General features: G+C 67.4%; 57 protein-coding genes and 1 tRNA gene (1 of these 58 cut by a window edge). 34 read left to right on the top strand and 24 right to left on the bottom strand.

Annotation, left to right across the window (positions count from 1 at the left end; genetic code table 11):
- Nucleotides 1-371, bottom strand: the 5' portion of a protein-coding gene (locus tag ASE22_RS17665; RefSeq protein WP_056362758.1) for a DUF4345 domain-containing protein. The gene continues 40 nt to the left of window position 1, outside the view; the window shows 371 of its 411 coding nt (coding positions 1-371); it begins with the start codon at nt 369-371; its stop codon lies off the left edge, out of view.
- A complete protein-coding gene (locus ASE22_RS17660; RefSeq protein WP_235536279.1) occupies nt 361-840 on the bottom strand; it encodes a DUF2721 domain-containing protein in 480 nt (159 codons plus the stop codon). The genes ASE22_RS17665 and ASE22_RS17660 overlap by 11 nt, the downstream gene beginning before the upstream one ends.
- A gap of 181 nt (nt 841-1,021) precedes the next feature.
- Between ASE22_RS17660 and ASE22_RS17655 the strand changes: the two genes are divergently transcribed.
- Nucleotides 1,022-1,303 (top strand): hypothetical protein, encoded by a 282-nt coding sequence (locus ASE22_RS17655; RefSeq protein ID WP_056362755.1) that lies wholly within the window; start codon nt 1,022-1,024, stop codon nt 1,301-1,303.
- 118 nt (nt 1,304-1,421) lie between these two features.
- Here ASE22_RS17655 and ASE22_RS17650 read toward each other — a convergent pair whose 3' ends face one another.
- The gene (locus tag ASE22_RS17650) at nt 1,422-2,630 is read right to left on the bottom strand and encodes an LL-diaminopimelate aminotransferase (protein WP_056362751.1); all 1,209 of its coding nucleotides are present in this window, start codon (nt 2,628-2,630) and stop codon (nt 1,422-1,424) included.
- A gap of 127 nt (nt 2,631-2,757) precedes the next feature.
- Between ASE22_RS17650 and ASE22_RS17645 the strand changes: the two genes are divergently transcribed.
- From ASE22_RS17645 to clpS, 3 genes are all read left to right on the top strand, one after another.
- Nucleotides 2,758-4,515, top strand: a complete 1,758-nt coding sequence (locus tag ASE22_RS17645; protein WP_056362748.1) for a PHA/PHB synthase family protein — start codon at nt 2,758-2,760, stop codon at nt 4,513-4,515.
- 198 nt (nt 4,516-4,713) lie between these two features.
- A complete protein-coding gene (locus ASE22_RS17640) occupies nt 4,714-5,535 on the top strand; it encodes a phasin family protein (RefSeq protein WP_056362746.1) in 822 nt (273 codons plus the stop codon).
- Between the two features lie 252 nt (nt 5,536-5,787).
- On the top strand, nt 5,788-6,114 hold the full coding sequence (gene clpS, locus ASE22_RS17635) for an ATP-dependent Clp protease adapter ClpS (RefSeq protein WP_235537365.1): 327 nt from the start codon (nt 5,788-5,790) through the stop codon (nt 6,112-6,114).
- 88 nt (nt 6,115-6,202) lie between these two features.
- Here clpS and ASE22_RS17630 read toward each other — a convergent pair whose 3' ends face one another.
- Nucleotides 6,203-6,988 carry a hypothetical protein gene (locus ASE22_RS17630; RefSeq protein WP_056362740.1) on the bottom strand — a complete coding sequence of 262 codons (786 nt, stop codon included), beginning with the start codon at nt 6,986-6,988 and terminating at the stop codon, nt 6,203-6,205.
- A 121-nt stretch (nt 6,989-7,109) separates the two neighbouring features.
- Here ASE22_RS17630 and murA point away from each other — a divergent pair, with 121 nt between their 5' ends.
- Nucleotides 7,110-8,393, top strand: coding sequence for a UDP-N-acetylglucosamine 1-carboxyvinyltransferase (gene murA / locus ASE22_RS17625; protein ID WP_056362737.1), 1,284 nt, complete (start codon nt 7,110-7,112; stop codon nt 8,391-8,393).
- Between the two features lie 24 nt (nt 8,394-8,417).
- Here murA and ASE22_RS17620 read toward each other — a convergent pair whose 3' ends face one another.
- A complete protein-coding gene (locus tag ASE22_RS17620) occupies nt 8,418-8,978 on the bottom strand; it encodes a hemerythrin domain-containing protein (RefSeq protein ID WP_056362734.1) in 561 nt (186 codons plus the stop codon).
- 189 nt (nt 8,979-9,167) lie between these two features.
- On the opposite strand from ASE22_RS17620, the gene ASE22_RS17615 reads away from it, so the two are divergent.
- Nucleotides 9,168-10,052, top strand: coding sequence for a winged helix DNA-binding protein (locus ASE22_RS17615; RefSeq protein WP_056362731.1), 885 nt, complete (start codon nt 9,168-9,170; stop codon nt 10,050-10,052).
- 47 nt (nt 10,053-10,099) lie between these two features.
- Here ASE22_RS17615 and ASE22_RS17610 read toward each other — a convergent pair whose 3' ends face one another.
- Nucleotides 10,100-11,419: a cystathionine gamma-synthase family protein gene (locus ASE22_RS17610; protein ID WP_056362728.1), complete on the bottom strand. Its 1,320-nt coding sequence runs from the start codon at nt 11,417-11,419 to the stop codon at nt 10,100-10,102.
- 82 nt (nt 11,420-11,501) lie between these two features.
- Nucleotides 11,502-12,065, bottom strand: a complete 564-nt coding sequence (locus tag ASE22_RS17605) for a helix-turn-helix domain-containing protein (protein WP_056362725.1) — start codon at nt 12,063-12,065, stop codon at nt 11,502-11,504.
- A gap of 132 nt (nt 12,066-12,197) precedes the next feature.
- Between ASE22_RS17605 and ASE22_RS17600 the strand changes: the two genes are divergently transcribed.
- From ASE22_RS17600 to ASE22_RS17585, 4 genes are all read left to right on the top strand, one after another.
- Nucleotides 12,198-12,794 carry an SOUL family heme-binding protein gene (locus ASE22_RS17600; protein WP_056362722.1) on the top strand — a complete coding sequence of 199 codons (597 nt, stop codon included), beginning with the start codon at nt 12,198-12,200 and terminating at the stop codon, nt 12,792-12,794.
- 243 nt (nt 12,795-13,037) lie between these two features.
- Nucleotides 13,038-14,165, top strand: a complete 1,128-nt coding sequence (locus ASE22_RS17595) for an OmpA family protein (RefSeq protein ID WP_056362719.1) — start codon at nt 13,038-13,040, stop codon at nt 14,163-14,165.
- A 245-nt stretch (nt 14,166-14,410) separates the two neighbouring features.
- Nucleotides 14,411-14,956, top strand: coding sequence for a superoxide dismutase family protein (locus ASE22_RS17590; protein ID WP_235536277.1), 546 nt, complete (start codon nt 14,411-14,413; stop codon nt 14,954-14,956).
- Complete coding sequence (locus ASE22_RS17585) at nt 14,953-15,438, top strand: low molecular weight protein-tyrosine-phosphatase (protein ID WP_056362717.1); 486 nt, start codon at nt 14,953-14,955, stop codon at nt 15,436-15,438. Before ASE22_RS17590 ends, ASE22_RS17585 begins: the two co-directional genes overlap by 4 nt.
- Here the strand turns inward: ASE22_RS17585 and thpR are convergent.
- Nucleotides 15,423-15,956 (bottom strand): RNA 2',3'-cyclic phosphodiesterase, encoded by a 534-nt coding sequence (gene thpR / locus ASE22_RS17580; RefSeq protein ID WP_056362714.1) that lies wholly within the window; start codon nt 15,954-15,956, stop codon nt 15,423-15,425. The genes ASE22_RS17585 and thpR overlap by 16 nt on opposite strands.
- 143 nt (nt 15,957-16,099) lie before the next feature.
- Between thpR and ASE22_RS17575 the strand changes: the two genes are divergently transcribed.
- Complete coding sequence (locus ASE22_RS17575) at nt 16,100-16,828, top strand: Bax inhibitor-1/YccA family protein (protein WP_056362711.1); 729 nt, start codon at nt 16,100-16,102, stop codon at nt 16,826-16,828.
- An 83-nt stretch (nt 16,829-16,911) separates the two neighbouring features.
- The gene (locus tag ASE22_RS17570) at nt 16,912-17,637 is read left to right on the top strand and encodes a WecB/TagA/CpsF family glycosyltransferase (RefSeq protein WP_056364058.1); all 726 of its coding nucleotides are present in this window, start codon (nt 16,912-16,914) and stop codon (nt 17,635-17,637) included.
- Here ASE22_RS17570 and ASE22_RS17565 read toward each other — a convergent pair.
- Genes ASE22_RS17565 through ASE22_RS17550 form a run of 4 tightly spaced genes read right to left on the bottom strand, consistent with a single transcriptional unit; the run spans nt 17,627 to nt 20,486 of the window.
- The gene (locus ASE22_RS17565) at nt 17,627-18,229 is read right to left on the bottom strand and encodes a glutathione S-transferase family protein (protein ID WP_056362709.1); all 603 of its coding nucleotides are present in this window, start codon (nt 18,227-18,229) and stop codon (nt 17,627-17,629) included. The two genes, ASE22_RS17570 and ASE22_RS17565, sit on opposite strands and share 11 nt — an antisense overlap.
- Nucleotides 18,226-19,104: a dienelactone hydrolase family protein gene (locus ASE22_RS17560; protein WP_235536276.1), complete on the bottom strand. Its 879-nt coding sequence runs from the start codon at nt 19,102-19,104 to the stop codon at nt 18,226-18,228. The genes ASE22_RS17565 and ASE22_RS17560 overlap by 4 nt, the downstream gene beginning before the upstream one ends.
- A 19-nt stretch (nt 19,105-19,123) precedes the next feature.
- Nucleotides 19,124-19,483 (bottom strand): hypothetical protein, encoded by a 360-nt coding sequence (locus ASE22_RS17555; protein ID WP_056364056.1) that lies wholly within the window; start codon nt 19,481-19,483, stop codon nt 19,124-19,126.
- Between the two features lie 4 nt (nt 19,484-19,487).
- A complete protein-coding gene (locus ASE22_RS17550) occupies nt 19,488-20,486 on the bottom strand; it encodes a GDP-mannose 4,6-dehydratase (RefSeq protein WP_056362706.1) in 999 nt (332 codons plus the stop codon).
- A 96-nt stretch (nt 20,487-20,582) separates the two neighbouring features.
- Between ASE22_RS17550 and ASE22_RS17545 the strand changes: the two genes are divergently transcribed.
- Nucleotides 20,583-20,657, top strand: a tRNA-Gln gene (locus ASE22_RS17545).
- A 41-nt stretch (nt 20,658-20,698) separates the two neighbouring features.
- On the opposite strand, the gene ASE22_RS17540 is transcribed toward ASE22_RS17545, so the two are convergent.
- Nucleotides 20,699-21,682, bottom strand: coding sequence for an NADPH:quinone oxidoreductase family protein (locus tag ASE22_RS17540; protein WP_321163628.1), 984 nt, complete (start codon nt 21,680-21,682; stop codon nt 20,699-20,701).
- Between the two features lie 215 nt (nt 21,683-21,897).
- Here ASE22_RS17540 and ASE22_RS17535 point away from each other — a divergent pair, with 215 nt between their 5' ends.
- Nucleotides 21,898-24,078: an O-linked N-acetylglucosamine transferase, SPINDLY family protein gene (locus ASE22_RS17535; RefSeq protein ID WP_056362700.1), complete on the top strand. Its 2,181-nt coding sequence runs from the start codon at nt 21,898-21,900 to the stop codon at nt 24,076-24,078.
- Nucleotides 24,079-24,085: 7 nt separating this feature from the next.
- Here the strand turns inward: ASE22_RS17535 and ASE22_RS17530 are convergent, their stop codons facing one another.
- The 4 genes from ASE22_RS17530 to ASE22_RS17515 all read right to left on the bottom strand — a co-directional run bounded on the left by ASE22_RS17530 (nt 24,086) and on the right by ASE22_RS17515 (nt 28,057).
- A complete protein-coding gene (locus tag ASE22_RS17530; RefSeq protein ID WP_056362697.1) occupies nt 24,086-24,673 on the bottom strand; it encodes an acyltransferase in 588 nt (195 codons plus the stop codon).
- A gap of 8 nt (nt 24,674-24,681) precedes the next feature.
- Nucleotides 24,682-25,788 (bottom strand): DegT/DnrJ/EryC1/StrS family aminotransferase, encoded by a 1,107-nt coding sequence (locus ASE22_RS17525; protein ID WP_056362694.1) that lies wholly within the window; start codon nt 25,786-25,788, stop codon nt 24,682-24,684.
- A complete protein-coding gene (locus tag ASE22_RS17520) occupies nt 25,785-27,326 on the bottom strand; it encodes a hypothetical protein (protein ID WP_056362691.1) in 1,542 nt (513 codons plus the stop codon). The genes ASE22_RS17525 and ASE22_RS17520 overlap by 4 nt, the downstream gene beginning before the upstream one ends.
- A 122-nt stretch (nt 27,327-27,448) precedes the next feature.
- Nucleotides 27,449-28,057, bottom strand: a complete 609-nt coding sequence (locus ASE22_RS17515; RefSeq protein ID WP_056362690.1) for a flavodoxin family protein — start codon at nt 28,055-28,057, stop codon at nt 27,449-27,451.
- Between the two features lie 229 nt (nt 28,058-28,286).
- Between ASE22_RS17515 and egtB the strand changes: the two genes are divergently transcribed.
- Nucleotides 28,287-29,576, top strand: coding sequence for an ergothioneine biosynthesis protein EgtB (gene egtB / locus ASE22_RS17510; protein ID WP_056362687.1), 1,290 nt, complete (start codon nt 28,287-28,289; stop codon nt 29,574-29,576).
- A 1-nt stretch (nt 29,577) separates the two neighbouring features.
- Nucleotides 29,578-30,564 (top strand): L-histidine N(alpha)-methyltransferase, encoded by a 987-nt coding sequence (gene egtD / locus ASE22_RS17505; protein ID WP_056362683.1) that lies wholly within the window; start codon nt 29,578-29,580, stop codon nt 30,562-30,564.
- A 79-nt stretch (nt 30,565-30,643) separates the two neighbouring features.
- Here the strand turns inward: egtD and ASE22_RS17500 are convergent, their stop codons facing one another.
- A complete protein-coding gene (locus tag ASE22_RS17500; RefSeq protein ID WP_056362680.1) occupies nt 30,644-31,096 on the bottom strand; it encodes an Lrp/AsnC family transcriptional regulator in 453 nt (150 codons plus the stop codon).
- A 158-nt stretch (nt 31,097-31,254) separates the two neighbouring features.
- On the opposite strand from ASE22_RS17500, the gene ASE22_RS17495 reads away from it, so the two are divergent.
- From ASE22_RS17495 to ASE22_RS17455, 9 genes are all read left to right on the top strand, one after another.
- On the top strand, nt 31,255-32,484 hold the full coding sequence (locus ASE22_RS17495) for a thiamine pyrophosphate-dependent enzyme (RefSeq protein WP_082545335.1): 1,230 nt from the start codon (nt 31,255-31,257) through the stop codon (nt 32,482-32,484).
- A 13-nt stretch (nt 32,485-32,497) separates the two neighbouring features.
- Entirely contained in the window at nt 32,498-33,502 is a 1,005-nt protein-coding gene (locus ASE22_RS17490) for an alpha-ketoacid dehydrogenase subunit beta (protein ID WP_200933099.1), read from the top strand.
- A 2-nt stretch (nt 33,503-33,504) separates the two neighbouring features.
- Nucleotides 33,505-34,785, top strand: coding sequence for a dihydrolipoamide acetyltransferase family protein (locus ASE22_RS17485; RefSeq protein WP_056362673.1), 1,281 nt, complete (start codon nt 33,505-33,507; stop codon nt 34,783-34,785).
- A gap of 3 nt (nt 34,786-34,788) precedes the next feature.
- Entirely contained in the window at nt 34,789-36,174 is a 1,386-nt protein-coding gene (lpdA, locus tag ASE22_RS17480) for a dihydrolipoyl dehydrogenase (protein WP_056362669.1), read from the top strand.
- Between the two features lie 94 nt (nt 36,175-36,268).
- Nucleotides 36,269-37,348, top strand: coding sequence for a branched-chain amino acid aminotransferase (locus ASE22_RS17475; RefSeq protein ID WP_056362667.1), 1,080 nt, complete (start codon nt 36,269-36,271; stop codon nt 37,346-37,348).
- Between the two features lie 229 nt (nt 37,349-37,577).
- Complete coding sequence (gene metZ / locus ASE22_RS17470; protein ID WP_056362664.1) at nt 37,578-38,786, top strand: O-succinylhomoserine sulfhydrylase; 1,209 nt, start codon at nt 37,578-37,580, stop codon at nt 38,784-38,786.
- A gap of 2 nt (nt 38,787-38,788) precedes the next feature.
- Nucleotides 38,789-39,187: a Co2+/Mg2+ efflux protein ApaG gene (apaG, locus tag ASE22_RS17465; RefSeq protein ID WP_056362662.1), complete on the top strand. Its 399-nt coding sequence runs from the start codon at nt 38,789-38,791 to the stop codon at nt 39,185-39,187.
- Nucleotides 39,188-39,200: 13 nt separating this feature from the next.
- Nucleotides 39,201-39,986 carry a LysR family transcriptional regulator gene (locus ASE22_RS17460; RefSeq protein WP_056362658.1) on the top strand — a complete coding sequence of 262 codons (786 nt, stop codon included), beginning with the start codon at nt 39,201-39,203 and terminating at the stop codon, nt 39,984-39,986.
- 60 nt (nt 39,987-40,046) lie between these two features.
- Nucleotides 40,047-40,301 carry a hypothetical protein gene (locus tag ASE22_RS17455; protein WP_056362656.1) on the top strand — a complete coding sequence of 85 codons (255 nt, stop codon included), beginning with the start codon at nt 40,047-40,049 and terminating at the stop codon, nt 40,299-40,301.
- Nucleotides 40,302-40,338: 37 nt separating this feature from the next.
- Here ASE22_RS17455 and ASE22_RS17450 read toward each other — a convergent pair whose 3' ends face one another.
- Nucleotides 40,339-41,013: an O-methyltransferase gene (locus tag ASE22_RS17450; protein ID WP_056364055.1), complete on the bottom strand. Its 675-nt coding sequence runs from the start codon at nt 41,011-41,013 to the stop codon at nt 40,339-40,341.
- A gap of 86 nt (nt 41,014-41,099) precedes the next feature.
- Between ASE22_RS17450 and ASE22_RS17445 the strand changes: the two genes are divergently transcribed.
- Nucleotides 41,100-41,729 (top strand): TetR family transcriptional regulator, encoded by a 630-nt coding sequence (locus ASE22_RS17445; protein WP_056362653.1) that lies wholly within the window; start codon nt 41,100-41,102, stop codon nt 41,727-41,729.
- A 69-nt stretch (nt 41,730-41,798) separates the two neighbouring features.
- On the opposite strand, the gene ASE22_RS17440 is transcribed toward ASE22_RS17445, so the two are convergent.
- Nucleotides 41,799-42,320, bottom strand: a complete 522-nt coding sequence (locus tag ASE22_RS17440) for a homogentisate 1,2-dioxygenase (RefSeq protein WP_235536275.1) — start codon at nt 42,318-42,320, stop codon at nt 41,799-41,801.
- 85 nt (nt 42,321-42,405) lie between these two features.
- Between ASE22_RS17440 and ASE22_RS17435 the strand changes: the two genes are divergently transcribed.
- The 6 genes from ASE22_RS17435 (at nt 42,406) to ASE22_RS17410 (ending at nt 47,955) form a co-directional block, all read left to right on the top strand.
- A complete protein-coding gene (locus tag ASE22_RS17435) occupies nt 42,406-44,520 on the top strand; it encodes a TonB-dependent receptor plug domain-containing protein (protein WP_056362648.1) in 2,115 nt (704 codons plus the stop codon).
- A 204-nt stretch (nt 44,521-44,724) separates the two neighbouring features.
- Nucleotides 44,725-45,444: a hypothetical protein gene (locus ASE22_RS17430; RefSeq protein ID WP_056362644.1), complete on the top strand. Its 720-nt coding sequence runs from the start codon at nt 44,725-44,727 to the stop codon at nt 45,442-45,444.
- 1 nt (nt 45,445) lies between these two features.
- Complete coding sequence (locus ASE22_RS17425) at nt 45,446-46,618, top strand: M48 family metalloprotease (protein ID WP_235536274.1); 1,173 nt, start codon at nt 45,446-45,448, stop codon at nt 46,616-46,618.
- Between the two features lie 10 nt (nt 46,619-46,628).
- Complete coding sequence (locus ASE22_RS17420; protein ID WP_235536273.1) at nt 46,629-47,222, top strand: hypothetical protein; 594 nt, start codon at nt 46,629-46,631, stop codon at nt 47,220-47,222.
- 65 nt (nt 47,223-47,287) lie between these two features.
- On the top strand, nt 47,288-47,530 hold the full coding sequence (locus tag ASE22_RS17415; protein ID WP_056362638.1) for a type II toxin-antitoxin system Phd/YefM family antitoxin: 243 nt from the start codon (nt 47,288-47,290) through the stop codon (nt 47,528-47,530).
- Nucleotides 47,530-47,955 carry a type II toxin-antitoxin system VapC family toxin gene (locus ASE22_RS17410; protein WP_056362634.1) on the top strand — a complete coding sequence of 142 codons (426 nt, stop codon included), beginning with the start codon at nt 47,530-47,532 and terminating at the stop codon, nt 47,953-47,955. The genes ASE22_RS17415 and ASE22_RS17410 overlap by 1 nt, the downstream gene beginning before the upstream one ends.
- Nucleotides 47,956-48,006: 51 nt before the next feature.
- Here ASE22_RS17410 and ASE22_RS17405 read toward each other — a convergent pair whose 3' ends face one another.
- The 4 genes from ASE22_RS17405 to ASE22_RS17390 all read right to left on the bottom strand — a co-directional run bounded on the left by ASE22_RS17405 (nt 48,007) and on the right by ASE22_RS17390 (nt 52,381).
- Entirely contained in the window at nt 48,007-49,110 is a 1,104-nt protein-coding gene (locus ASE22_RS17405; RefSeq protein ID WP_056362630.1) for an NAD(P)/FAD-dependent oxidoreductase, read from the bottom strand.
- On the bottom strand, nt 49,089-49,799 hold the full coding sequence (locus ASE22_RS17400) for a methyltransferase domain-containing protein (RefSeq protein WP_056362626.1): 711 nt from the start codon (nt 49,797-49,799) through the stop codon (nt 49,089-49,091). The genes ASE22_RS17405 and ASE22_RS17400 overlap by 22 nt, the downstream gene beginning before the upstream one ends.
- Complete coding sequence (locus ASE22_RS17395; protein ID WP_056362623.1) at nt 49,799-50,857, bottom strand: type III polyketide synthase; 1,059 nt, start codon at nt 50,855-50,857, stop codon at nt 49,799-49,801. The genes ASE22_RS17400 and ASE22_RS17395 overlap by 1 nt, the downstream gene beginning before the upstream one ends.
- Before the next feature lie 81 nt (nt 50,858-50,938).
- Complete coding sequence (locus tag ASE22_RS17390; protein ID WP_056362620.1) at nt 50,939-52,381, bottom strand: sigma-54-dependent transcriptional regulator; 1,443 nt, start codon at nt 52,379-52,381, stop codon at nt 50,939-50,941.
- Between the two features lie 154 nt (nt 52,382-52,535).
- On the opposite strand from ASE22_RS17390, the gene ASE22_RS26280 reads away from it, so the two are divergent.
- Together ASE22_RS26280 and ASE22_RS17385 are read left to right on the top strand one after the other, a co-directional pair.
- Nucleotides 52,536-52,679: an aa3-type cytochrome c oxidase subunit IV gene (locus tag ASE22_RS26280; RefSeq protein ID WP_082545295.1), complete on the top strand. Its 144-nt coding sequence runs from the start codon at nt 52,536-52,538 to the stop codon at nt 52,677-52,679.
- A gap of 4 nt (nt 52,680-52,683) precedes the next feature.
- Nucleotides 52,684-53,578, top strand: an 895-nt coding sequence (locus ASE22_RS17385; protein ID WP_056362614.1) for an NAD(P) transhydrogenase subunit alpha, incomplete at its 3' end; no start/stop codon positions are given.

The raw sequence follows: 53,578 nt of genomic DNA, 5'->3' as shown, positions 1-53,578 counted from the left end.
ATACGCGCCTGCCACAGCATCAATAGCGGCACGACCACCAGTTCCATGACCAGACCAAGCCGGTGGGGCACGCCCGGTTCGCCGACCATTGCCCAGCTCAGCAGTCGGGCAAGGCCGCCCACCACCACCATCGCGCCGAGCAGGCGGAAGCGCGGCCCCTGCCGCTCGATCGCCGGAATCGTCGAGGCGAAGGCCAGGCCCAGCACCAGGAATATGCCCGAGAGATAGCGATAATGGCTGTCGAGGTCCGCTGGCACCGCGGCGAGCCGCATCATCGCCGCGCCGCGCAGGACGCCGTCGAGTCCGGTCAGGATCGGGACGAGGCAGGCGATCGCGACGACGCCCTTCAGCAGGGTGCGCTCACCGATCATCGCGTTCGAGCAATTCGTCCTGGATGCGGGTGGCATGTACAGCGATCCGTACCTCGTAGAGGAAGATGCCCAGCCCGACGATCAGGAGCAGCATCGCCAGCACGAAGACGATCGCGATCGGCTGGGCCAGGGCGAGATCGAACAGGACCGCCGTGAACAGCCCGGCGATCACGATGCAGATCAGCACCGCGCTGATCGTGCAGAGGACCAGCGCGCGATTGGCGTGGCGCATGCGTTCGTCGATCCAGCGGAGCTGCTGCACCTGATGTCCATGGCGCGGGTCGTCCTTCGCCGTGAAGTTCTGTTCGATCCAGCGCGACCGGTCGACCACCCGCCCGAGCCGGCCCGTCAGCATGTTGAGGATCGCGCCGATCGCGGTGAGCAGGAAGCAGGGTGCCATCGCGAGCTGGATGGTGTGCGCGATGTCGTCGAGTGCGAAGCTGTCCCCCATCGCGCCTGCATGGGTCATGCGCCCAGCGCGGTCAAGCGCACCGCAGTTACGCTGTTCGCACTGTGGCATGCAGATAACGCAATGAGTGCATTATCTGCACTCGGTGCGTTATCTTAATCAATTGCGCACGGTCGCCGTCCCTAGATGATGCGCCGCACAATAAAGAGGACCTGCTGGCAACATTTGAAGGGAGATTGTGATGAAGACCTTTTTTGCACTCGCCATTCTGTCCTCGGTCGCCGCGGCGCCGGCGATGGCGGAAAGTTTTACCCGCGACGGTGTCACCTATGACTACAACGTCAAGACGGTGGGCCAATCGACGCTGATCTCGGGCACGATCGTGAATAGCGGCCAGGCTTTCCGCCTGCGCTTGCGCGATGGCCAGGTCACCGGCCAGGTCGGCGTGTGGCCGGTCAGGTTCAAGGCCGATGCGGCAACCATCGCCAGCACCGGCGGCTCCCCGGTCTACGCCGCCAACTGAACGGCGACATATCCGGTATGGGAAAGGGAGGCGGTCACCCGCCTCCCTTTTTATTTTTGTCGGCCAATGATGTTGCGCCGCAACGGAGCGGGTGGAGCTCCGCTGGGCAGGCCTCGGCTCAGCCAGCCGTCTTGGAGCCGACGTTGACACCCATCGACTGGAGATAGCGCTTCACGTTGCGCGCCGCCTGCCGGATGCGCTGCTCGTTTTCGACCATCGCGATCCTGACATAGCCTTCGCCATCCTCGCCATAACCGACCCCTGGCGCGACTGCGACTCCGGCGTGGGTCAGCAGCTGCTTCGAGAATTCGAGGCTGCCGAGATGCGCGACCGCCGGCGGCAACGGCGCCCAGCAGAACATCGACGCTCGCGACGGCGGAATGTCCCATCCGGCGCGGCCGAAGCTCTCGACCAGCACGTCGCGGCGCTTCTTGTAGAGTTCGCGATTCTTTTCGACGATGTCCTGCGGGCCGTTGATCGCCGCGACCGCCGCCGCCTGGATCGGCGTGAAGGCACCATAATCGAGATAGGACTTCACCCGGGTCAGTGCCGAGATCAGCTGCTTGTTGCCGACCGCGAAGCCCATTCGCCAGCCTGCCATGCTGTAGGTCTTGGACATCGAGGTGAACTCGACCGCGACGTCCTTGCCGCCTGGCACTTGCAGGATCGACGGAGTCGGGACCCCATCATAATAGAGCTCCGAATAAGCGAGGTCGGACAGCACCCAGATCTTGTGCTCCTTCGCCCAGGCGACCAGTCGTTCGTAGAAGGCGAGGTCGACCACCTCGGCGGTCGGGTTCGACGGATAGCCGACGACGAGCACCGACGGCTTCGGCACGGTGAACTTCACCGCGCGATCGAGCGCTTCCCAATAGCGTTCGTCCGGCGTCGTCGGAACCGAGCGGATCGTGGCGCCGGCGATGATGAAGCCGAAGGTGTGGATCGGGTAGCTCGGGTTGGGTGCCAGCACCACGTCGCCCGGTGCGGTGATGGCCTGCGCGAGGTTGGCCAGCCCCTCCTTCGAGCCGAGCGTCACGACGATTTCGTTCTCGGGATCGAGATCGACCCCGAAGCGGCGCTGATAATAGCCGGCCTGCGCCTTGCGCAGGCCGAGGATGCCCTTCGACGCCGAATAGCCGTGCGCATCGGGCTTGCGGGCGACCTCGCACAGCTTGTCGATGACGTGCTGCGGAGGCGGCAGGTCGGGGTTGCCCATGCCCAGGTCGATGATGTCCTCGCCCCGCGCTCGCGCTGCTGCCCGCATCGCGTTGACTTCGGCGATGACATAGGGGGGCAGGCGCTTGATGCGGTAGAATTCCTCGGACATTGCACTTCCTTTGGGTTTCGGACTTGGCGAGCGGGGATCGATCCCCCATGCTCGCCGTTGCGACCTATACAGATTCTGCGCGCCGATTGCAGGCGCATCGTGAAAAAAGCTTGGGCAGGAACTTGGCATGTCGGACATGGGCAAAGAGCGCGGCGCACCCGGAAAAGGCGATCCTGTCGCTTTGCCGTCGCTGGAGGAGGTTCAGCATTGGACCGGGGTGATCGGCCAGGCCCAGCAGATGCTGATGGAGCATGTGGCGGAGGTGATGGCCCGGGCGCCCGGCGACCTGCCGCTGCCGTCTCCCATCTTCGCCGATCCCGAGAAGCTGGCCGACCAGCAGAGCGAGCTGATGAAGGCCAGCCTCGGCCTGTTCGGCCAACTGATCGAGGAAGGAGCGGGGGTCGAGGCGGCGCGCGACCGGCGGTTCAAGGCGACGCAATGGCGCGAGACGCCGATCTTCGGCGTCATCGCCGATGCCTATCTCTTGCTGTGCGACGCCTGGCTGAAGGGGATCGATGCCCTGGAAGGGCTGCCGCCCAGGCAGCGCGAACAACTGAAATTCGCGACGCGCGTCATCGCCGACGCGATGTCGCCGTCCAATTTCGCGCTGACCAATCCGCTGGTGCTCGAACGCATCTTCGAGACGCGCGGCGAGAACCTGCTGCGCGGGCTGGACCATATGCTGGCCGATATCGGCCGGGGAAAGCTGACCCACAGCGACACCGAGGCGTTCGAACTGGGCCGCAACATCGCCGCGACGCCGGGCAAGGTGATCCATGAGACGCCGCTCTACCAGCTGATCCACTACGCGCCCGTCACCGAAAGCGTGGTGGAGGTACCGCTGCTGATCTTCCCGCCGTGGATCAACCGCTTCTACATCCTCGACCTCAACCCGAAGAACAGCTTCATCCGATGGGCGGTCGCGCAGGGCTTCTCGGTCTTCGTGGTCTCGTGGAAGTCGGCGGACGAGAGCATGGCCAACGTGACGATGGACGATTATGTCGTGCGCGGGCAGGTCGACGCGATCGACACGGTCCGCGCCCTGCTCGGCGTGGAGCATGTCCACGCCATCGGCTATTGCGTTGCCGGCACGGCCTTGTCGATGGCCCTGGCCTACCTCGCCGCGAAGGGCGAGGCGGCGAAGGTGCGGAGTGCCACCTTCTTCACCACCCAGGTCGATTTCAGCGATGCGGGCGACCTCAACCTCTTCGTCGACGACGAGCAGCTGAAGCTGATCGACGCGCTGACCCAGGGCTCGGGCGTCCTCGACGGCCGTTTCATGGCGGCGACCTTCAACCTGCTGCGCGGCCGCGACCTGATCTGGCACTATGTCGTGCAGAATTATCTGCTGGGCGAGGACTATCCCGCGTTCGACCTGCTCCACTGGAACGGCGACACCACCAATCTTCCCGGCAAATGGCACCGTGCCTATCTGGAGGACTTCTACCGCGATAACCGCCTCGTCCAGGCGGGTGCCTTGTCGATCGACGGCGTTCCGGTCGACCTGACGCTGATCGAGACGCCGGCCTATGTCCAGGCAGGGCGCGAGGATCATATCGCTCCCTCCACGAGCGTGTGGAAGATGACCGGACAGTTGTCGGGCCCCGTGCGGTTCGTGCTGGCGGGATCGGGGCATATCGCCGGGGTCGTCAATCCGCCGGAAGCAGGCAAATATCAATATTGGACCTGCGAGAAGCCGGTCGAGACGCTGGAGGCCTTCCAAGCCGCAGCCAAGGAGACCAAGGGCAGCTGGTGGCCGGACTGGCGGGACTGGGTGCGCGCTCTCGCTCCCACGGAAGTGCCGGTGGCCGGCGCGCGGGTGCCGGGGGAGGGCGCGCTGCCGGCGATCGAGGAGGCTCCGGGCCGCTACGTCCGGACACCCTGATAGCGCAACTGCGAAATATTGTTGAGCCGCCGGAACCCCGGAGGCGGTCGTCCGTTGGCGGGGTGCGCGCTTTGCTCGCGGATTTCTGCCGAAAAATTGCTGTGCCGTTACGGTTATGTTGCAGTGCACAATATATCTTGCGCAGGCTCAAAAAAACTGTATTGTGCGTCGCAACATCCAAGACGGAATTTCGATTCGATGGCGGATAAGGTTTCCAGCAAGCGCTTTCCCGGCCGGCACAAGGCGGCCTCCGCCGCTAGGACGGCCCGCAAACCCATCGTGCCGTCCAAGCCGGACACGGCCAAGGTCGCGGCGCCTGGGCAGGTTGCTTCAAAGCCTGCGGCGGTGAAGCCGGAACCGGCTCCGAAGCCGGCCCCGGTCGCCAAGACCGAGCCCGCTGCGAAGGCCCAGCCCGTCGCCATGACGGCGCAGCCGGCAAGCGTCGCTGCGCCGGAAAAGCCGGCGGTCGTTTCCGTCGCCGAGATTGTTACGCCCCCGGCCGTCGCGACGCCGGCGGTCAAGCCCGCCCCGGCAGCGTCAAAGCCGGAAACGAAGGGAGTGCGCGTCATGGCCACCACCGTTCCACCCCAGCCGAAGGCTGCTGCTGAAAAGGTTAATAAGATGATTGCTGATTTCAACGACCGTGCGAAGACTGCGTTCGAGAAGACCGCCAAGGCCGGCGAAGAGCTGACCGAATTCACCAAGGGCAACTTCGAGGCGTTCGCCACCTCGGCGAAGACTGCCGCCAAGGGCGCCGAGTCGCTTGGCCAGGAACTGGCAGATTATGGCAAGAAGAGCTTCGAGACCGCCTCGGCGACGATGAAGAGCCTGGCCGCGGTCAAGACCCCGACCGAGCTGTTCCAGATCCAGAGCGACTATGCCAAGTCGGCATTCGACAGCGCCGTCGCCGAAGCTTCGAAGCTGAGCGAAGCCTGGCTGAAGCTGGCCGGCGAAGTCGCCCAGCCGATTTCGAGCCGCTACGCGCTCGCTGCAGAGAAGATCAAGTCCGCAGCGCTTTGATTTCCCTTTCCACTGCGTTTCGACGGCCGCTTCCCCCGGGAGGCGGCCGTTTTCTTTCGGGCGCCGGTCGAGCGCGCGACCGGTGCATGGAAATGCTCGATCCACGGCCTTGATGCGCCGTCGATGGGGCAAAGCGCTCGTCAGCCCCTTGCCGAAGCGGCCCGGCGTGCCATATTCTTTCCCATGTCCCGTATTTGTGTGAGTCCCGCGCCGACCATGAGCGATTCTGTCTCTTCCCTTGCCCCGACCGGCATGGCCACGCGCAAGGATGGCGATGATAACGGCACCGGTCTCGGTCTCGCCACGCGGACCCGCTCGCGCACCAAGAAGCCATCGCCCTACAAGGTGCTGATGCTCAACGACGATTATACGCCGATGGAGTTCGTCGTCCTTTGCCTCCAGCGTTTCTTCCGCATGAATCTGGAGGATGCGACCCGGGTGATGCTCCACGTCCATCAGAAGGGCGTCGGCGTATGCGGCGTCTTCAGCTACGAGGTCGCCGAGACCAAGGTCAGCCAAGTCGTCGATTTCGCCCGGCAGAACCAGCATCCGCTCCAATGCACGCTTGAGAAGGCCTGAAGGCCCTTACAGCGTTTTTCTCGTCGCCGGTTGAGGCGTTCACGCGGCCCTGCCTGTTTCGCTGGTGCTGGCTCGCCGCGAACGAAGGCTAATTTTCCACGATCTCGGGCACCCGGCTCGCTACCAGGGCGCGGCCCTTGCGCTCGATCGACCAGAGGAGACGCTTGTCCTTCGGGTCCCAGGCGATCGCCTGGCCGTTGGTCGGGATGGGGATGGTCGCGACATGGCGGAGGACCGATCCGGCGTCGGGCAAAGCGACGACGTAGAGTTCGGGGCGATCATGCCCCGTGACGTAGAGGCGGCCATCCGCCCCCCAGCCGCCGCCCGACGAGCTGAAGGGCGACATCCGCTCGAGCACGTCCGGCGGGAACAGCCAGGCGCCCTGTTCGGCGAAGGTCCGGTCGAAGCGGACGAGCGTGGTGTGGCGGTGGTCGCGGCCGGGTTCGCCGCCCTTGCCGTCATAATGGGCGAAGCAGGCCCACCAGCTTCCGTCATGCCAGTCGAGCCAGGTGAGCGAGCCCCGGCCCGGGCCGAGGCTGCGGCTGGCGACATGCCGCATCGTCCGGGTGTCGAACCATTCGATCGAACTTGCCATAGGCACGTCGGGATAGTTGGAGGCGGCGCAAATGAGCTTTCCGCCGAGCGCGATGCAGGAGTTCATGTGCCTGAACAGGGCCGGGTCGCCGTGCCAGCGGGCGACGGTGCGACCGCTCGACGGATCGAGCTTGCTGATCGCGGCATTGTCGATCGCGTAGAGGTGCCGGCCGTCCGATACCGCGCCTTGGCGGGCGTCTTCGGAGGGGATGCGGCGGACCTCGGCGGCGCCGGGGGCGGCGAGGGCGAGGAAGATGGCGGGAGCGAGCAGAAGGGACATCGGATCTTCACCAGACAGTGCGGGCCGTTTTCGGCGGGAAGGATAGCGTCGCCGCATGACAGCCCGAAGTCGCGCCATGCAACCGCTTGAGGCCGAACCAACTCCCCGATACAGGCGGTCCATGGACCGTATCACGATCAGGGGCGGCAACCGCCTCAAAGGCCGGCTGCCCGTCTCGGGCGCCAAGAACGCCGCGCTCACGCTGCTGCCCTGCGCGCTGCTGACCGAGGAACGGCTGACCCTGTCGAATCTCCCCCGGCTCGCGGACGTCGACAGTTTCGGCCATCTGCTCAACGAGCTGGGCGTGTCGACCATGGTGCGTCGTGGCGAGGGCGATACGATCGGCCGGCAGATGACCATGGCGGCGAAGGTGATCGCGTCAACCGTCGCGCCCTATGACATCGTTCGCAAGATGCGCGCCTCGATCCTGGTGCTGGGTCCGCTGGTCGCGCGGGCGGGCGAGGCGACGGTCTCGCTGCCGGGCGGCTGCGCGATCGGCAATCGCCCGATCGACCTGCACCTCAAGGCGCTCGAAGCGCTGGGAGCCGAAATCGAGCTGACCGCCGGCTATGTGAAGGCGACGGCCCCTTCGGGCGGCCTGCGCGGCGGACGCATCAGCTTCCCGGTCGTATCGGTCGGCGCGACCGAGAATGCGTTGATGGCCGCGGTGCTCGCGCGCGGCGAGACCGTGATGGAGAATGCGGCACGCGAGCCCGAGATCGTCGACCTCGCCCGCTGCCTCGTAGCCATGGGGGCCGAAATCGACGGCATCGGCACCGACCGGCTCGTCGTCCAGGGCAAGACCAGCCTGCACGGCGCCGAATATGAGGTGATGCCCGACCGGATCGAGGCGGGCAGCTATGCCTGCGCCGCGGCGATCACCGGCGGCCAGATCGACCTGATCGGCGCCAGGACCGACGATATGGAGGCGATCCTCAAGGGGCTGCGGGACGCCGGAGTCGCGATCGAGCCGATCGACGGCGGCATCCGGGTGACCGCGCACGAAAAGCTACGCCCGTTGACCCTCTCCACCGCGCCGTTCCCGGCCTTCCCGACCGACATGCAGGCGCAGTTCATGGCGATGCTGGCGCTCGCCGGCGGCACCAGCGTGCTGACCGAGACGATCTTCGAGAATCGCTACATGCACGTGCCCGAGCTGACCCGCATGGGAGCAGACATCCAGGTCCATGGACGTACCGCCATCGTCAAGGGCGTCGACCGCATCGTTGGCGCCGACGTGATGGCGACCGACCTGCGCGCGTCGATGAGCCTCGTGCTCGCCGGCCTCGCGGCGGAAGGGGAGACGCGGGTGCACCGCGTCTACCATCTCGACCGCGGCTATGAGCGTCTCGAAGAGAAGCTGTCGGCCGTGGGCGCGGACATCGAACGCGAAAGCGACGGCTGAGCGTCGCCCCCGGACGTCCGCGGCTCAGGCGCGCTCGACCTCGTCGGGCTGCGCCTCGTTGGTCCGGCCGGTCTCGCCTGTGGTCGCAATCTGGTCGTAGAGTTCGGCCTGGCGCGCGCGGAGCCGCTCGCCAATCTCGTCGAGATCGATCTCGCCGTCCTTGTGCGCCGTCTTGGCGTCCTCGAACAGATCCTCGTCCTCTTCGTCGATATGGTGGACGGTTTCCTCACCCAGCACATGGACCTTCGATGCGAACAACTCCTCGGTGCCGTCGAGCTGCTCCAGTTCGGCGATGATGCACTTGCCCGACTGGTGCTCGACGATGCCCTCGTTGACCTCGTCGTCACCGATGACCGGCTTGAGCGCTGGGTAGAGGATCTCCTCCTCGATGGCCATGTGGACGGTCAGCCGCATGCAAAGCTCGCGGGCGATCGCGGCCAGGCGCTGCGGCGACGCCGCCTCCGCTTCGTCGAACAGGTCGCGGAAGACATGGTGCTCGGCTTTGAGCAAGCCGATCGCCGTTGGATCGTCCTCGCCGACCCGGTGGTTCCCCTGCATGTTCCGCGAACCATATTTGCCCGGCACGGTCGGTCTCCTTTCGCAAAGAAAATCGGTGCGTGGACAACGGGCCGGAGCGGTTCGATGTTCCCATGGCGATGGTTAATCCATTACGGATCAATCGCCTGCTGAACGGCAATGGGATGGTCGCTAGTTCTAATCGGGCACATGGCACGCGGGGGCGAGCATCGTGATGCGGCGTGCTGGAGGTTGCGGATGACATATTGGAGCTCCGCTCCGATCATATTGGTGTTCGCCGATACGGAAGAAGGCGCGGCGGCGGCGGCGAGAAGCGCGGAGATCGCTGGAGGCAGGATCGCGGCTTCGCTCGGTATCGATACGGTAGTGAAACGAATGGATGCCCAGGTGGCGGTCGATCTGGTGTGGATCGATGTCACCGTCGACCATGGCTTCGTCCTGGACCAGCTTCTCGAACGCATCGCCGATGCGGCCGGCCGAGGTGACGTCTCGGCCTTGGTCGTGATTCCTCCAGCGTTGGTCGATATCGTTGCGGCGCGGATCGGCGAAGGCGCCGTAAGCATCGTAGTCGATCGCGACGAGGACGTCCTGGCGGCCGCACTGGCCGAGCAAATCGCGCGCCCGGCATCGCAGCTTCGCGAGGACGGCGGCGACGAGGCGGCGGGACGCAGCGTTTTTCCGCTGGACGCCTTCGAGAGTGCGCATCGGCCCGCGGCGATCCTGCGCGACGGCGCCGGTCAGCGCGACGATGCCGGCCATGACGATCCGTCGCCGCCCGGCGTCGCCAATGCCGGTGCGATCCGCGATATCATCCGCGCACGCCGCCTGCGCGAGGATCTGTTCGGGGTGGGCCTGTTCGCCGATCCGGCCTGGGATATCCTGCTCGACTTGATGGCGGCGCGGATCGAGGGGCGTTCCGTCGCCGTATCGAGCCTGTGCATCGCCGCGGCGGTCCCGGCGACGACAGCGCTGCGCTGGATCAAGCAGCTGACCGAGGCGGGGCTCCTGCACCGGGTGGCCGATCCCGACGACGGCCGGCGCGTGTTCATCGAGCTGACCGACCGGGCCGCCACCGCGATGGCAACCTACTTCGCGGCGGTGCCCGCCGGATCGCGCGGCTGACCCGACGCCGGATGGCGGCGCCCGGTCGCCACGGCTGATCGCCCGGGTTAGTCTATAGCCTTTAGCGCCTGTTCGAAGTCGGCGATCAGATCGTCCGGATCCTCGATGCCGATCGAGATGCGGACGAGATTGTCGCCGATGTCGAGCGCGCGCTTGCGCTCCTCGGGAACCGACAAATGGGTCATGCCGGCGGGATGGCTGGCCAGCGTCTCGGTGCCGCCCAGGCTGACCGCAAGCTTGGCGATCTTCAACGCGTCGAGAAAGGCGAAGGCCTCGCGCTCGCCGCCTTTCAGGTAGAGCGAGAAGGTCGATCCCGCGCCGTCGCAGTGCCGCTGGTAGATGTCGGCCTGGCGCGATCCGTGTTGCAGGAAGCCGAGATAGCCGACCCGGTCGACCTGCGGCCGGTCGCGCAGCCATTCGCAGACCTTGGCGGCGTTCTCGCCCGCGCGGCTCATCCGTAACTCGAGGGTCTCGAGCGAGCGCAGCAGCATCCAGGCGGTATGGGGATCGGTGATCGTGCCGATCGTGTTGCGCATCGCGCGGATCGGGTCGAGCAGCGCCTTGGCGCCGACCACGCCGCCGGCAACCAGATCGCTGTGCCCGCCGGCATATTTGGTCAGCGAATAGACCACCAGTTCGGCACCATGTCGCAATGGCTTCGACCAGAGCGGACCGAGGAAGGTGTTGTCGATGGCGATCGGCGGCTTTTCGGATTCTCCGGCGAACAGCCGGTCGCGCACGTCGCGCACGGCCTGGACGTCGACCAGCGCATTGGTCGGGTTGGCCGGGCTTTCGAGGTAGATCAGCGCGACCCGGCCCCTGGCCTTGGCGGTTTCGACCACCGCGGCGATCTCCTCGGGCGTGGCGCCGGCCGGGAAGTCGAGCCAGGTCACGCCGAAGCGGCCGAGGATGCGCGCGATCAGCGTTTCGGTCGCCGCATAGAGCGGTGCCGAATGGACGATCACATCGCCCGGCCGCACCAGGCTCAGCAGCAGCGTGGCGATCGCCGACATGCCGCTGGAGAAGCTGAGCGCGTCCTCGGCATCCTCCCAGATGCCAAGGCGGTCTTCCAATATCTCCTGGTCGGGGCCGTTGAAGCGCGAATAGACGAGCCCCTCCGCTCCGCCCGGACGCTTGCCGGTGACACCCTCGAAATGACGCTTTCCGGCCGCCGCACTTTCGAAGACGAAGGTCGAGGTCAGGAAAATCGGTGGCTTCAGCGCGCCTTCGGACAGCATCGGATCATAGCCATGGCCCATCATGAGGGTCGAGGGCTTGAGCTTGCGGCCGCCGACTTCGAGGACTTCGGGCTTGGGGCGGCGGCGCGGCGTCGTGCCGCTCAGTACATCTTCGGTGGGCTTGGACATGGGTTTCCTGCGTATATCTTTTGTGATGGGCAGGAGGATGCGCCTTGCCACCTCCGCTGACAAGCGAGGCAGAGCCGTTGCGTCAGTGGAGCGGCCGAAGCAGCTGGACAGCGACCGCGATCCACGGCGCATCGACGATCTGCTGGCGCGATCCCTGGCCGGGCGGCAGGATCTGCAGGCGGTTGCCGTTATGATCGATCAGCCGACCGAAGGCGAATCGTCCGCCCGCGCGCGGGGCCAGCACGTCGCGGTTCAGGGCCTGGACGAACGAACGCAACTCGAGGCGTTCCAGCCATATCATGTCGCCGGCACGATATTCGCCCACGCTCGCCTCCACGAACATGGTCAGCCCGCTGTGCGACGGTCGTGGCAGCGCGGCCATCTGCGGATGACGGGGCGCGGTCGCGCCGTCGGGGCCGAGCAGCGCGAGGATGTCGAGCGTCGCCTGTTCGGGAACACGGACCAGCTCGGCGGCCTCGGCCCCGAGCGCGGCGGCGATGCGGTTAAGCCAGCCGATCGAGACGGTGCGCGTGCCGGTTTCGAGCCGGCCGATCGTCTGGGCCGTCGTCGGCGGGACGCAGCGCTCGGCCACATCCTGGAGCGTCATCCCCTTGGCATGCCGCACGTCGCGGATACAGCTTTTCATCGGCGTCGGTCACCAACCACATAGGTAAAGCCGTGGCTGCATAACGAAGCGCGCCGATGCGGTACAGCTATGGGGCGAACAAACTGGCAATTCCGGGACGGCCCGCCTATTTCCCGCGCGAGCGGAGGAGCAATGGCAAAGATCGGTTGGGGCAAGATACTGGCGGGCGTGGCGACGGCCGCCGCGGCCGGCGCGGCCTATGTCTATCTGAAGCAGCGCGCGGCCCGGACGCCGATCTACGAGACGTTGCTGAGCGAAGGCAGCTTCGAGATACGGCGCTACCCGGCGCTGCTCGTCATCGAGACCGCTCAGCACGGAACGCGCGACCGCGCATTGGGCAACGGCTTCGGCCTGCTCGCCGATTACATGTTCGGCGAGAGCCGCGAGGGCGACGAGATTCCGATCACCATGCCGGTGCTGGCCGGACCGCTGCCGGATGGTGCATGGCGGATCCGCTTCCTCCTTCCGCCGGGCCTCGATCGGGACACGCTCGACCCACCGGGGCCGGGCATCTCCATTGCCGAGATTCCGGCGCGCGAGGTGGCGGTGATCGCGGTTCCCGGCAAGCCGAACGACCGGCTGTTCGCGACCAAGGCGAACGAACTGCGAAGCTGGGTGGGCGCGAAGGGGCGGGCATCCGCCGGAGACGTCGAGCATGGCTATTATAATTCGCCGCTCAGGCCGGGAACGACACTGCCCAACGAGGTGTTCGTTCCGCTGGAGGCTTAGCCCGGGTCGCGTCGACTGTGGCAGAAAAGCCACACCTGAAAACACTCGCGAAAATTTTGCGGCGGGTCGCAACCCTTTCACCTAAAAGTCGTTTAGCGGCTGTCTGGGTGATCCGATGCGGTTCCGGAATGGATGCCGTTGCCGGGTCGGTTCGCCGCAGAAACGGATGCGTCTTGCGCGGATCCGGAAGATTGGTTTAGGTGAACACAGTTCCATTTGGAACCTGTTGGAAAGGGGAATGATATGCGCAAGCTAGCCATCTTGGCGGCCCTAGCATCTACCGCGCTCGCAGCGCCGTCCTTTGCTCGCGACAACGCATGGTACGTTGGCGTTGAGGGCGGCGGCATGCTCGCCGAGGACATGAAGTTCGACGTTGGACCGTCGACCTTGTCGCCGGGCGGCAACGCGTCGGTCGACTCGAAAGTCGGTTTCGACGTCGACGGCATCGTCGGCTACGATTTCGGCATGTTCCGCCTCGAAGGCGAAGTCGGTTACAAGCGTAACCGGGTGAACAGCTTCTCGACGACGGCGTCGCGTACGCCTGCGGCGAACGTCGCTGGTGCGGCCGGTGCTCCGGCCGGTACCTATCCGGACGCTTCGGGCAAGAACAGCGCCCTCAGCTTCATGGTGAACGGCCTGCTCGACTTCGGTGGCGAGGAAGGCTTCTCGGGTTATGTCGGCGGTGGCGCCGGTATCGCTCGTGTGAAGTTCGCCGGTTACAACGTCTCGGGCGACGACTTCCTGAACGACTCGGACTCGAAGTTCGCCTGGCAGGCGATCGCCGGCGTCCGCTATCCGGTGTCGACCAACGTCGATGTCGGCCTGAAGTATCGCTACTTCAACGTGAAGGATGCCAAGGTATTCGATCGCCTCGGCGCCGAATATGAGGGCACGTGGCGTTCGCACAGCCTTCTGCTGAGCCTCGTCTACAACTTCGGCGAACCGGCTGCTCCGCCGCCGCCGCCCCCGCCGCCTCCGCCCCCGCCGCCTCCGCCCCCGCCGCCGCCTCCGCCGCCGCCGGTGGTTGAGACCCCGGGTCCGTTCATCGTGTTCTTCGACTGGGACAAGTCGGACATCACGGCGGAAGCTGCGTCGATCCTCGACAATGCGGCCAACGCCTATGCGACGACCGGCCAGGCCCGCGTCCAGCTTGCCGGCCACGCCGACAAGTCGGGTAGCGACCAGTATAACGTCGGTCTCTCGCAGCGTCGTGCCGACTCGGTGAAGGCTTACCTTGCCGGCAAGGGCGTGCCTGACTCGGCGATTGCGACCGAAGCGTTCGGCGAGAGCCGTCCGCTGGTCGACACCGCCGATGGCGTCCGTGAACCGCAGAACCGTCGCGTCGAAATCACCTTCGGCGCCGGCATGTAAGCGGCGATGTCATCGATCCGTCGATGACGCGAGAATTGGGGTCGGCCTTCGGGCCGGCCCTTTTTCTTTNGTCGAAATCACCTTCGGCGCCGGCATGTAAGCGGCGATGTCATCGATCCGTCGATGACGCGAGAATTGGGGTCGGCCTTCGGGCCGGCCCTTTTTCTTTGTCTTCAACACTTTATTAGCGCGCAGGGATGCGGCATTATCGGCCTCCGCGGGGGCTGCCGATGGAGGAGATAAGCATGTCCCGGATCAAGAACCTTTCGATGACCTTTCTCGCCGCGTTGCCGATCATGGCGGCGGTCCCGACCGCGTCTTTCGCGCACGAGCATGGCGGCGGGCATGCGATCGCCGACATCGTCGATGGCCAGGGCCAGACCAAAGGCAAGGCCATGATCACGCAGGGCAAGGACGGGGTCGTGGTCGACGTCAAGGCGGTCGGCTTGCCGGCCGGTGTCCATGCCGTCCATGTCCACACCACCGGCACCTGTACCGGCCCCGACTTCACCAGCGCGGGCGGCCACTGGAATCCCGAGAAGAAGCAGCACGGCCATGACAATCCGGCCGGCGCGCACATGGGCGACATGCCCAACATGACGGTCGGCGCCGACGGCACGGGCGAGCTCAAGACGGTGATCAAGGGCGCCATGCTGAGCGGCGGCACCGAGCCGCTGCTCGATGCGGACGGCGCCGCCGTCGTCATCCATGCCGCCGCTGACGATTACAAGACCGATCCGACCGGCAATGCCGGCGGTCGTCTGGCCTGCGGCGTCGTCAAGGCGCAATGACCGGCCCTCGGCCGCCGCGCCTGTTGTTCGTCTGCCTGGGGAACATCTGCCGTTCCCCGCTGGCCGAGGCGGCGATGCGCGCTGCGGCCGGGCGCGAAGGCGTCGCGGTGGAGGTCGACTCGGCCGGAACGGGCGATTGGCATATAGGCAAGCCGCCCGACCGGCGCGCGATCGCGACGGCCGCGCGTCACGGCCTCGACATCGGCGGGCTGCGTGGCCGTCAGGTCGGGCTCGACGATTTCGACGCTTTCGACCGGCTGATCGCACTGGACCGCGATAATCTCGATGCCTTGCGCGCATTGGCTCCGGAAGGCGCGCGAGCGAGCCTTTCGCTCCTCCTTGACCACGTCGAGGGCCGTTCGGGGCAGGATGTCACCGACCCCTATTTCGGCGAGGACGAGGGTTTCGAGCAGGCATGGCGCGACATCAGCGCCGGGGTGGAGGGGTTGCTCGCCGAAATCTGCCGTCAGCCGAGCCGATAGCGGGCGATCGCCGAATAGCTGGCGCCGGTTGCACCGAGCGCGCTTTCGTACAGCAGGAAATGATCGAAGTGCCCCTCGACCGGGGCGGGCCACAGGCTTTCCATCGGCAAGGGGCCCGTCGGCTCCTGCCCGCGCGAGAAGCGGGCCAGGGTGACATGGGGGACGAAGGCGCGTTCGTCGGGCGGGATGCCCGCGCGGAGAAGGGCAGCCGTTACCGCCGCGTGAAGCGACCTGATCGGGCGATGCGGCGTCACGCCCGCCCAGATGGTGTCGATGCGGCCGCGCCGGTCGAAACATCCGGCGCCGTCGAGCCGCAGATCGAACGCAGGATGCGAGACCGCGCCGAGCGCCGCTGCGACATCCTCGGCGACATGGCGGTCGACCTCGCCGATGAAGCGCAGGGTGAGGTGCAGTTGTTCGTCGTCCTGCCAGCGGGCTCCGGGAAGATTGCCCGTCGCGGCGAGCAATGCCTTGCGCAAGTGGAGCGGTGGGCGCAAGGCTACGAACAGGCGGTGCATAGTTCCATTTGTCGCTCCGTGTGACGGTAACGCAAGCCTGTTCAGGCCGCTTTAAGGCGTGATCTGCTTGAAATACCGTCTCGTTCCGCCGATATTGAGCGGTGAGCGGCATTCCGCCGCGACGATTGGAGAGTGTTTACACCATGGCAAACTGGTCCGACCCCCGGATAAATGCCGCGCCCGCCGCGACACGAGCGGGTGTGGCTGACGCAGCCTTTGACGCCGGTCTGCGCTCCTACATGCTGTCCATCTACAATTACATGGCTTCCGGCGTTCTGCTGACGGGCGTCGTCGCCCTGCTGTTCGCCGAATCCGGCATGGCCGCACAGCTTTTCGCGACGCCGCTCCGCTGGCTGATCGTCCTCGCACCGCTGGCGTTCGTGATGGTGCTGAGCTTCGGCATCAACAAGCTGTCGACCACGGCGGCGCAGGGCCTGTTCTGGGCCTTCGCTGCGGTGATGGGCCTGTCGATGTCGTCGCTGTTCCTGGCCTATACGGGCTCGTCGATCGCGATCACCTTCTTCGCGACCGCGACCGCCTTCGCCTCGCTGAGCCTGTGGGGCTACACCACCAAGAAGGACCTGTCGGGTTTCGGCACCTTCCTGATCATGGGCGTCGTCGGCCTGCTGGTCGCCTCGCTGCTCAACATCTTCTTCCGGTCGCCGGCGCTGAACCTGGCGATCAGCGCCATCGGCGTGCTGCTGTTCGCGGGCCTGACCGCCTATGACACGCAGAAGATCAAGAGCATGTACTATTATGTGGCCGGTACCGATTTCGCCGGCAAGTCCGTGGTGATGGGTGCGCTGACGCTCTACCTCGACTTCGTCAACATGTTCACCTTCCTGCTGCAGTTCCTCGGCGATCGCCGCTGATCCCGCTTCAGGCTGGATGACCGAAAGGCCCGGTGGCGACACCGGGCCTTTTTCTTTGTCCCGTGCGCGCTATGGTCGGGCCGATGGATTATCTGGGCCTGAGCTTCGATCAGCTCGACGAGCAGGCCGTCGCGGCGCTGCTGCGCGGACGGCGGGCGGACATGGGGTTCGCCTATCTCGTCACCCCCAATGTCGACCATGTCGTGCGCCTGTCGAAGCTCGACCGCGAGGGCGAGGAATGGCGGGCCTATCGGATGGCGGCGTGGCGGTTGTGCGATAGCCGCGTCCTCGCGCTGCTCGCCGCCTTCCAGGGCATCCGACTGCCCGTGGTCGCCGGCAGCGACCTGACCGCCCGGTTGCTTAGCGACATCGTCGAGGCCGGCGACCGGGTCTGTCTGATCGGCGGGCGCGAGGGCGACGTCGCGACGCTGGCGCGGCTGCGGCCCGATATCGACGTCGTCCAGCACATTCCGCCGCCGGGGCTGCGCGAGGATCGCGCCGCCCGTATCGCCGCCGCCCGCTTCGCGGCGGACAGCGGAGCGCGCTTCGTGCTGATCGCGGTGGGATCGCCGCAGCAGGAACTGATCGCCGCCGAGCTCGCGATCCAGCCCGGCGCGCGCGGCACCGCGCTGTGCATCGGCGCATCGATCGACTTCCTGAGCGGGCGGGCGACCCGCGCGCCGCGCTGGATGCGGCGGCTGGCGCTGGAATGGCTGCACCGGCTGCTGTCGAACCCGCGTCGGCTGTGGCGCCGCTACCTGGTCGAGGGGCCGGCGATCCTGCTGCTTGCCTGGCGGTTCAGGCGCTGACCGTCCTCTGATAGGCGGGGCGGGCCCTCACCCGCTCGATATAGGCAGCGATCCGGGGATTGTCGGCGATGTCCGGCGCGTTGAAGGAAGCCGCCCAGCTCAGTTCCGATCCCATATAGACGTCCGCCGCGCTGAACCGCTCGCCAAGGATCCAGGGACCGGGCTGGAGCATCGCCTCGATCGCGTGCAGCGCGTCCTCGTAGCTGCCATAGCCGGCGGTGGCGCGCGGTGCCTCCGGGCGCTGCATCATCTTGTCGAGCAGCGCGGGTTCGAACACCCCGGCGCCGAAGAACAGCCAGCGCAGCCATGTGCCGCGCGCCGGGTCGTCGATGGCGGGGGCGAGCCCGGCCTGCGGGAAGGCGTCGGCGAGATAGGCGATGATCGCCCCCGTCTCGGTCACGGTCACGCCGCGATGGACGATCGCCGGCACCTTGCCCATCGGGTTGACCGCCAGATAGTCGGGCTGCCGGCTCTCGCCATTCTGGAAATCCACCACCACCGGACGATAGGGAACTCCCAGTTCCTCGAGCATGAAGTGGACCATCTGCGCCCGCGAGCGCGGATTGCCGTAGAAGACCAGTTCGTCGTTCATGCCAGCTTCTCCCGCAGGAAGGCGATGGTGCGATCCCAGGCGAGGTTCGCCGCCGCCGCATCGTAGCGGGCGGCCGAGCTGTCGTTGTGGAAGGCGTGCTGGGTGCCTGGATAGTCGAAGCGCCGGATGTCGACATGCGCGGCCCGGAGCGCCTCGACCCAGGGCGCGGCCGCCGCATTCACCCGGTCGTCGGTGCCGGCATAATGGAGCTGGACCGCGGCCCGTACCCTGGCCGCATCGGCGGGCGGCGGGGGCGGGCCGTAGAAGGCGACGGCGGCCGTCAGCGTCGGACCGGCGCTGACCGCGAGGCGGTTGGCCATGGCGCCGCCCCAGCAGAAGCCGACGACACCGACCTTGCCGCTGAGCAGCTTGTGCGCGGCAAGCCAGTCGATCGTCGCGATGCCGTCGGCGGTGGCGGACGGGATGTCGAGCGCGGCGATCATCGTGCGCGCCTTGTCCTCGTCGGCGGGGGTGCCGCCTTCGGGCGACAGGAAATCGAGCGCGACCCCGACGAAACCGGCGATCGCCAGCCGTCGCGCGACATCCTTGGTATAGGGCTGCAATCCGCGATTCTCATGGATGACGAGGACCGCTGCGGGCTTCTTCGCATGCTTCTTCGGGATCGCCATATAGCCGAACAGCTGGTGCCCGTTGGCGCCAGCCCAGTGGACCATCTTGGCGTCCAGCCGCTTGTCGTCCTCGGCGATGACGGCGGCTGCGGCCGGATCGGCGGCGATCGAGGCGACCAGTATCTGCGCGGCGGCGGCGCTGCCCGCCAGGCGGGTCATGTCGGCCATGAAGGCGCGGCGGTCCTGCGCGCCATGGGTGAAGCGGTCGTAGAGCGCGATCGCGCGGGCCGTGATATCCTCATCCATCAGATCAGCCCTTTTCGTCCTATTGCGCCGCGGGAGGGGGAGGCGGTGGGGGTGGCGTGACGACCGGCGGCGGAAGGGCGACCACCGGTGCGGGCGTCGGTATCGTGACGGCCTGCGCGCTCGGCGCGTCGGCCGGGCGGGGATCCGGTTTCGCCGCGGTCCGGACCACCGCGCCGCCGTCCTTTGGCATGCCGCCGGAATCGCCGGTCGTCGCGTCGATCGCGGTGACCTGGTCGGACCGGTCGACGGGCAGGGCGGCATCGTCGATGCTGGTCGCGATCTGCGGGCCGCCGCCGTCCTCCTCGACCGCGGGAGCATCCTTCTTCTCGCAGGCGGGAAGCGCCAGCAGCATCAATCCGATCAGCAGCGAACGGCGCATCGACTCATATCCCATGATAATCGCGGAACCAGCGGACGAAGCGGGGCACGCCCTCGCTGATGTCGGTGGTCGGCCGGAAGCCCAGGTCGCGCTCGATCGCGCCGATATCGGCGAAGGTTTCGCGCACGTCGCCGGGCTGCATCGGCTTCATCTCGCGGACGGCGGCACGGCCGCAGGCCTGCTCGATAAGGTCGATCAGCCGGGTCAGCTCCTCCGACCGATGGTTACCGATATTGTAGATGGCGTGGGGCGAGGCGCTGCCGCCCGCCTTGGCCTGGCCGTCATCGGCGGGCGGCCGGTCGAGCGCGGCGACGACGCCGGTGACGATGTCGTCGATATAGGTGAAGTCGCGTCGCATCTCGCCGCCATTGAACACCGAGATCGGCCGCCCCCGCAAGATCGCATCGGTGAACAGCCACAGCGCCATGTCGGGCCGTCCCCAGGGACCGTAGACGGTGAAGAAGCGCAGGCCGGTCTGCGGCAGCCGGTAGAGATGCGCATAGGTCTCGCTCATCAGCTCGTCCGACTTCTTGGTGGCGGCATAGAGCGACAGCGGATGATCGACCCGGTCCTCGACCCGGAAGGGCAGCGTCTCGTTGCCGCCATAGACCGAGGAGGAAGAGGCGTAGACGAGATGGCCGGCCCTGCGCTCCCGCGCCAGCTCGAGGATGTTGAGATGGCCGACGAGATTGCTCTGCGCATAGGCGCGCGGATTCTCGATCGAATAGCGCACTCCGGCCTGTGCGCCGAGATGGATGATCCGGTCGATCGCGGTTCCGGCAAGCGCTGCGTCGAGCGCGGCATGATCGGCGAAGTCGCAGCGCAGGAAACGGTAGCGCTCCCCAGCCTCGGCCTCGACCTTCGCGACGCGGTCGCGCTTGAGCTGGACCGGATAATAATCGTTGAGATTGTCGATCCCGACGACATCCTCCCCGCGGGCGAGCAGGCGCAGCGCGCAATGCATGCCGATGAAGCCGGCGGCACCCGTGATGAGGATCGTCATGCCTTATCCTTAGGACTTTGATGCGGACAGGAAAACCGATCTTCGAGACTTCCCATTGCCGCGCCGATCCCTATAAGGACGCCGCGCCGACCATGCTGGGGCGTCGCCAAGTGGTAAGGCAGCGGCTTTTGGTGCCGCCATTCGCAGGTTCGAATCCTGCCGCCCCAGCCAGGCTTCCGGAGGACCTTCGCGGTTTCGCAGGGCCGCCCAGCTCAGCCCTCCGAAATCTCGACCACCAGCTTGCCATGGGCTTCGCGCCGGGACAGGGCCGCTATCGCCTCCGCTCCCCGCTCCAATGGAAAGCGCTGCGATATGAGCGGCCGGATCGCGCCGGCCGCGTAGAGATCGAGCAACGCCCGGTTGTTTCGGGCATTCTCCTCGGGCTCCCGGTCCATGAAGAGGCCGTAGAAGACCCCCACGACGGCCGCGCCCTTGAGCAGGACGAGGTTGAGCGGAAGCTGAGCGATCCCGCCGGGGAAACCGATGACGAGCAGCCGCCCGTCCCAGGCGCACGTCCGCATCGCCGCCTCGCTGAGCGCGCCGCCGACCGGATCGAAGACCAGATCCGCTCCCTTCGCCCCGCAGGCGGCCTTGAACTGGACGGCGAGTTCCTTGGCCGAGGCGTCGCGGGCATAGACGAAGCCGGCATCGGCTCCCTTGGCCATCGCCACCGCCAGCTTCGCATCGGACGAGGCGGCGGCGATGACATGTGCGCCCGCCGCACGGCCGATCTCGATCGCAGCCAGGCCGACGCCGCCCGCGGCGCCCAGCACGAGCAGCGTCTCCCCAGGTCGAATCCGTCCGCGCTGGTGCAGCGCATGATAGGCGGTGCCGTAGGTCATGAGGAAGGCAGCGCCTTCGTCGAAGGGCATGGCATCGGGCATGGCGATGCAGCGCGCCGCCGGGACGCAGGCCTTCTCGGCCATGCCGCCCCAATTTATCATCGCCAGGATGCGCTGGCCGGGTGCAAAGCCGTCGACCGCGCTGCCGACGCTCTCGACGATGCCCGCTATCTCCGCGCCGGGAGCGAAGGGGCGCTCGGGGCGAAACTGGTAGCGGTCCGCGATGATCAGCGTATCGGGGTAGTTGACCCCGCAGGCCCGGACCTGGACGACCACCTCGCCGGGACCGGCGACAGGCTCGGGAAGCTCGCCCAGCGCCAGGCTTTCCGGGCCGCCGGTATTGCCACTGATCAATGCGCGAATGAAAACCTCCCGATGCGCTTCCGGCGGACAGCAAGGCCGGCTTTGTCATCGGTCATTGTTCCACGATATCGTTCTTCCGTCGACCGGCATCGCGCGCGGCCGGGCGCCCGCCAGAAAGAATTAACCATCTCGATTTAGGATCGCGGAGGTCGAGCCCGCGAATTCCGGGGGATCGCCATCGTGCCGGACAGGTGGAAGCGCCCGCTATGAAGATGTCGATCGACCAGGCCCTGCGCAAGGCGCGCAGCCTCTCGCCCGAGGAAGCGGCCGCGCTGTACAGGGAGATGCTGGGGAGGTTCCCGGCCAACAAGCGTGTCCAGGCGGAACTCGAGGCGCTGACGCGGCCGGCGATCGTCAACCCGCCCGTCGGCGAGCTCGACGCGGTCGTCGCATATTATCGACAGGGTCGCCATGCCGAGGCGCTGCGGATCGCGGTGGAGCTGCTGGCGCGGTTTCCGACCGGCGAGATCCTCCACAACGTCACCGGCGCGATCTACGGCGCGCTGGGCCAGTTCGAGCAGGCCGTCAGCCATTATGGCGTGGCGACCGACCTCGCCCCCGACTATTTCGAGGCCCATAACAATCGCGGCAACGCGCTGATGGACCTGAGGCGCCTCGACGAGGCCCTCGCGAGCTTCGACGAGGCGATCCGCATCAATCCCGATTACGCCCAGGCCCATATGAACCGCGGCATCGTCCTGCGCAGGCTGACGCGGCTGCGGGACTCGCTGGCGAGCTGCAACCGGGCTATCCGGCTCGATCCGGGATGCGCCGAGGCCTATAACAACCGCGGCAATACGTTCCTGGCGCTGAACCGGGCCGACGACGCGCTGGCCGACTATGAGAAGGCGATCGGCCTCAGGCCGTCCTTCGCCGACGCGTTCGTCAATCGCGGCAATGGCTTCATGGCCTTCAAGTGCCCCGACAAGGCCATCGCCAGCTACGACGAAGCCATCGCCGTCGCGCCGGCCAAAGTCCTGGCGCACAAGAATCGCGGCTGCGCGCTTCTCGCCCTGGACCGGCTCGACGAGGCGCTGGCCAGCCATCGGCGCGCCGCCGCCCTCGCGCCCGCTTCCGCCCTGGCGGCGAGCGAGGTGCGCAATCTGCAGGCCCGGATGTGCCTGTGGACCGAAACCGGTGATCGAAGCCCGCCTCCGCTCGGCGTCGGGGACGATGCGGTCCCGCCCTTCCATATGCTGGTCGCCGAGGACGATCCCGCACGCCAGCTGCGAAGCGCGACGATCTGGACGGAGAAGGAACATGGCGCCGAGCGGCTTGCCAGCTTTCGCCCGCGATCGGCGGCGAGGAGGATCAGGATCGGTTATTTCTCGGCCGATTTCCACGACCATGCCACCATGCGCCTGCTGGCGCGCATCTTCGAGCTACACGACCGGGCGCGCTTCGAGATCCACGCCTTCTCCTACGGGCCCGATGTCCAGGATGCGATGCGGCAGCGCCTGCTCGATGCCGTCGACGGCTTTCACGAGGTCGCGCATCTCGACAATGCTGCGGTCGCCGAACTGGCGCGCGGCAAGGCGATCGACCTCGCCATCGACCTGAAAGGCCATACGCGCGATGGCCGATCGGGCATCTTCGCCCATCGCGCGGCGCCGGTGCAGGTGAACTATCTCGGCTATCCCGGCTCGATGGGCGCCGATTTCATCGACCATATCATCGCCGATCGCATTGTCATCCCGGTCGAAGCCCAGGCCCATTATTCCGAAAAAGTCGCCTATCTGCCGCACTGCTACCAGCCCAACGACGATCGCCGCGAGATATCGGGGCGGGTGTTCGGCCGATCGGAGCTGGGCCTGCCCGAAAGCGGCTTCGTCTTTTGCTGCTTCAACAACAACTACAAGATCACCCGCCGCGAGTTCGACATCTGGGCCCGCCTGCTGGGCAGGGTCGAGGGCAGCGTCCTGTGGCTGCTGCGCGACAATCGCTGGGCGGAGGACAATCTGCGCCGCGAGGCGGAGGCCAGGGGCATCGCCCCCGATCGCCTGGTCTTCGCCGAAAGAATGCCGGCGGCCGACCATCTCGCGCGGCATCGCCATGCCGACCTCTTCCTCGATACCTTCGGTGTGAACGCCCACACCACCGCCAGCGACGCCCTGTGGACGGGCCTGCCAGTGGTCACCAGGCTGGGATCGAGCTTCGCGGCACGGGTCGCGGGAAGCCTGCTGCACGCGCTCGACATGCCCGAGCTCGTTACCGGCACGGCCGGTGAGTATGAACGGCTCGCGCTCGACCTCGCGACCGACCCGGCAAAGCTGGCGGCCGTCAGGGCGAAGCTCGCCCGCAACCGGCTGACGGCCCCGCTGTTCGATGCGGGGCGACATACGCGCGACATCGAGGCTCTGTACGAGCGGTTGCTGCGCACCGCCTGACGGATCGTCAGAGCGAGGCCCGAAACCGTCTTTCGGCGTCGAGAACCCCCTCGCGGTCGCGGTCGCCGAGCTTGCGGGCCGGGGAACCGGCGTTGACCGTCCAGGGCGCCACATGGCCCTTGACCAGCGACAGCGAGCCGACCGTGGCGCCGTCCCCCAGCACCGAGCCCGGCAGCACCAGTCCGCCCGCGCCGATTACGACGTGGCGTTCCAGGCGAACCGGACGGGCATCGACCGTCCGATAGGCGTCGGGAACGGTCGGGCCGATCAGCGATCCTCCGACGAAGTCGTCGGAGGCGGAAAGGATCTTCACCCCATGCGACAGCCCCGCGAAATCGCCGAGTGAGATCGCGGCCGCGCCCATCAGCACGCACTGCGCCGCGATGTGGACATGGTCGCCGATCGCCAGGCTGCTGCCGGGCGACAGCACGCAGAAGGGATCGATCCGCACGCCGTTGCCGATCGACATTCTCTGGCAGTTCACCAGCACGCAGGTCGAATGAATGAGGACGTCCTTGCCCAGGAAGGCGAAATCCAGGTCCGCCAGTTCGTCGGGCGACAGGAATGCCGCGTTTCTGTGCGAAGTCTTGGCCATCGGTGCGGCTAGGCGGCTTTCCTGAGCGGGGCACGCCTGCGCCCGCCCAGCATGTCGCAGACATGGGCGACATCCTGTTCGGCCATGTCGACGAAATAGGGCAGGCCGATCGTCTCGCGCGCCAGCATCTCGGTCACGGGAAGCGGCAGGCGGGGGAGGCCGGCGAAGGCCGTCTGGCGATGGACGCCATCGCCCCACCATGCCCGGCTGTCGATACCCGCTTCGCCCAGCAGCGCGGCGATCCGCTCGCTCCCGTCGCCGACGAAACGCGCGACACAGACGCTGCCGCACCAGGTCGTGCCGAAACCCGGCTGGAGATCCGCGCGGCCGGCCAGACGATCGCGGTAGATCTGCGCGAGCGACCGGAAGCATCCGATATCGGCGGCATAGCCATCCATCGCGGCAAGGCCGACAGCGGCGTGATATTCGCTCATCTTGGCGTTGAAGGCGGCAACCTCGGCGTTGCGCGTGCCGTAGAAGCCGAAATTGCTGCGCTGCTTGATCGCGACGATCCGTTCGGGGCGACGGCTGACGACATAGCCGCCTTCGCCCGCGCCGAGGATCTTGGTGGCGTGAAGGCTGACCACGCAGGGCGTTTCTCCGGCGCCGACCGCGTCATGGCCGGCGGCGGCGTCGATCACCACCGGAATGCCGGTGACCGCCGTAAAGCGATCCCAGGCGGCGACGTCGACCGGAGCGCCGAAGGGCGCGACCGGCATGATCGCGGCGACCGGACCGTCGATCCGCGACACCGCGTCCAGTGCTATGCCGGGGGTCATCGCCCAGGAGGCCTCGTCGACATCGACCAGGAACGGCGTGAAGCCGGCCGCCGCCACCGCGTGGGCGGTCGCGACGAAGGTCCAGGACGGGATCAGGCAGACGCCCGACCGTCCTTCGGCCACCGACCGGAGCGCGAGGGTCAGGCCGGCCGTGGCGTTCGACACCGTGACCACACATCCGGGGTCGACCCCGAGCCGATCCGCGAGCCGGGTTTCCAGGTGAGCCACCAGCGGCCCGAAATTGGTGTAGCTGCGATTGGCGTCGATCCGCCGGAGATAGGGGAGCAGCGCTTCCGCTATGGGCATGCGCGGCCGCGCGACGGGAATCCGGGTCATGCCGCCATCCTTCCGTCCTGCCGAACCCTGGCCCACGCGTCCGCGAGATGCCCTTCGACCAGTGCGGCCTGCTCGCCCATGTCGCCGAAGCGTCGGGCGATCCCGATGGCCGTCTCTGCGAAGGCGCCCCATGCGGCCGGATCCGCGACCTGCCGGGCGAGCTCGACATAATGGTCGCCGTCGCGCGCCTTCAGGTTGGGATCGCGCTGGTCGCCGATGATGAGCTGCTCGCTTCCCGGCGGCGGCGCCATCCAGACGACCGGAACCCCGCGCGCCTGGACCTCGATGCAGGACATGCCGCCCGGGAAGGGAAAGCTGTCGAGGAAGACGTCGATGCACTCGGATATGACATGGCCGTCGATGAAGTCGTTGTAGATCACCATGCGATCGCCCGCGGGCGAGGCCTGCTTGCACGCCATGATGGGCGAGATCCGCCCCGTGCCGCCGGCGAAGAAGATGGCGTTGGGGTCGCGCAGCAATATCGTCTCGACCTGGGCCATATAATCGGCGGTGATCTTGGCCATGCGGCCGTAGACGCCGTAGACCACGCTCGGCTCGGCGACGCCGGATTCGGTACAGAGTACGGCTCTGACCGCCGCGATGCTTTGCTCGGGCCGTTCGATCCTCTGGAAGACGAAGGCGGTGTTGCGCGGGGTCTGGACCATCGTCACCCCCTCGTCGAACAGGTCCGGCGACGGCCGGGTGATGCCGAGGAAGGCAAGGTCGAGTTCGGGAATCGCCCAGGCCGCGAAGCCGTTCTCGTGGAAGGCCTGGATCGCGGCGGGACGCCGCTGCATCACCATGGTCGCGACGGCGCAGTTGCTGTCGGCGATCAGGATGTCGATCTCGTCGGCCGCCATCTGCGCGATGACGGCCTCCACCGTCCGGGACGGCGTTTCCCGGGCCATGTCGCGGAGCTGGAGGCCGACGTCGGCGGCGAATTGCCAAAGGCTCGGGGCGGGACGGTTGATGCAGTAGAGGATCGGCCGATCGGCCTCCTCGCGCAGATCATGCTGGCCCAGCATCAGCGAGACGGTGATGCGGGCGACCGCGTTCGATCCGAACAGGTCGCTCGTTTCCGACAGATAGGCGATGCGCGGGATTTTCCGTATTGCCGGACGCGGCGGCTGCTGCGGGACGTGCCGGGCCAGGAAGGCGGCGAAGGGCCGGACGACGTCCCCGTTGAAGGTCGTCAGTTCGGACAGCAGCTGGGTGCGGCGCCACAGCATGATGTGGAGGAGGGTATAGAGATCGGCGGCGCGATCGATATCGTCGCGATCGACGAGCAGCCGGGGAAACAGGCCGGCGAAATCGCGGTAGAGGCTTTCCAGGGGCGCGAACTCGCCCGCATGGACCGCCCTCCAGCCCACGGCTTTCATGGCATCGCAGAGCGCCGCGCGCAGCGCAGAAGGCCATGGCCCGGCGGGGAGTGCCTGCCCCAGCCAGTCGAACCGCACCGACGGCAGGCCGACGTCCTCGGCGCGACCGGGCTCCGCAATCGAGGTTCCGGCCCTGTTCCTATGCGTATCGCGGTCCATGCCTGCACCTTCTCCGGCATCCAACGCGGAAGTGGTAAACGGCAATGGCTAATAATCGGTTATGCGCGACCGGGGTGCGGGATGCCGGCGGGAGCGCAAGGAACCCTGTGTCGTCGCCGCCCTCAGCCGGGATAGGGTTTCGCGGCCAGCAGCGACGCCAGATGGGCGGCGTTGCCCGCTACCATTCCGGCGGTCTTCTCGACCTTTTCGGGGGTCGTCTTCAGGTCCTTGAAGTCGACCGATCCCATCGCCTCGCCGACCCAGTAGCAGGCGGCGACGGCGGGGATCGTCCAGCCGACGTCGTTAAGGGCCTGGAACAATTGCGCCGAAGAGCCGTGGGCACCGTCCTCGTTGCCGACGATCGCGGCGACCGCGACCTTGCCGTAGCTCGGCATGCGGCCCTGCTCGTCGGTTTCGCCGAGGAAAGCGTCCATCCGTTCGAGCACCCGCTTGGCGACGCTGCCGATCTGGCCCATCCAGATGGGGCCGCCGAAGATCAATATGTCATGGGCGAGGATCTTGCTGCGCAGTCCGGGCCACTCGTCGCCGTCTCCCTCGTCGGACGTGACCCCGGGCTTGATGTCGAGTGCCGCCACGCGCACCGTTTCGCTGATCTCGACCCCCTTTTTCGCGAACGCCTTGGCCAGCACCGCGATCATGGCGTCGGTCGAGGAGCTTTTGCCTGGGTCGGCCTTGAGGGTGCAATTGATGGGCAGGGCCTTGAGCGGCATGATCCTATTCCTCGTCGGGGACGTGAAGGGGGGCGCTGCCGATAACGCGCCGACGGATGATGGGTTCAGCGCGCGGCGCTCGGCGACCTGGGGCTCCATGCCGGCCGTGCCGCGCTGAAAAGGCGCGGGCCACGTAACTTTATCGTCCCTTATACGTTCTAGGACCGATTCCTATATACTGGCGGAGCGGTACTGCGGCCGCCCATATGCAGAGGGGAGCGGCCCGATCTTGGCCACCGTCACGAACCCGATCCGGCAACAGGCCGGACCGCCATCAGAGGCATTGGCGCGGCGTTATGCGGAGACCCGGGCCCTCAGCCTGGCGCTGGTCGCGTCTTTGTCGGACGCCGATGCGACCGCGCAGTCGATGCCAGACGCCTCTCCGGCGAAATGGCACCTGGCGCATGTGACCTGGTTCTTCGAAACCTTCGTGCTGCGCGATCACCTGCCCGGCTACCGCCTGTTCGACGAACGCTGGCCCTTCCTGTTCAACAGCTATTACGAGGCCGAAGGCGCGCGTCATGCGCGGCCGCAGCGCGGCCTGCTGACCCGACCCTCGCTGGACGAGGCGATCGCCTACCGCGCCGCGGTCGACGCGGCGCTGCTGAAAGCCATGCCGACGCTGGCCGAACGGTGCGGCGACCTGATCGAGCTCGGCCTGAATCATGAGCAGCAGCACCAGGAACTGCTGCTCACCGACCTCAAGCATCTCCTGTCCCGCAATCCGCTCGGTCCCGCCGCCTGGCCAGTCCAGCCGGTCTTGCAGGCGTGCGGAGCCGAACCGTCGCCGTCGCGCTGGCGGGAAGGGCCTGCGGGCCTGGTCGAGATCGGCGACCGCGGCGACGGCTTCGCCTTCGACAATGAGCGGCCCGCGCACAAGGTTCACCTGACCCCGTTCGCGCTGGCCGATCGGCTCGTCACCAACGGGGAATGGCTGCGGTTCATGGCGGACGGCGGCTATGCGAGCGCCGGGCTTTGGCTCTCCGACGGCTGGGCGTGGGTGCAGGCGGAGGCGATCGAAAGCCCGCTCTACTGGCGCCGCACGGGGGACGGTTGGGAGCATTTCTCGCTGTCGGGCTGGCAACCGGTCGACCTCGCGGCGCCGGTGACGCATATCAGCTTCTTCGAGGCGGACGCCTATGCCGGATGGGCGGGGGCCCGCGTGCCGACCGAGCAGGAATGGGAGGCCGTCGCCCGATCCGGCGATCCGGCGGGCGGCGTCCAGCTCGATGCGGCGGGCCCGGTGGCGCCGCTTGCGGAACAGGGCGAGGGCGGATGGTCATCGATGTTCGGCAATGTCTGGCAATGGACGGGGTCGGCCTATCGCCCCTATCCGGGCTTCCGGACCGCACCGGGCGCGGTCGGCGAATATAACGGCAAGTTCATGAGCGGGCAGTTCGTCCTCAAGGGCGGCAGCTGCGCTACGCCGCGCGGCCATGTCCGCGCCTCCTATCGCAACTTCTTCTATCCCCATCAGCGCTGGCAATTCACCGGCCTGCGCCTCGCAAAGGATCTATGACATGGGCGTTCATGCCGACATCAAGCTGGTCGATCATGACGACCAAGGCGTCGACCTCGCTTTCCGCGCCGATGTGCTGAACGGCCTCGCCCAGCGGCAGAAGGCCATACCCGCGCGCTGGTTCTACGATATGGCCGGGTCCGAGCTGTTCGAGCGGATCACGGCCCTGCCAGAATATTATCCGACCCGTACCGAGACGGCGCTGCTGGCGGCGCATGCCGCCGAGGTGGCGGCGCTGGTCGGGCGCGGACGTGCCGTCGTCGAGTTCGGCTCGGGCAGCTCGGTCAAGACGCCGCTGCTGCTGAAGGAGATGGATGCCGCCGCCTATGTGCCGATCGACATTTCCGGCGATTTCCTGCGCCAGTCGAGCGTCGATCTCGCCGCGAAATTCCCCGATCTGGCGGTCATCCCGATCGAGGCCGACTTCATGAAGCCGGTGCCGCTGCCGGCCGCGACCGCCGGCCTCGACATGCTCGGCTTCTTCCCCGGCTCGACGATCGGCAACATGGTCCCGCACACCGCCGTCGACCTGCTCCGCTCGATGCGCCAGACGCTCGGCGACCGGTCGCACCTGCTGATCGGGATCGACCGGGCGAAGGACATCGGCCGTCTGGTCGCCGCCTACGACGATGCGCAGGGGATCACCGCGCGTTTCAACCTGAACCTGCTCGAGCGGATCAACCGCGAATTGGGCGGCGATATTCCCGTCGATCGCTTCCGCCATGTCGCCCGCTGGAACGAGGATTGGAGCCGGATTGAGATGCACCTCGAGGCGATCGAGGACGTCGCCTTCACGATTTCGGGCCGCAGCATGACGATGCGCCGGGGTGAGACGATCCACACCGAGAACAGCCACAAATATACGCCGAACCAGGCGCGGCTGATGCTGCAGGCCGGCGGCTGGACGCCGCGGGCGCAGTGGAGCGACGAGGACGAGAATTTCCTCGTCGTCCTGGCGGAGGCGACAGAATATCGCTCTGCGCCTTAGACCACTCTAAGTTGTTGTCTTGCCGAGATTTCCGAGTCGACGGATGATTCCATCCGCCTCGAAATTGCTCTGAGCACGCTCAGATCGGGAGGTCGGTCGTCAGCTTGACCATGTTGAGCGCGAAGTGCGAGTTGACCGAGGCTACGCCCGGCAGGTGGAGCAGCGTCTTCTTGAGGAAGTCGTGATAGGCCTCGATGTTCGCGACGACGATGCGGAGCTGATAGTCGCTGTCGCCGCTCATCGAGAAGCATTCGACGATCTGCGGCCGGTTGCGAACCGCGGTCTCGAACGCGTCGAGGGTGGCCTCGTCATGTTGTTTCAGCCGGATACTGGCGAAGACGACAGCCTCCAGTCCCAGCCGCTTCGGGTTCAGGATCACCGCGTTCCGCTCGATCACGCCGCTGGACTGCAACCGCTTGAGCCGCCGCCAGCACGGGGTGTGCGATAGCCCGACCTGCTCGGCCAGCTCGGCGACGGGAAGGCCGGGATGCTTCTGCAGCGCGCGCAGGATCTTCAGGTCCATCTCGTCCATCGGGCATTTCCTGAAATGAGGATAGATATCCTATCATAGTAATTTTTGTATAAAGATCATCCTCGAAATTGTGCGATCCTGAGCCATCTTTGCAAGGATTTTCCTGCCGGCCTCTGCCACTCTTGATGGGCAACGACAGCGACGAAAGTGCCGCGCCCATGTCCAATCTGCCCAGCCTGCGGCTCCATATCCCGGTCCCCCCGACGCGGCCTGGTGATGCCCCCAGTTTCGACCATCTATCCTTTTCCGAAGCGGGCGCGGTACGCCGGCCTGACAGCGCCGCCGCCGAGGCGGAGATGCGCGACCTGCCCTATGAACTGATCCGCGTGCTCGACGGCGAGGGGCGGGCGATCGGCCCCTGGGACCCGAAGCTGTCCCCCGACATGCTGCGCCGGGGTTTGCGCGCGATGCTGTTCACCCGGCTGTTCGACGACCGGATGTTCCGCCTTCACCGGCAGGGCAAGACCAGCTTCTACATGAAGTCGCTGGGCGAGGAGGCGATCGCCGTCGCGCAGTCGCTGGCGCTGGGCGAGAAGGACATGTCCTTCCCGACCTACCGCATGCTCGGCTGGCTGATGGCGCGCGACTATCCGCTCATCAACCTCGTCAACGAGATCTTTTCGAACGCCGACGATCCGCTCAAGGGCAAGCAGCTGCCGATCCTCTATTCGGCGCGCGCTTATGGTTTCTACTCGCTGTCGGGCAATGTCGGGAGCCGCTTCGGCCATGCCGTCGGCTGGGCGATGGCCTCGGCCTACAAGAACGACGACGGCATCGCGATCGGCTATATCGGCGAGGGCACGACCGCCGAGGGCGATTTCCACGAGGCGCTGACCTTCGCCTCGGTCTACCGCGCCCCGGTCATCCTGTGCGTCTCGAACAACCAATATGCGATCTCGTCCTTCTCGGGCATCGCCGGGGCCGAGACGACGACCTTCGCCGCAAAGGCGCTCGCTTACGGTCTTCCGGGCCTGCGAGTCGACGGCAACGACTTCCTCGCGGTCTGGGCGGCGACGCTATGGGCGGCCGAACGCGCGCGGACCAACCATGGCGCGACCCTGATCGAACTGTTCACCTACCGCGCCGCGGGCCATTCGACGAGCGACGATCCGACCAAATACCGTCCCGCCGACGAGGCCGAGCATTGGCCGCTCGGCGATCCGGTCGAGCGACTGAAGCAGCACCTGATCCACATCGGCGAATGGGACGAGGCGCGGCACGAGGCGCAGGTCGCCGAGCTGACCGAAGCGGTGCGCGCGGCGGTCAAGCAGGGCGAGGCGGTCGGTACGCTCGGCCAGTCCAAGCCCAGCGTGCGGGAGATGTTCGAGGGCGTGTTCAAGGAACCCGACTGGCGCCTGATCGAGCAGCGCCGCGAGCTGGGAGTCTGATCCGATGGCGCAGATGACCATGATCCAGGCGCTCAACTCGGCGCTCGACGTAATGTTGGAAAAGGACTCCAACATCCTGATATTCGGGGAGGATGTCGGCTATTTCGGCGGCGTCTTCCGCGTCACCGACGGCCTGCAGAAAAAGCATGGGCTGACCCGCTGCTTCGACGCGCCGATTTCCGAGGGCGGGATCATCGCCACCGCGATCGGCATGGGCGCCTATGGCCTGCGGCCGGTGCCGGAGATCCAGTTCGCCGATTATATCCTGCCGGCCTACGACCAGCTCGTCTCCGAAGCGGCGCGCCTGCGCTACCGTTCGAACGGCGAGTTCTCGGCGCCGATCACGGTGCGCTCGCCCTATGGCGGCGGCATCTTCGGCGGCCAGACGCACAGCCAGAGCCCCGAGGCGGTGTTCGCGCACATCACCGGGCTGAAGACGGTGATCCCGTCAAACCCCTATGACGCCAAGGGACTGCTGATCGCTTCGATCGAGTGCGACGACCCGGTGATCTTCCTCGAGCCGAAGCGCCTCTACAACGGCCCGTTCGACGGTCGCCACGACCGGCAGCTCAGGACATGGGCGGGGCATCCGGCGGGCGAGGTGCCCGAAGGCTATTACGACGTGCCGCTCGGCAAGGCCGCGACGGTGCGCGCGGGCGGGGAGGTGACCGTCATCGCCTATGGCACGATGGTCCATGTCGCGCTGAGCGCGATCGAGGAGAGCGGGGTCGATGCAGAGCTGATCGACCTGCGCTCGATCGTCCCGCTCGACATCGACGCGATCGTCGCGTCGGTCGAGAAGACCGGCCGCTGCGTCATCGTCCATGAGGCGTCGCGCTTCGGCGGCTTCGGCGGCGAGTTGTCCGCGCTCGTCCAGGAGCGCTGCTTCTATCGGCTCAAGGCCCCGATCGAGCGGGTCGCGGGTTGGGATACGCCTTATCCGCACGCTTTCGAGTGGGATTATTTCGTCGGGCCCGGGCGCGTCGCCGCAGCGCTTGCCCGCGTGATGGAGGCCTGATCATGGGACGCTATATATTCCGCATGCCCGATGTCGGCGAAGGCGTCGCGGAGGCCGAGATCATCGCCTGGCACGTCAAGCCCGGTGATCCCGTCGCCGAGGACCAGAGCCTGGTGGACGTCATGACCGACAAGGCGACGGTCGACATGACCGCCCCGGTGTCGGGCACCGTCGTCGCGCTGCACGGCGAGGTCGGCGAGATGCGTGCGGTCGGTTCGACCCTCGTCGAGCTGGAGGTCGAAGGCGAGGGCAATGCCACGGCCGAGGTGGCGGCTGCCGCCAAGGCTCCGGCCGACGCCGAGGCTGCTCCGGCGGTCGAGACGGCTCCCACGCCTAAGCCGGCATCGGCGCCGAAGCCTGGTGCCAGCGCGGCATCCACGGCGCCGGCCTTCGCCACGCGGACGGCGGGACAGGCTCCGCTCGCCGCGCCGGCTACGAGGCGACGCGCACATGAACTGGGCATCGCGCTGCAATATGTACCGGGCAGCGGCCCCGGCGGCCGGATCACCCCCGAGGATCTCGATCGCTATGTCGAGACCGGCGGCGCTCCGGCAGCGGGCGGGGCCGGGCATCTCGCCCCCCGCAGCGGCGGTAGCGATATCCGCATCGTCGGCATGCGCCGCAAGATCGCCGAGAAGATGCAGGAGGCCAAGCGCCGCATTCCCCACATTACCTATGTCGAGGAATGCGACCTGACCGAGCTCGAAGCGCTGCGCGCCGATCTCAACGCGCATCGCGACGAGGACCGGCCGAAGCTCACCCTGTTGCCCTTCTTCGTCCGAGCGCTGGCGCGCGCGCTGCCCGATTTCCCGCAGATCAACGCGCGCTACGACGACGACCAGGGCATACTCCACCAGTCGGCGGCGATTCACCTCGGCATCGCCACGCAGACCCCGGCCGGGCTGCTGGTCCCCGTGATCCGCCACGCCGAGGCGCTCGACGTCTGGGCCTGCGCGCAGGAGATCGCCCGGCTGAGCAAGGCTGCGCGCGACGGCAGCGCGACCCGCGAGGAGATGTCGGGCGCGACCATTACCATCACCTCGCTCGGCACGCTGGGCGGCATCACCGCGACGCCGATCGTCAACCATCCCGAGGTGGCGATCATCGGGCCGAACAAGCTTGTCGAACGGCCGGTGGTGCAGGGCAGCTTCGTGACGGTGCGCAAGATCATGAACCTGTCCTCGTCCTTCGATCACCGGATCGTCGACGGCTATGACGCCGCGCTGTTCGTCCAGCGGCTCAAGCGCCTGCTCGAGCATCCCGCCCTCATGTTCATGGACTGACCGATGACCGAAAGCGTGAAGACCAAGGTACTGGTGCTGGGCGGCGGGCCGGGGGGCTATGTCGCGGCGATCCGCTGCGGCCAGCTGGGCCTCGACACGGTGCTGGTCGAGGGCGACCGGGTGGGCGGCACCTGCCTGATCCGGGGCTGCATCCCCTCCAAGGCGCTGATCCATGCGGCCGATCACTATGCGGCGATGGTTGCGGCGGCGCGGGCGCCGCGCCTGGGCATCCACCTGGCCTCCGCGCCCAGCCTCGATTTCGCCGCGACGATCGGATGGAAGGACGGCGTCGTCGATCGCCTCAACGGCGGTGTCGGCGCACTGCTCAAGCGCGCCAAGGTGCGGGTGATATCGGGGCGCGGCCGTTTCTCCGACGCCAAGACCTGCCATGTCGCGACCGAGGGCGGGGAACTGGTGGTCCAGGCCGAGCATGTCGTCCTGGCGACCGGATCGGAGCCGGTCGAGCTTCCCTTCCTGCCGTTCGGCGGCAAGGTGATTTCCTCGACCGAGGCACTGTCGCTGCCCGAGGTGCCGAAGCGGCTGGTGATCGTCGGCGCGGGCTATATCGGCCTCGAACTCGGCATCGCCTATCGCAAGCTCGGCGCCGAGGTGACGGTGGTCGAGGCGGCAGGGCAGATCCTGCCGCTCTACGATGCCAGGCTGGTCGAGCCGGTCCGCCGCTCGCTGGAAGCGCTGGGGGTGACCCTCCATCTCGCCGCCAGGGCGACCGGGCAGGGGAAGGACGGCCTGCTCGTCGAGACGGCCGGTGGCGGCGCGCTGGAACTGCCGGCCGACCGGATCCTCGTCACGGTCGGCCGCCGCCCGGTCACGAGCGGCTGGGGCCTGGAGGAGATGGCGGTCGCCATGAACGGCGCCTTCGTCGCGATCGACGATCGCTGCGCCACCTCCACCCGCAACGTCTGGGCGATCGGCGACCTGGTCGGGGAGCCGATGCTGGCGCACAAGGCCTCGGCGCAGGGCGCGCTGGTGGCGGAAATCATCGCCGGGCAGAAGCGCCGTTTCGACCCGGTCGCGATCCCGGCGGTCTGCTTCACCGATCCGGAGATCGTCAGCGTCGGGCAGGGCCCCGATGCGCCCGGCACGATCACGGGGATCTTCCCCTTCGCCGCGAGCGGCCGGGCCTTGACGATGGAAGCCGGCGAGGACGGCGGCTTCGTCCGCGTCGTCGCGCTGGCGGCGGGGCATCGCATCGTCGGCGTGCAGGCGGTTGGGCACCATGCCTCCGAACTGTCCGCAGCCTTCACCCAGGCGATCGAGACCGGCGCGGTGCTGGAGGACATCGAAGGCATCATCCACGCCCATCCGACGCTCGGCGAGGCCTTCCACGAAGCCGCGCTCAAGGCTATGGGGCACGCCATCCACGCCTGACCGGCCGCAAGGACCGGAACGGCCGCATATTTCTCTGGCGCAGCCGATAGAAGCTGGGTTTAGAGCAGGAAGAGTTTCGCAGGAGCAGTTACCGATGACGACCCCGTTCACCATCCTGCCCAACGCGGCGCCGACCTCGTCGGAAGACCGCGCCAAGCTGCTGGAAAATCCTGGTTTCGGTCGTGTCTTCACCGATCATATGGTCATCGTCCGCTATGTCGAGGGCAAGGGGTGGCACGATGCCGAGGTGAAGGCGCGCGGCCCGCTGCAGATCGATCCGGCGTCGGCGGTGCTCCATTATGCGCAGGAGATCTTCGAAGGGATGAAGGCCTACCGGATGGGCGACGGCCTCGCGCTGTTCCGTCCGGAGGCGAACGCTGCCCGCTTCAACCTGTCGGCGCGGCGCATGGCGATGCCCGACGTGCCCGAGGACCTGTTCCTCGAGGCGGTCGAGCAGCTCGTGAAGATCGACCGCGACTGGGTCCCGGGTGCGGGCGGCAGCCTCTACCTGCGCCCGTTCATGTTCGCGAACGAAGTGTTCCTGGGTGTGAAGCCCTCGTCCGAATATCTGTTCATGGTGATCGCATCGTCGGTCGGCGCCTATTTCAAGGGCGGCAAGGACTCGGTCACCGTCTGGGTCTCGGCCGACTATACCCGCGCGGCGCCCGGCGGTACGGGCAGCGCCAAGTGCGGCGGCAACTATGCCGCCAGCCTCCTCGCCCAGGCGCAGGCGACGCAGCATGGCTGCGACCAGGTCGTCTTCCTCGATGCGGTGGAGCGCAAGTGGATCGAGGAACTGGGCGGCATGAACGTCTTCTTCGTCATGGACGACGGATCGATGGTGACGCCGCCGCTGCAGGGCACGATCCTGCCCGGCATCACCCGCGACTCGATCATCCGCATGGCGCGGGACGAGGGCATCGCGGTGCGCGAGGAGGCTTATTCCTTCGACCAGTGGAAGGCCGACGCGCAGTCGGGCAAGCTGGTCGAAAGCTTCGCCTGCGGCACCGCCGCGGTCGTCACCGCGATCGGCACGGTCAAGAGCGAGCAGGGCGATTTCACCATAGGTGCGGGCGGCACCGGCCAGACGACCGCGCGGCTGCGCGACCGGCTGACCGGGATCCAGCGCGGGACCGTCGCCGATCCCTATGGCTGGGTGCGCAAGATCGGTTGACCCTGGGGAAGGGAGGAGGCGAGAGCCCCTCCTGTTCTTTAGACGTCCGCGGGACTTTTGCAGGCGGGGGCACATGTCGCTCTGCCGCGCGCCCGTCTCCACTCTCCCGGGATCCCGGCCTCCGCCGGGTGACGCGTCACGCAAGGCGCCCGCTTTCGCCGGATGACGAACGGGGAGAGGACCCGCCGAAGTTGACGGGACTCGGCTGGGGCGGCAAAGCGGGCGCGCGATGAAGAAACTGACTGGCCAGGACCGCTCGATCACCACCCGCTGGAGGCCCGCCACCCAGGCGATCCGCGCCGGCACCGCGCGCTCGCATTTCGGGGAGACGAGCGAGGCGCTCTTCCTCACCTCGGGCTATGCCTATGACTGCGCGGGCGATGCCGCCGCGCGCTTCGCCGGCGAGCAGAAGGGGATGACCTACTCGCGCCTGCAGAACCCCACGGTCGAGATGCTCGAGGAGCGGATCGCGCTGATGGAGGGGGCCGAGGCGGCGCGCTGCATGGCGTCGGGCATGGCGGCGATGACGGCGGCCCTGCTTTGCCAGCTCTCGGCCGGCGACCATCTCGTCGCCGGGCGCGCCGCGTTCGGCTCGTGCCGCTGGCTGACCGACAGCCTGCTGCCGCGGTTCGGGATCGAGACGACGATCGTCGACGGCCGCGACAACGACGCGTGGAAGGCCGCGATCCGGCCCAATACCAAGCTGTTCTTCTTCGAGACGCCGGCCAACCCGACGCTCGACATCGTCGACCTGGAGGCGGTCTGCCGGATCGCCAGGGACGCCGGGTTGCTGACCGTCGTCGACAATGCCTTCGCGACGCCGCTGCTCCAGCGGCCGATGGACTATGGCGCCGACATCGTCGCCTATTCGGCGACCAAGATGATGGACGGGCAGGGCCGTGTCCTTGCCGGCGCCGTCTGCGGCACCGACGATTTCATCAACAACACGCTGCTGGCCTTCACCCGCAACACCGGGCCGACCCTGTCGCCGTTCAACGCCTGGGTCGTGATCAAGGGACTGGAGACGCTCGAGCTTCGCATCAACCGGCAGAGCGAGAACGCGCTCAAGGTCGCCCGCTTCCTCGAAGGCCGGGTGCCGCGCGTCCTGTTTCCGGCCCTGCCGAGCCATCCGCAGCACGATCTGGCGATGAAACAGATGTCGGCGGGCGGCACGATCGTGTCGATCTATCTCGACGGCGGGCGAAAGCAGGCGCATGGCCTGCTCGACGCGCTCGAACTGGTCGACATTTCGAACAATATCGGCGACTCTCGATCGCTCATGACGCACCCCGCGTCGACCACCCATGCCGGACTGTCGGCCGAGGTGCGCGCGGAAATGGGAGTCGACGAAGGCATGCTGCGGCTCAATGTCGGTCTGGAAGACCCGCTCGACGTCATCGACGATTTCGACAGGGCGTTGAAAGCGGTCGGCCTGTGATCATGCAGGCGCTCTTCCCGCATGTCGCGCAGAGCCGCAGCGTGACGGTGCGGGTCGCGGTGTCCTTCATGCCCGAGCAGTCGGAGCCCGCGCGCGGCCGCTGGTTCTGGTCCTATCATATCCGGATCGAGAATGGCGGAAAGCAGGCCGTCCAGCTGCTCACCCGCCATTGGCTGATCACCGACGGCCGCGGCGTGAAGCACGACGTGCGCGGCGAGGGGGTGGTCGGCGAGCAACCGGTGATCGAACCGGGCCAGGCCTATGACTATGTCTCGGGCTGCCCGCTCCAGACCCCGACCGGATCGATGGAGGGCAGCTACCACATGGTCGCCGAGGACGGGTCGACCTTCGAGGCCGCGATCCCGCGCTTCCCGCTGATCGGCCCGGCGGTGGCCCTGTAAGGAGGCTGGGGGCGTGAAGAGAACCCATCTGCCGCTCAATGGCCTGCGCGTGCTCGATGCCGCCGCGCGCCATCTGTCCTTCACCCGCGCCGCCGACGAGCTGGCGGTGACGCCGGCCGCTGTCGGCCAGCAGATCCGCGCGCTCGAGGACACGCTCGGCGTCGTCCTGTTCCGCCGTACCGCCAAGGGCCTGGAGCTGACGCCCGAGGGCGAGGCGGGGCTCGACGCGCTGCGGGCGGGTTTCCTCCAGTTCGAGGAGGCGGTCCGTGCGATGCAGGCGGGGCAGTCGTCCAAGACGCTGACGATCGCCGCACCGCGCGACTTCACCGCCAAATGGCTGGCGCCGCGCCTCGCCGATTTCGGCCGCAACGATCCCGAACTGCGCTTCGTCCTGCTGTCGGCGGACGAGGGGCTCGACTTCACCCAGGCCAATCTCGACCTCGCGGTCTGCTATGCCGATGGCCCGGGCGAGCATGAAGGCGTCAAGCTTGCGGACGGCGCGCTCGTCACCGTGGGCCTCGCCGACGGTGCCCCGATCGGCTGGCCGGGCGCCCCCGCCGAAGACAAGGATGCCGGGCTGATGGTGGCCGATGCCGGCCTCGCCATCGACGCGGCGGCCTCGGGGTTCGGTACCGCGCACGTCCCCGCGCTGCTCGTCGAGCGCGACATCGCCGAGGGCCGGGTTCGCGCCCATGGCGAGCCGGCGCCGTCGCCCAAGGCCTATTGGCTGGTGGCGCCGACCCCGCAGTGGCGCCAGAAGAAGGTCCGGGCGCTGGTCGCCACCCTGACCGACATCTGATCGGGTGCGGGGCGACGCTCGGCCACGGATCGTTCATATCCAATATGTTGGAAGGGGCTCATGACAACCCATCTCAACCTTCGCATCGCCGCCGCCGCCCTCGGCGCCCTGTCGCTGGCGGGCTGCGTTAGCACCGCCAAGACCGTGGTGACCGCGCCGTTCAAGGCCGTCGGCAAGGGCGTCGACTGGGCCACCACCAGCCAGGACGAAGCCGACCGCAACCGCGGCCGCGAGATGCGCAAGCAGGAAGAGCGCGACCGCAAGGAGCGCAAGCGCGCCGAGAAGGACTGGCGCCGCCAGCAGCGCGACGATTGACGGGCAAGCCGTCGCTCGCGCGCCTCCGGGGTGATACTCAGAGCCTGAGCGACACGTCGATGTCCTCGGCGAAGGCCACCGACAGATAGCCGCTGTCCACCGCTCGGATGCGTTCCAGATAGGCCGGGCAGAAATCCGCATTATCTGCGACGACCAGTGCTCCCGGCCGCAGCCGCGGCGCGACGAGGTCGAGAATGTCGGAATAGAGAGACTTGGCGCCATCGAGCAGCAGCAGGTCGACACTCTCGGGCAGATCGCGAGACAGCGTGTCCAGCGCATCACCCTCGCGCAACTCGACGAGGTCCGCCAGGCCGGCCTCCACCAGATTGGCCTTGGCGCGGTCGACTTTCGACGGCTCGAACTCGCTGGTGATCAGCCGGCCGCCGCCATTGTCGCGCAGCCCCGCGGCCAGACAGATCGTCGACAGGCCGAACGAGGTGCCGAACTCGACGATCGATGTCGCGCGCGACGACCGCGTCAGCATGTAGAGCAGGTCGCCCGTCTCGCGCGAGACCGCGAGCGGCACGTCCTTCATTCGTGCATAGAAGTCGACATAGTCGGTACGGCTCTGCAACAGCCGCGTCTTGTCCGCGCCGCTCAGGCCGTTCCAATAGTCGGCGACCGATGGTGAAGTGACCGGGTTGACGGCCTCCGCCTCGGCGAAGAGACGGCGGAGCAGCGGTGCCGCCGGGCTGGTCGTGAATGTCGTCATGGAAAGTTCCTTGCAAAGCGTCTTGCGCTGCACCGGAAAATACGAATAGTTCGTCAGGTTCGCTATTCGCATCCTGGAAGCCGCTCGTGGCAGATCGTCGAAATCCGCAGGTTTCCTTACGAAAGGAGCCCAAGCAGGCGCGCGCCAGCGACTTGGTGGCGGCCGTGCTCGATGCCGCTGTTCAGGTTTTGCGGGCGGAAGGTGCGGGCCGCTTCACCGCCGCGCGCGTCGCCGAGCGTGCGGGCGTCAGCGTAGGGTCGCTCTACCAATATTTCCCGAACAAGGCGGCGATCCTGTTCCGCCTGCAAAGCGATGAATGGCTTCGCACAGCCGAACTGCTGCGCACCATCCTCGAGGAACGCAGCCAGTCGGTGCCGCAACGCGTACGAACCCTCGTCCACGCCTTCCTCCGGTCCGAATGCGACGAGGCACAGGTTCGCATCGCCTTGGGCGACGCCGCGCCCCTCTACCGCGATGCGCCCGAGGCCGACGCCGTCCGCGCATCGGGCGCACGCATCATCCGCACCTTCATGGACGAGGCCTTGCCCGCGGTCGACGAAGCGACGGTCGCACGCGCCGCCGACCTGATCGAGACGACGCTGGGCGAAGTTGGCAGCAGCTTTTCCAAAACCGATCGCACCGGCGACGAGATCGCGGCCTATGCCGATGCCATGGCCGATATGTTCTGCGCCTATCTGGAGCGGATGGCCCGGTAGCGATCCAACACGAGCCCGGAACCCGTAGAGCATCCATTCCCGTCAGCCCGGGGAGGAAGCGCCGGCGCATCAGGGCAGGCGAGTCAGCAGCAGCGGCAGGGTCGGGCTTCCATTGGCGGCGATCTGGAGGACGTAGCGGCCCGGCCGGAGCGTGAAGTCGACCATCTTGCGGATGCCGCTGCAGGCGGGGCCGTGGCCGTGCGCCGTGGATTCCACGGCCTTGCCCTCCCTGAGCACGTCGATCCAGGCGCCCGATCCGATCGCGATCCGATAGGTGCCGGCTGCGGCGATGGTGAAGCCGAACAGGCCGCCATGGCTGACCGATCCGCCGGGCTTCTCCGGACGCACTACATAGCGCATGTCGGCGGTCGGGCTCAGCGCCGCGTCGACCCCCCGGCCGATGGCGAGGGTGGCCATGGAAAGCTGCCCGGCGTCGCTCGCCGCGACGAGCGGCGTTCGCCCCGTCCAGCCCGCCATCTCAGCCGGCGGTGGTACCGGGGTCGTGCAGTCGGCCGGCGCCGGCGGCTCCATCTGCGCCAGGGCCGGGGCCGAGATCAGCAGGGCCATCCCCGCGCCCATCCATGTCCGCACCGTCTTTTCCTTTTCCGTACTAGCTATATATCATCATATATAGCGATTCGAAACGGCACAAGCCGGCGCGGAAAAAGGGAACCCCATGCAGTTGAAGACGATCCTCCTCGCCACCGCGGCGGTCGCGGTGATGGCACCGGCGCATGCCGAAGCGGCGGACGACGCCGGCGGCAACGCCTTCTCGCTCGGCCAGATCATCGTCACCGGCACCCGCCCCGCCGGGGTGGAAATCGGCGGTTCGACGCTGACGTCGGAGGCGATCTACGCCTTCAACCGCGCCACCCTCGACGAAGCCGCCAACCTTATCCCGGGCGTGGCCTCCGGCAACAGCGGCGGTTCGCGCAATGAGCGTCTCGTCTTCGTGCGCGGCTTCGATCGGTTCCAGGTGCCGGTGTCGATCGACGGCATCCGCGTCTACCTGCCCGCCGACAACCGGCTCGATTATGGCCGCTTCCTCACTCCCGACATCGCCGAGATCCAGGTCGCCAAGGGCTATGCGTCGGTGCTCGACGGCCCGGGGGCGATGGGCGGCGCGATCAACCTCGTCACGCGCAAGCCGACAAGGACGATCGAGGCCGAGCTGCGCGGCACGCTCAACTTGGACCGCGGTGTCGACTATGCCGGCTACGGCACCTTCGCGTCGCTCGGTACCCGGCATGATCGCTGGTATGCACAGGCGTCCTATGCCCGCAGCTTCACCGACCATTGGGACCTGCCCGGCGATTACACGCCCGTCGCGGGATCGGCCGAGGACGGTGGCGCGCGCGACGCCGCGCGGACGCGCGACTGGCGGGTCAATGCCAAGCTCGGCTTCACGCCCAACGACACCGACGAATATTCGATCAGCTACACCCGGCAGGAGGGCAGCAAGAACGCGCCGCTCCACGTCACCGATCCGGTGTCGAACCCGCTGCCCCCCGGCGCGCCGAATCCGCGCTTCTGGGCCTGGCCCTATTGGAACATCGAGAGCATCTATTTCCTCTCGACCACCCGGCTCGGCGACCGCGCGACCTTCAAGACCCGCGCCTATCGCAACAGCTTCGACAACCTGCTGAGTTCGTTCGACAACGCCAGCCAGACGACACAGACGCTCGGCCGCTCGTTCAACAGCTATTATGCGGACAAGGCCTATGGCGGGTCGGCGCAGCTCGACCTTGCCGTCACCGATGCCAACGCGCTGAGCCTCGCCTTCCATTATCGTCGCGACGAGCATGTCGAATATCAGCAGGGCTTTCCGAGCGGGTTCACCGAACCGCCGCAGGCCAACAAGGAGGACACCTACAGCGCCGCCGCCGAATATCGCGCGGATTTGACGCCCAAGCTCGGCGTGACCGCCGGCATAAGCTATGACTGGCGCGAGCTGCGCAAGGCGGAGGAATTCGGCACCCCGCCCGGCGAAGCGTCGGCCCGCATCTTCGATTATCCGCGCGCCGATGCCTCGGCCTTCAACTGGCAGGCGCGGCTCGACTGGCGGCCCGACGGGGATAGCAGCCTGCACGCCGGCGTCTCGCGCCGCGCACGCTTTCCCACCATCTTCGAACGGTTCAGCACCCAGTTCGGCACCGCCGCCTCCAATCCGGGCCTGAAGCCTGAGCGCGCGGTGAACTACGAGATCGGCGGCTCGCGCCGGATGGGCGCGTTCCGGGTCGAGGGTGCGATCTTCTACAGCGACGTGCAGGACGCGATCGTCGCGGTCCGTCCGGCGGGCTTCCCGGCCAACACCAGCCAGCGCCGCAACCTCGGCGACGGCAAATATCGTGGCGGCGAGATCGCGTTGATCTGGCAGCCGACGGCCGCGCTGGAGCTGGGCGCCAACTACACCTATATCCGTCGCGCGTTCGACATCGCCCGGCAAGCCGCGGTGACGGTGCCGGTGTTCGCGCTGACCGACGTGCCGACCCACAAGGGCTTCGCCTATGCGCGCTGGTCGCCGATCGCGCGGCTGAGCGTCTATCCGAACATGGACTTCGCCTCGAAGCGCACCACGCTCGACAGCTTCGTGCCGGGCGCGGCGGGGCTGGTGCGCTATTACCGCACCGGCGGCTATGTGCAGGCCAATCTGCGGGTCGATTACGAGGTCATCGACAATGTCGAGATCGGCGTCGGCGCGCGCAACATCTTCGACGACTATCATGTCCTGACCGACGGCTTCCCCGAACCGGGCCGCAGCTTCTTCGCGAGCATCCGCGCGCGCTACTGATCGCCCGGCAGGGCAGGGCCGGTGCGATGCCGGCGGGCTGATGCGCCATGTCGCCTTATAGAGCCAAAATGGTGCATTCGTGCACAATAGGAGTTGGCAAAACGCCCCCCGCTGCAGCAATATGTGCGGTGACGATAATGTTCGGGGGCGAACATCGTGAAATATCGGAGAGTCGCGCTTCTGGCGCTGTTGTGCTGTGCGACCATGGCGAACGCGCAGGAGAAGACGGGGAATAAGCCCGGCTTCACCCTGGCGCCCGGTTCGGTCAGGATCATATTGATGCGCCCATCGATAAAGGTGGGCGAACAATCGACCGGCGGGCTGTTCGAGCCCAATGCGGATTGGACCGATCAGGCGAAGCAGAATTTGGGCAAAGCAATCGCCGATGCGCAATCGGGCCTCGGCAATCTGGTCGTTCCCTATGCCGAGCCGATGGGGGCCGATGGTGCGCTCGCGATGGAATATCGGGCGCTGTTCAGGGCCGTCGTCGGTTCGGTGATCGAATATCAATTCTTTTCGGGAAATCGCCTGCCCACCAAGAAGCGGAAGAACAGCTTCGAATGGACGCTTGGCCCGGAGATCGCCGGGCTGCCCGGCCTCGCGGGCGCCGATTATGCCCTCTTCATCGAGACCGAGGACCAATATGGATCGACGGGCCGCAAGATGGCCCAGGTGGTTGGCGCCCTGATACCCGGCATCTCCATGCCTTCCGGGGTGCACAAGGGCTCGGCGGGTCTGATCGATCTGAAGACGGGCGACCTCGTGTGGCTAAACGCCGATCTCGAAATGGGTGGGGACGTGCGTACCGAGGAGGGCGCCTCGAAGCGCGTTTCCCAGTTGTTCGAGGGTTTTCCCGGGAAGACGGCGACGGTCGTCCCGGCCGTCCTTCCCACTGCGGCCGCCGCCGCCGCCGTAGGGAATTAGGATGATGGTGCGGATCGGCTTTTCCAGTGGGCTCTTCGGCCTTGCGATCACGCTGGCCTCTCTTCCGGTCGGGGCGCGCGTTCCCGATACCGTGCCGCTGCCTCCTTTTACTCAGGCCTATCAGCCTCAGGGCGTCGACGAGCGCGGGATGTGGATGGAGGCCGACGAGGACGAGCGCGTCCTGCGGGACTCGCGTTTCGTCATCCCCGATACCGAATTGAATGCTTATGTGCGCGGCGTATTCTGCCGAACGGTCGGCGAGGAGCGGTGTCGCAACGTGCGCGTCTATGTGCTCCGCGTCCCGCAGTTCAACGCGACGATGTATCCCAACGGCATGATGACGATATGGTCGGGCCTGTTGCTGCGCGTCCGCAACGAGGCGGAACTGGGTGCCGTTCTGGGGCACGAGTTCGCTCATTTCGAACTGAGGCATTCGCTGAAGGGGTTCATGGCGCGCCGCTCCGCCAGCGATATCCAGATGTGGGCGAATATCCTCGTTTCGAACAGCTCGATTCCCCATGCCGTGGCCGGTGCCTTCTACGCATTCGAACGTGACCAGGAGAAGGAGGCGGACCTTCGCGGCGCGCATTATCTCGGGCTCTCCCCCTATCCCGCCACCGCCGCGGCGGACGTCTGGGACCGGCAGATCGCCGAGCAGGACGCGACCGAGCTCGGCCGCAAGCGCAAGGCCACGCATAGTTACAAGGCGGGCTACGCCGCCTCGCATCCGACCGGGCTGGCGCGGGCGACCTATCTGCGTCAGGAGGCCGCCAGGATCGGCGACGGTGGCGATACGGCGGCTTCTGCATATCGGCAGGGCACGGCCAAATGGCTTCCGATATTCCTCGATGACCAGATCAAGCTCAACGATTTCGGCGGGACCGAATTCATCCTGCAGTCGCTGGCTGGAAACGAATGGACGCCGGAGCTGCTCTACGCGCGCGCCGAGCTTTACCGGCAAAGGGGCAATCCGCGCGATCTGGTGAGCGCCGCGCAATTCTACCAGGAAGCGGTGGCCGGGGGATGCGCAAATCCCGAAGTGCATCGCGGCCTCGGCCTTGTGCTGATGCGGAGCCAGCAGGTCGAAGCCGGCCAGGCGGCGCTGCGGCAATATCTGGGCCTCGTTCCCGATGCGAAGGATGCACCGATGATTTCCGCGCTGCTGGCCAATTGAGGGGATTGCCGTGAAGCGAAATGCCCTGGCTCTTGTCGCGTTGGCGGCACTGGTCTTTTCGATACCGGCGATCGCCGGCAATTCCCTGATCGCGCCCGGTGAGCGGAAGAAGGTCGCAAAATCCGACCTGTCGATTACGCCGACGACGGAATGGAACCGACTCGACGAGCGACCGGGTCGCCGAGCGGAGACCTGGACCCTCGACGGCGACGCGCTGAACGATGTGACCTTCTACGGCGGGATCGAACCGGACAGGCCGCTGTTCGCCGAAGTGGACAAGCGAAACCAACCGCTCCCCCGCGTTTCGGCTACGATGCTGATCACCGATATCCCGCTACTGTTCGAAACGAGCTATCGCGTTGCGTTCGGCACCTCGTTGATGACGATCGACAGCGTCGAACCAGCCGTTTTCGCGGGACATAAGGGGGTGCGGTTTACCTATTCCTTCGTGCGGCAGGACGAAGACGTGCATCGGCGCGGCGAGGCGCGGGCCGCCATGATCGAGGGTGCTCTCTACATGATCACCTACGAAGCACCGACCCTGCATTATTTCGACCGAAGCCTCGCCGCCTTCCGCCAGCTTGCGGACAGCGCGCGCTTCTGAGGGGCAATGTTGGAATTCCTGAGCCCGGCACGCTATATGACCACCTATATGGTCAGGAGCGTGATATGGATAGGATCAACCTGGCGGATGCCAAGGCCCATCTCAGCCAATTGGTCGACCGGGTCGAAGCGGGCGATTCGATCGACATCACCCGCCGCGGCAAGCCGGTTGCGCGGCTCACCGCCGTCTCCACGCCGCGCAAGCCGATCGATGCCGCGCTGCTTCGATCGCTGACGGCGGCGATGCCGCTCCAGTCGCAGGACGCCGCCGATCTCGTACGGTCGATGCGGGATGGCGACCGCTACTGATGCTGTATCTCGACACGTCGCTGATCGTCGCGGCGCTCTCCAACGAAGCGATGACGCCGCATGTTCAGGCCTGGCTGGCGGAGCAGGATATCGCTCGGCTGACGATCAGCGACTGGACCATCACGGAGACGTCGTCCGCCATGGCCATCAAGCTTCGCACCGGACAGATCGGTCTGGAGCAACGTGCCGCTGCGCTCGCCATGTTCAACAAGCTGGTCGCCGAGAGCTTCACGCTGCTTGGCGTGACGGGTCGACAGTTCCGCGCGGCGGCTAGGTTTGCCGATCAGCATGCTCTTGGGCTCCGGGCCGGCGATGCGCTGCATCTTGCCATTGCATCGGAGCATGGTGCGACGGTGCATACGCTCGACCAGCGACTTGCCGAGGCCGGGCCGGCGCTCGGAGTGCCGGTGCAGTTGCTGGTATGATCGGTGACGTCCCGCGCTTGGGAATCCCCGGATCGCTGCAAGCGTAAGCAGCTAATCCGCCCCGATCCGCGTCGTCGCCGCGGCGTGGCGGATCAGTCCCGGAGCATGGCGGAACAGGGCGATCATCGGTCCTGCGACCCACGGCGTCTCGCCCCAATGCTTGAGCATGCCGGCGACCCCGACCGGGCGGCGGGCGCGGGCGGCGAAGGCGCTCTGGAAGGACGGGCCCGCCTGGGCGCCATCATGGAGGAAGGCGTGGGCGGCGCGGATCGCGCTGTCGAGCGCGATCGCGATGCCGTCGCCGGCCAGGCTGGCGATCACCGCCGCCTGGTCGCCGAGGCGGAAGATGCCGTGCCGGCCGCGCCGCGCGCGCCAGCCATAGGGGATGCGTGCGACGGTCGACCACGGGCCCGCTCCGGTTGCCGCGCCGAAGCGGTCGGCGAGCATCGGCGCCTCGTGCGCCAGCGCCGCGATGAGCTGCTCGGGCCGGCCGCCGGCCGCCTGCAGCCGCGACTGCGCGACCGACAGGCACAGGTTCGCGCCGCCATCCTCCTGCAGCAGCAGCCCCGCATAGCCGCCCCGGAACAGGTGCAGCTCGATCGTTCCGGCAAGGGCGCGGGCGAGGGCGGCCGAGGGCTCGAGGCGGATGCGCAGGCCGAGCGCCGGGTCGTCGCCGGACCGGGTGGGGCGGGGCGCGCCGCGCGCCTCATGCTTGCCGGTGGCGAGGAAGATCGCATTGGCGCCGATCGCGGTCTCGTCCCCCAGGTGCAGGCAGCGCTGGTCGAGATCGACCCGCCGGATCGCGAGGCCACGCTCGATCGTCGCGCCTTCCCCGGCCGCGCGGTCGAGCAGCGTCGCGTCGAGCGTGCGACGCGACAGGCCGGCAGCGGCGAAGGGCAGGTCGGTCTCGGCGATCCGCCGCCCCGCGATCAGCCGCGCCCGGCGGATCGCGGGTGCGCCGAGCGCCGCCGGGTCGACCCCGAGCCGCGCGAGCAGGGCGATCGCATCGCCGCCGAGGAAGCCGCCGCACACCACGTCGTGCGGCTCGCGGCTGCGCTCGATCAGGACGGGCATCGCCCCGCCGCGCGCGAGCAGCAGCGCCACGGCCGCGCCGGCCGGGCCGCCGCCCGCGATCAGTTCAGGCGCTCGACGCATATCCGGAAGGGGAAGCGGCGCGTCACCCGCGCCTCGGGGCCGATCCCGGCCTCGGCGAGCAGCGGCGCCCATTCGCGCGGCCGCAGTGCGCGCGCGATCGACAGCTGGCCGTCCTCGCGGACGATGCGGTGCCAGCCCATCAGCCGGGCGAGCGGGGGGAAGCCGAGATAGGCCAGGCGGTGGCGGTGCAGGTCGTTGACGTGCCAGCCGCGCGCCGCGCCGGCCTCCATCGTGCGCAGGAAGGTGAGGAGCTGGTCGTGGTGCATATGATGCGCGACGAGGCTGCTGACGATCAGGTCGAAGCGATCCTTCCCCTGCGCCGGCCCGACATGGTCGAGATAATCGCCGGTCAGGTAGCGAATGGCGAAGCGGCCGGGCGTGGCGGCTTCGGCGATGGGGGCGCTGCGCGGGTTGAGGTCGACCCCGGTCAGCACCGCCTCGATCCCGCGCTTCTCCGCCCAGCAGGCGATCGCGCGCAACAGGTCGCCGTCGCCGAACCCGACGTCGAGCAGGGTGAAGCGCCGCCGGTCGCCAACGGCGCTGGCGACGAAATCGAGCGTCGGCCGCGCCGCGAGGGTCCAGCGGTTGACCGAGGCGAGGTCGGTCAGGACCTCGGCATAGACCGCCGGATCGAGATCGGGAGCGTCCATCTGCTCCTCCTCCTGCGCCGGGCGGTCGAGCGCGCGCATCACAGGCTGGCGATCGCGAAGCCTTCGGCGGCGAGGCCGGGGCCGAACGCGACCGCGACGCCGTCGATCGCCGCGGTCTCGGCCATCAGCGCGGCCAGCACGAACATCAGCGTCGCCGAGGACATGTTGCCGTAGCGCCGCAGGATCGAGCGCGATGCCGCGAGCGCCGCGCCGCCGAGGCCGAGGCCATGCTCGACCGCGTCGAGGATCGAGCGCCCGCCGGCATGGACCGCCCAGCTCGGCATCTCGCCGCCCGCGCGGTTGCCGAGGATGGCGCTGCGCAGCTCGGGCGTGTCGAGCGCCGCCGCGATTCGCCCCGGCACCGCGCCGGACAGATGCATCACGAACCCCTCGTCGCCGATGTCCCAGCGGATCAGCTCGTCGCTGTCGGGTAGGGTGGCGGCGAAGAAGCGGTCGATCGCGATCCCGCCGGGTTCGGCGGTGACGATCGCCGCGGCGGCGCCGTCGGCGAACTGCAGCTGCGCCAGCAGCGATTCGAGCGCCGGGGTCGCCTGCATGTGCAGCGAGCAGAGCTCGACCGTGACGACCAGGACGCGCGCCTGCGGGTCGGAGCGGGCGATATGGTGCGCCACCCTGAGCGCGGCGACCGCCGCATAGCAGCCCATGAAGCCGACCAGCGTCCGTTCGACCGAGCCGTCGAGGCCGAGCCGTCGGGCGATGATCTGGTCGATGCCGGGGGCCACGAAGCCGGTGCAGCTCGCCACCACGAGATGGCTGATTCCGTCGAGCGAGGCGCGTTCCGACAGGTCGTCGATCGCCTTCAGCGCGAGCTCGGGCGCCTCGCGGGCATAAGTCGCCATCCGCGTCGAGGTGGCCGGCATCGCGCCGCCGTAGAAGCCGCCGGGATCGACCTGGCTCCCGCCGTCGCGCATGGGCGGGAGGACGGTGAAGCGATGCTCGATCCCCGAACGTCCCGCCATCCGCTCGAACAGCGCGCGCTCGCGGCCCTCGAGCCGCCCGGCGGCCCAGCCGATGAATATCTCGTGGATGTCGTGGTCCGGCACGGCGGTGCCGATCGCGTGGATATGGGCGGTCATGACAGGATAACACTCGGCACTGCCCTAATGTCCCACGCCGGGACGGGAGGAGCAATCCAATTCGGATATCCGGAAGGGCCGCTACCCCGTCTGCTCGATCCCCAGTTCGCCGAGCTTCCGGTAGAGCGTCGATCGGCCGATGCGCAGGCGGCGGGCGACCTCGGTCATCCGGCCGCGATAATGGCCGATCGCCATGCGGATCAGGTCGGCCTCGATCTCCTCGATCGGCCGGACATGGCCGTCCGCCCCGAACAGTGCGACGCTGCCGGCGGGCCGGACGGCCATGGCCGCCACCGGCGCGTCGTCGTTCGCCGCCGGCTGCGGGTCGGCCGGGCCCTCGCGCAGCCGGGGGAAGTCGGCGGCGCTCAGCGTGTCGCCGCCGCAGAAGATCGCCGCGCGGAACAGGACGTTGTGGAGCTGGCGGACGTTGCCCGGCCAGTCATAGGCCTCGAGCAGCTCGATCGCCGAGGCGTCGATGGCGAGCGAGGCCAGCCCAAGCTGGCGGGCGATCCGCTCGAGCAGATGTACCGCGAGCGGCGCGATGTCGCTGCCGCGGTCGCGCAGCGGCGGCAGGGTCACCGGCACCACCGCGAGCCGGTAGAACAGGTCCTCGCGGAAGCGCCCGCGCGCGACGTCGTCGGACAGGCGCCGGTTGGTCGCGGCGACGACCCGCACCGACACCTGGCGCGGATGGGCCGCGCCGAGCGGCCGGATCTCGCCGGACTGCAGCACGCGCAGCAGCTTGGCCTGCGCGTCGGCGGGGAGGTCGCCGATCTCGTCGAGGAAGATCGTGCCGCCATGGGCGTTGGCGAACAGGCCCGGGCGCCGCTCGAACGCGCCGGTGAAGGCGCCGCGCTCATGGCCGAACAATTCGGATTCGACGAGATTGGCGGGAATCGCCGCGCAGTTGACCGTGATCAGCGGACCGGCATGGCAGGCCGAGGCGCGGTGGATCGCCTGGGCGAGCACCTCCTTGCCGACGCCGCTTTCGCCTTCGATCAGGATCGTCGCCGGGGTCTGGGCGGCGCGCATCGCGATGCCGAGCGCGCGGCGGAAGCCCGGTGCCGATCCGACGATCTCCGAGAAGTCGAGCGCCTCCGACCATTTCTCGACCAGCGGCTGGAGTTCGCCGGCTGGCGCGTCGTCGGCGATCGCATGGTCGAGTGCGGCGAGCAGCCGGTGGCGTGCGATCGGCTTGACCACCACGTCGCGCGCGCCGGCGCGGACGGCTCGCACCGCGAGCGCGACCGAATCCTGCGCGGTGACGACGATGATCGGGAGGTCGGGGAGGTTCTTGCGCAGCTGGGCGATCGATCGCTCCGCCGCCGCCGGGTCGGGCGACCACAGGTCGATTAGCGCCGCGTCGAGCCGGACGCCGGCGCGGGCGGCCCGGCGCAGCGCGTCGCCGACGTCCGCCGCGCGCAGCACGCGCCAGCCGGCACGCTGCGCGAGCGCGCTCATCAGACCGGCCTGGGCCGGTTCGGCATCGATCAGCAAGAGCCCCGGGGGGCCGTCGCGACGCATTCGCTGCTCCTTCGCCCCCGCCCTTAGCGTTGAAAAGCTAAGCAAAATTAAATCGACCTGGCAGCTTGGCCAGGGAAGGCCATTTGCGCTTGAGGCGAGGAGGGGGGCCGTCTAGAAGTGCGCCCGAAAAATCTGTCATCAGCAGGGAAGACATATGTCCGACGATCATGGCGCGCCGATGGACTACAAGGCTCACAACCAGACCTATTCGGGCTTCCTCAGCCTGCTGAAGGTGGGCACTATCGCCAGTGCCCTGACCGGCCTGCTGGTGGTCTTCCTGATCGCCCCCAAGGGTTGATCGCTTGAAGATCGCGGTGCTGAAGGAGGCCGCGGCCGGGGAAAGCCGCGTGTCCGCCACGCCCGAGACGGTGAAGAAGTTCATCGCATTGGGTGCCGAACTGGGGGTCGAGCGGGGGGCCGGAGAAGGCGCTTCGATCGCGGACGGCGACTATGAGGCCGCGGGGGCCAAGGTCGGCGATCGCGCCGCGATTCTCGAGGGGGCCGACATCCTGTTCGGCGTGCAGGGGCCCGATCCCGAGGCGCTGGCCGGTGCGAGGCCGGGGGCGTGGATCGTCGCGGGGCTGAACCCGTTCGGGGACCGCGCCCGGATCGACGCCTATGCSGCCAAGGGCTTCGAGGCATTGGCGATGGAGTTCATGCCGCGCATCACCCGCGCGCAGTCGATGGACATMYTGTCGTCGCARTCGAACCTTGCCGGCTACAAGGCGGTGYTGCTGGCGGCGGCCGAATATGGCCGTGCCTTCCCGATGATGATGACGGCGGCGGGCACCGTGTCCGCGGCGCGCGCCTTCATCATGGGCGTCGGCGTCGCCGGGCTCCAGGCGATCGCGACCGCGCGGCGCCTCGGTGCTCAGGTCTCGGCGACCGACGTGCGCTCGGCGACSAAGGAGCAGATCCAGTCGCTCGGCGCCAAGCCGATCTTCGTCGAGAAGGTCGCCGGCATCGAGGGCGAGGGATCGGGCGGTTACGCGACCGAGATGTCGGAGGAATATCAGAAGGCCCAGRCCGAACTGGTGTCGAGCCACATCGCCAAGCAGGATATCGTGATCACCACCGCGCTGATCCCGGGGCGTCCCGCSCCGCGGCTGATCAGCGACGCGCAGATCGCGACGATGCGCGCGGGCTCCGTGATCGTCGACCTCGCGGCCGAAAGCGGCGGCAATGTCGAGGGTGCGG

The organism is Sphingomonas sp. Root720 (assembly GCF_001428605.1).
GTDB lineage: Bacteria > Pseudomonadota > Alphaproteobacteria > Sphingomonadales > Sphingomonadaceae > Rhizorhabdus.
Note: the sequence above shows the minus strand (reverse complement) of the source record. Positions and strands in the feature narration are given on the sequence as shown.

What these genes read in the sequence shown, in the direction of transcription:
- ASE22_RS17660 (WP_235536279.1), bottom strand. Translation starts at nt 840, where the DNA reads ATGACCCATGCAGGCGCGATGGGGGACAGCTTCGCACTCGACGACATC.
- ASE22_RS17655 (WP_056362755.1), top strand. Translation starts at nt 1,022, where the DNA reads ATGAAGACCTTTTTTGCACTCGCCATTCTGTCCTCGGTCGCCGCGGCG.
- ASE22_RS17650 (WP_056362751.1), bottom strand. Translation starts at nt 2,630, where the DNA reads ATGTCCGAGGAATTCTACCGCATCAAGCGCCTGCCCCCCTATGTCATC.
- ASE22_RS17645 (WP_056362748.1), top strand. Translation starts at nt 2,758, where the DNA reads ATGTCGGACATGGGCAAAGAGCGCGGCGCACCCGGAAAAGGCGATCCT.
- ASE22_RS17640 (WP_056362746.1), top strand. Translation starts at nt 4,714, where the DNA reads ATGGCGGATAAGGTTTCCAGCAAGCGCTTTCCCGGCCGGCACAAGGCG.
- clpS (WP_235537365.1), top strand. Translation starts at nt 5,788, where the DNA reads ATGGCCACGCGCAAGGATGGCGATGATAACGGCACCGGTCTCGGTCTC.
- ASE22_RS17630 (WP_056362740.1), bottom strand. Translation starts at nt 6,988, where the DNA reads ATGTCCCTTCTGCTCGCTCCCGCCATCTTCCTCGCCCTCGCCGCCCCC.
- murA (WP_056362737.1), top strand. Translation starts at nt 7,110, where the DNA reads ATGGACCGTATCACGATCAGGGGCGGCAACCGCCTCAAAGGCCGGCTG.
- ASE22_RS17615 (WP_056362731.1), top strand. Translation starts at nt 9,168, where the DNA reads ATGACATATTGGAGCTCCGCTCCGATCATATTGGTGTTCGCCGATACG.
- ASE22_RS17610 (WP_056362728.1), bottom strand. Translation starts at nt 11,419, where the DNA reads ATGTCCAAGCCCACCGAAGATGTACTGAGCGGCACGACGCCGCGCCGC.
- ASE22_RS17605 (WP_056362725.1), bottom strand. Translation starts at nt 12,065, where the DNA reads ATGAAAAGCTGTATCCGCGACGTGCGGCATGCCAAGGGGATGACGCTC.
- ASE22_RS17600 (WP_056362722.1), top strand. Translation starts at nt 12,198, where the DNA reads ATGGCAAAGATCGGTTGGGGCAAGATACTGGCGGGCGTGGCGACGGCC.
- ASE22_RS17595 (WP_056362719.1), top strand. Translation starts at nt 13,038, where the DNA reads ATGCGCAAGCTAGCCATCTTGGCGGCCCTAGCATCTACCGCGCTCGCA.
- ASE22_RS17590 (WP_235536277.1), top strand. Translation starts at nt 14,411, where the DNA reads ATGTCCCGGATCAAGAACCTTTCGATGACCTTTCTCGCCGCGTTGCCG.
- ASE22_RS17585 (WP_056362717.1), top strand. Translation starts at nt 14,953, where the DNA reads ATGACCGGCCCTCGGCCGCCGCGCCTGTTGTTCGTCTGCCTGGGGAAC.
- thpR (WP_056362714.1), bottom strand. Translation starts at nt 15,956, where the DNA reads ATGCACCGCCTGTTCGTAGCCTTGCGCCCACCGCTCCACTTGCGCAAG.
- ASE22_RS17575 (WP_056362711.1), top strand. Translation starts at nt 16,100, where the DNA reads ATGGCAAACTGGTCCGACCCCCGGATAAATGCCGCGCCCGCCGCGACA.
- ASE22_RS17570 (WP_056364058.1), top strand. Translation starts at nt 16,912, where the DNA reads ATGGATTATCTGGGCCTGAGCTTCGATCAGCTCGACGAGCAGGCCGTC.
- ASE22_RS17565 (WP_056362709.1), bottom strand. Translation starts at nt 18,229, where the DNA reads ATGAACGACGAACTGGTCTTCTACGGCAATCCGCGCTCGCGGGCGCAG.
- ASE22_RS17560 (WP_235536276.1), bottom strand. Translation starts at nt 19,104, where the DNA reads ATGGATGAGGATATCACGGCCCGCGCGATCGCGCTCTACGACCGCTTC.
- ASE22_RS17555 (WP_056364056.1), bottom strand. Translation starts at nt 19,483, where the DNA reads ATGCGCCGTTCGCTGCTGATCGGATTGATGCTGCTGGCGCTTCCCGCC.
- ASE22_RS17550 (WP_056362706.1), bottom strand. Translation starts at nt 20,486, where the DNA reads ATGACGATCCTCATCACGGGTGCCGCCGGCTTCATCGGCATGCATTGC.
- ASE22_RS17535 (WP_056362700.1), top strand. Translation starts at nt 21,898, where the DNA reads ATGAAGATGTCGATCGACCAGGCCCTGCGCAAGGCGCGCAGCCTCTCG.
- ASE22_RS17530 (WP_056362697.1), bottom strand. Translation starts at nt 24,673, where the DNA reads ATGGCCAAGACTTCGCACAGAAACGCGGCATTCCTGTCGCCCGACGAA.
- ASE22_RS17525 (WP_056362694.1), bottom strand. Translation starts at nt 25,788, where the DNA reads ATGACCCGGATTCCCGTCGCGCGGCCGCGCATGCCCATAGCGGAAGCG.
- ASE22_RS17520 (WP_056362691.1), bottom strand. Translation starts at nt 27,326, where the DNA reads ATGGACCGCGATACGCATAGGAACAGGGCCGGAACCTCGATTGCGGAG.
- ASE22_RS17515 (WP_056362690.1), bottom strand. Translation starts at nt 28,057, where the DNA reads ATGCCGCTCAAGGCCCTGCCCATCAATTGCACCCTCAAGGCCGACCCA.
- egtD (WP_056362683.1), top strand. Translation starts at nt 29,578, where the DNA reads ATGGGCGTTCATGCCGACATCAAGCTGGTCGATCATGACGACCAAGGC.
- ASE22_RS17500 (WP_056362680.1), bottom strand. Translation starts at nt 31,096, where the DNA reads ATGGACGAGATGGACCTGAAGATCCTGCGCGCGCTGCAGAAGCATCCC.
- ASE22_RS17495 (WP_082545335.1), top strand. Translation starts at nt 31,255, where the DNA reads ATGTCCAATCTGCCCAGCCTGCGGCTCCATATCCCGGTCCCCCCGACG.
- ASE22_RS17490 (WP_200933099.1), top strand. Translation starts at nt 32,498, where the DNA reads ATGACCATGATCCAGGCGCTCAACTCGGCGCTCGACGTAATGTTGGAA.
- ASE22_RS17485 (WP_056362673.1), top strand. Translation starts at nt 33,505, where the DNA reads ATGGGACGCTATATATTCCGCATGCCCGATGTCGGCGAAGGCGTCGCG.
- lpdA (WP_056362669.1), top strand. Translation starts at nt 34,789, where the DNA reads ATGACCGAAAGCGTGAAGACCAAGGTACTGGTGCTGGGCGGCGGGCCG.
- ASE22_RS17475 (WP_056362667.1), top strand. Translation starts at nt 36,269, where the DNA reads ATGACGACCCCGTTCACCATCCTGCCCAACGCGGCGCCGACCTCGTCG.
- metZ (WP_056362664.1), top strand. Translation starts at nt 37,578, where the DNA reads ATGAAGAAACTGACTGGCCAGGACCGCTCGATCACCACCCGCTGGAGG.
- apaG (WP_056362662.1), top strand. Translation starts at nt 38,789, where the DNA reads ATGCAGGCGCTCTTCCCGCATGTCGCGCAGAGCCGCAGCGTGACGGTG.
- ASE22_RS17455 (WP_056362656.1), top strand. Translation starts at nt 40,047, where the DNA reads ATGACAACCCATCTCAACCTTCGCATCGCCGCCGCCGCCCTCGGCGCC.
- ASE22_RS17450 (WP_056364055.1), bottom strand. Translation starts at nt 41,013, where the DNA reads ATGACGACATTCACGACCAGCCCGGCGGCACCGCTGCTCCGCCGTCTC.
- ASE22_RS17435 (WP_056362648.1), top strand. Translation starts at nt 42,406, where the DNA reads ATGCAGTTGAAGACGATCCTCCTCGCCACCGCGGCGGTCGCGGTGATG.
- ASE22_RS17430 (WP_056362644.1), top strand. Translation starts at nt 44,725, where the DNA reads ATGGCGAACGCGCAGGAGAAGACGGGGAATAAGCCCGGCTTCACCCTG.
- ASE22_RS17425 (WP_235536274.1), top strand. Translation starts at nt 45,446, where the DNA reads ATGATGGTGCGGATCGGCTTTTCCAGTGGGCTCTTCGGCCTTGCGATC.
- ASE22_RS17415 (WP_056362638.1), top strand. Translation starts at nt 47,288, where the DNA reads ATGGATAGGATCAACCTGGCGGATGCCAAGGCCCATCTCAGCCAATTG.
- ASE22_RS17410 (WP_056362634.1), top strand. Translation starts at nt 47,530, where the DNA reads ATGCTGTATCTCGACACGTCGCTGATCGTCGCGGCGCTCTCCAACGAA.
- ASE22_RS17405 (WP_056362630.1), bottom strand. Translation starts at nt 49,110, where the DNA reads ATGCGTCGAGCGCCTGAACTGATCGCGGGCGGCGGCCCGGCCGGCGCG.
- ASE22_RS17400 (WP_056362626.1), bottom strand. Translation starts at nt 49,799, where the DNA reads ATGCGCGCGCTCGACCGCCCGGCGCAGGAGGAGGAGCAGATGGACGCT.
- ASE22_RS17395 (WP_056362623.1), bottom strand. Translation starts at nt 50,857, where the DNA reads ATGACCGCCCATATCCACGCGATCGGCACCGCCGTGCCGGACCACGAC.
- ASE22_RS17390 (WP_056362620.1), bottom strand. Translation starts at nt 52,381, where the DNA reads ATGCGTCGCGACGGCCCCCCGGGGCTCTTGCTGATCGATGCCGAACCG.
- ASE22_RS26280 (WP_082545295.1), top strand. Translation starts at nt 52,536, where the DNA reads ATGTCCGACGATCATGGCGCGCCGATGGACTACAAGGCTCACAACCAG.